At 44.5% G+C, this 57,671-nt stretch carries 54 protein-coding genes (1 of these 54 running past the window's edge); 23 read left to right on the top strand and 31 right to left on the bottom strand.

Annotation, left to right across the window (positions count from 1 at the left end):
- The 3 genes from glpK to F0228_RS20095 all read right to left on the bottom strand — a co-directional run.
- Positions 1-1,299, bottom strand: partial view of a glycerol kinase GlpK gene (gene glpK / locus F0228_RS20105; protein ID WP_008215951.1) — the 5' portion only. 222 nt of this gene lie to the left of the window's left edge; 1,299 of the gene's 1,521 nt are visible here — the first part of the coding sequence; the start codon lies at positions 1,297-1,299; its stop codon lies beyond the left edge, outside the window.
- Between the two features lie 58 nt (positions 1,300-1,357).
- Complete coding sequence (locus tag F0228_RS20100; RefSeq protein WP_008215950.1) at positions 1,358-2,212, bottom strand: MIP/aquaporin family protein; 855 nt, start codon at positions 2,210-2,212, stop codon at positions 1,358-1,360.
- Positions 2,213-2,662: 450 nt separating this feature from the next.
- Positions 2,663-3,094 carry a PACE efflux transporter gene (locus tag F0228_RS20095; protein WP_061032075.1) on the bottom strand — a complete coding sequence of 144 codons (432 nt, stop codon included), beginning with the start codon at positions 3,092-3,094 and terminating at the stop codon, positions 2,663-2,665.
- 111 nt (positions 3,095-3,205) lie between these two features.
- On the opposite strand from F0228_RS20095, the gene F0228_RS20090 reads away from it, so the two are divergent.
- Positions 3,206-4,093 carry a LysR family transcriptional regulator gene (locus tag F0228_RS20090; RefSeq protein WP_171731303.1) on the top strand — a complete coding sequence of 296 codons (888 nt, stop codon included), beginning with the start codon at positions 3,206-3,208 and terminating at the stop codon, positions 4,091-4,093.
- A gap of 93 nt (positions 4,094-4,186) precedes the next feature.
- Here F0228_RS20090 and arsB read toward each other — a convergent pair whose 3' ends face one another.
- Entirely contained in the window at positions 4,187-5,242 is a 1,056-nt protein-coding gene (gene arsB, locus F0228_RS20085) for an ACR3 family arsenite efflux transporter (RefSeq protein WP_105058504.1), read from the bottom strand.
- Positions 5,243-5,351: 109 nt separating this feature from the next.
- Positions 5,352-5,693 (bottom strand): metalloregulator ArsR/SmtB family transcription factor, encoded by a 342-nt coding sequence (locus F0228_RS20080; RefSeq protein WP_061032078.1) that lies wholly within the window; start codon positions 5,691-5,693, stop codon positions 5,352-5,354.
- Positions 5,694-6,177: 484 nt separating this feature from the next.
- On the opposite strand from F0228_RS20080, the gene F0228_RS20075 reads away from it, so the two are divergent.
- From F0228_RS20075 to F0228_RS20065, 3 genes are all read left to right on the top strand, one after another.
- A complete protein-coding gene (locus F0228_RS20075; RefSeq protein ID WP_171731304.1) occupies positions 6,178-6,975 on the top strand; it encodes a Cof-type HAD-IIB family hydrolase in 798 nt (265 codons plus the stop codon).
- Between the two features lie 180 nt (positions 6,976-7,155).
- Positions 7,156-7,803, top strand: a complete 648-nt coding sequence (locus tag F0228_RS20070; RefSeq protein WP_105058502.1) for a DsbA family oxidoreductase — start codon at positions 7,156-7,158, stop codon at positions 7,801-7,803.
- 34 nt (positions 7,804-7,837) lie between these two features.
- The gene (locus tag F0228_RS20065) at positions 7,838-9,046 is read left to right on the top strand and encodes a crosslink repair DNA glycosylase YcaQ family protein (RefSeq protein WP_061032080.1); all 1,209 of its coding nucleotides are present in this window, start codon (positions 7,838-7,840) and stop codon (positions 9,044-9,046) included.
- A gap of 43 nt (positions 9,047-9,089) precedes the next feature.
- On the opposite strand, the gene F0228_RS20060 is transcribed toward F0228_RS20065, so the two are convergent.
- A complete protein-coding gene (locus tag F0228_RS20060) occupies positions 9,090-10,028 on the bottom strand; it encodes a LysR substrate-binding domain-containing protein (RefSeq protein ID WP_061032081.1) in 939 nt (312 codons plus the stop codon).
- Positions 10,029-10,134: 106 nt separating this feature from the next.
- On the opposite strand from F0228_RS20060, the gene F0228_RS20055 reads away from it, so the two are divergent.
- The 4 genes from F0228_RS20055 to F0228_RS20040 all read left to right on the top strand — a co-directional run bounded on the left by F0228_RS20055 (position 10,135) and on the right by F0228_RS20040 (position 14,563).
- Positions 10,135-10,437, top strand: coding sequence for an antibiotic biosynthesis monooxygenase (locus F0228_RS20055; protein WP_061032082.1), 303 nt, complete (start codon positions 10,135-10,137; stop codon positions 10,435-10,437).
- A 2-nt stretch (positions 10,438-10,439) separates the two neighbouring features.
- Positions 10,440-11,414 carry a Gfo/Idh/MocA family oxidoreductase gene (locus F0228_RS20050; RefSeq protein ID WP_105058500.1) on the top strand — a complete coding sequence of 325 codons (975 nt, stop codon included), beginning with the start codon at positions 10,440-10,442 and terminating at the stop codon, positions 11,412-11,414.
- A 199-nt stretch (positions 11,415-11,613) separates the two neighbouring features.
- On the top strand, positions 11,614-11,952 hold the full coding sequence (locus F0228_RS20045; RefSeq protein ID WP_171762706.1) for a Fis family transcriptional regulator: 339 nt from the start codon (positions 11,614-11,616) through the stop codon (positions 11,950-11,952).
- A 379-nt stretch (positions 11,953-12,331) separates the two neighbouring features.
- Positions 12,332-14,563 carry a hypothetical protein gene (locus tag F0228_RS20040; RefSeq protein WP_171762705.1) on the top strand — a complete coding sequence of 744 codons (2,232 nt, stop codon included), beginning with the start codon at positions 12,332-12,334 and terminating at the stop codon, positions 14,561-14,563.
- 72 nt (positions 14,564-14,635) lie between these two features.
- Here the strand turns inward: F0228_RS20040 and F0228_RS20035 are convergent, their stop codons facing one another.
- The 4 genes from F0228_RS20035 to ulaR form a co-directional block, all read right to left on the bottom strand.
- The gene (locus F0228_RS20035; protein WP_061032086.1) at positions 14,636-15,097 is read right to left on the bottom strand and encodes a hypothetical protein; all 462 of its coding nucleotides are present in this window, start codon (positions 15,095-15,097) and stop codon (positions 14,636-14,638) included.
- A gap of 204 nt (positions 15,098-15,301) precedes the next feature.
- Positions 15,302-15,544 (bottom strand): hypothetical protein, encoded by a 243-nt coding sequence (locus F0228_RS20030; RefSeq protein ID WP_061032087.1) that lies wholly within the window; start codon positions 15,542-15,544, stop codon positions 15,302-15,304.
- Positions 15,545-15,610: 66 nt separating this feature from the next.
- A complete protein-coding gene (gene ulaG / locus F0228_RS20025; protein WP_008215922.1) occupies positions 15,611-16,678 on the bottom strand; it encodes an L-ascorbate 6-phosphate lactonase in 1,068 nt (355 codons plus the stop codon).
- A 122-nt stretch (positions 16,679-16,800) separates the two neighbouring features.
- Entirely contained in the window at positions 16,801-17,556 is a 756-nt protein-coding gene (ulaR, locus tag F0228_RS20020; protein WP_061032088.1) for an HTH-type transcriptional regulator UlaR, read from the bottom strand.
- A gap of 340 nt (positions 17,557-17,896) precedes the next feature.
- On the opposite strand from ulaR, the gene F0228_RS20015 reads away from it, so the two are divergent.
- The 6 genes from F0228_RS20015 (at position 17,897) to F0228_RS19990 (ending at position 23,376) form a co-directional block, all read left to right on the top strand.
- On the top strand, positions 17,897-19,729 hold the full coding sequence (locus F0228_RS20015) for a PTS ascorbate-specific subunit IIBC (RefSeq protein ID WP_171762704.1): 1,833 nt from the start codon (positions 17,897-17,899) through the stop codon (positions 19,727-19,729).
- Between the two features lie 72 nt (positions 19,730-19,801).
- Entirely contained in the window at positions 19,802-20,269 is a 468-nt protein-coding gene (locus F0228_RS20010) for a PTS sugar transporter subunit IIA (protein ID WP_171762703.1), read from the top strand.
- A gap of 9 nt (positions 20,270-20,278) precedes the next feature.
- Positions 20,279-20,977, top strand: a complete 699-nt coding sequence (locus tag F0228_RS20005) for an L-ribulose-5-phosphate 4-epimerase (protein ID WP_171762702.1) — start codon at positions 20,279-20,281, stop codon at positions 20,975-20,977.
- Between the two features lie 20 nt (positions 20,978-20,997).
- Positions 20,998-21,819 carry a pyridoxal phosphatase gene (locus F0228_RS20000; RefSeq protein WP_171762701.1) on the top strand — a complete coding sequence of 274 codons (822 nt, stop codon included), beginning with the start codon at positions 20,998-21,000 and terminating at the stop codon, positions 21,817-21,819.
- 4 nt (positions 21,820-21,823) lie between these two features.
- Positions 21,824-22,471: a 3-keto-L-gulonate-6-phosphate decarboxylase UlaD gene (locus F0228_RS19995; RefSeq protein WP_171762700.1), complete on the top strand. Its 648-nt coding sequence runs from the start codon at positions 21,824-21,826 to the stop codon at positions 22,469-22,471.
- Between the two features lie 8 nt (positions 22,472-22,479).
- Positions 22,480-23,376 (top strand): L-ribulose-5-phosphate 3-epimerase, encoded by an 897-nt coding sequence (locus F0228_RS19990; RefSeq protein WP_171762699.1) that lies wholly within the window; start codon positions 22,480-22,482, stop codon positions 23,374-23,376.
- 217 nt (positions 23,377-23,593) lie between these two features.
- On the opposite strand, the gene F0228_RS19985 is transcribed toward F0228_RS19990, so the two are convergent.
- Positions 23,594-23,803: a hypothetical protein gene (locus tag F0228_RS19985; protein ID WP_171762698.1), complete on the bottom strand. Its 210-nt coding sequence runs from the start codon at positions 23,801-23,803 to the stop codon at positions 23,594-23,596.
- Between the two features lie 243 nt (positions 23,804-24,046).
- Between F0228_RS19985 and F0228_RS19980 the strand changes: the two genes are divergently transcribed.
- The 3 genes from F0228_RS19980 (at position 24,047) to F0228_RS19970 (ending at position 25,741) form a co-directional block, all read left to right on the top strand.
- Positions 24,047-24,652 (top strand): beta-phosphoglucomutase family hydrolase, encoded by a 606-nt coding sequence (locus tag F0228_RS19980; RefSeq protein WP_171762697.1) that lies wholly within the window; start codon positions 24,047-24,049, stop codon positions 24,650-24,652.
- A gap of 33 nt (positions 24,653-24,685) precedes the next feature.
- Positions 24,686-25,351, top strand: a complete 666-nt coding sequence (gene rpe / locus F0228_RS19975; RefSeq protein WP_171762696.1) for a ribulose-phosphate 3-epimerase — start codon at positions 24,686-24,688, stop codon at positions 25,349-25,351.
- Positions 25,352-25,603: 252 nt separating this feature from the next.
- The gene (locus F0228_RS19970) at positions 25,604-25,741 is read left to right on the top strand and encodes a hypothetical protein (RefSeq protein WP_171762695.1); all 138 of its coding nucleotides are present in this window, start codon (positions 25,604-25,606) and stop codon (positions 25,739-25,741) included.
- Positions 25,742-25,899: 158 nt separating this feature from the next.
- Here the strand turns inward: F0228_RS19970 and F0228_RS19965 are convergent, their stop codons facing one another.
- From F0228_RS19965 to yiaK, 13 genes are all read right to left on the bottom strand, one after another.
- Positions 25,900-27,111 carry an MFS transporter gene (locus F0228_RS19965; protein ID WP_061032098.1) on the bottom strand — a complete coding sequence of 404 codons (1,212 nt, stop codon included), beginning with the start codon at positions 27,109-27,111 and terminating at the stop codon, positions 25,900-25,902.
- A gap of 71 nt (positions 27,112-27,182) precedes the next feature.
- Entirely contained in the window at positions 27,183-27,506 is a 324-nt protein-coding gene (locus tag F0228_RS19960; protein ID WP_171762694.1) for a hypothetical protein, read from the bottom strand.
- Positions 27,507-27,515: 9 nt separating this feature from the next.
- The gene (locus F0228_RS19955) at positions 27,516-28,385 is read right to left on the bottom strand and encodes an L-ribulose-5-phosphate 3-epimerase (RefSeq protein ID WP_171762693.1); all 870 of its coding nucleotides are present in this window, start codon (positions 28,383-28,385) and stop codon (positions 27,516-27,518) included.
- 9 nt (positions 28,386-28,394) lie between these two features.
- A complete protein-coding gene (locus F0228_RS19950) occupies positions 28,395-29,153 on the bottom strand; it encodes an IclR family transcriptional regulator (RefSeq protein WP_105058489.1) in 759 nt (252 codons plus the stop codon).
- A 7-nt stretch (positions 29,154-29,160) separates the two neighbouring features.
- The gene (locus F0228_RS19945) at positions 29,161-29,826 is read right to left on the bottom strand and encodes a 3-keto-L-gulonate-6-phosphate decarboxylase UlaD (protein ID WP_061032102.1); all 666 of its coding nucleotides are present in this window, start codon (positions 29,824-29,826) and stop codon (positions 29,161-29,163) included.
- Positions 29,819-31,312, bottom strand: coding sequence for an FGGY-family carbohydrate kinase (locus tag F0228_RS19940; RefSeq protein WP_171762692.1), 1,494 nt, complete (start codon positions 31,310-31,312; stop codon positions 29,819-29,821). Before F0228_RS19940 ends, F0228_RS19945 begins: the two co-directional genes overlap by 8 nt.
- Positions 31,312-31,800, bottom strand: a complete 489-nt coding sequence (locus tag F0228_RS19935; RefSeq protein WP_171762691.1) for a YhcH/YjgK/YiaL family protein — start codon at positions 31,798-31,800, stop codon at positions 31,312-31,314. Before F0228_RS19935 ends, F0228_RS19940 begins: the two co-directional genes overlap by 1 nt.
- A gap of 8 nt (positions 31,801-31,808) precedes the next feature.
- Positions 31,809-32,651, bottom strand: a complete 843-nt coding sequence (locus F0228_RS19930; protein ID WP_171762690.1) for a Cof-type HAD-IIB family hydrolase — start codon at positions 32,649-32,651, stop codon at positions 31,809-31,811.
- 10 nt (positions 32,652-32,661) lie between these two features.
- The gene (locus F0228_RS19925) at positions 32,662-33,354 is read right to left on the bottom strand and encodes an L-ribulose-5-phosphate 4-epimerase (RefSeq protein WP_171762689.1); all 693 of its coding nucleotides are present in this window, start codon (positions 33,352-33,354) and stop codon (positions 32,662-32,664) included.
- A 102-nt stretch (positions 33,355-33,456) separates the two neighbouring features.
- Positions 33,457-34,431 carry a DctP family TRAP transporter solute-binding subunit gene (locus tag F0228_RS19920; protein ID WP_061032107.1) on the bottom strand — a complete coding sequence of 325 codons (975 nt, stop codon included), beginning with the start codon at positions 34,429-34,431 and terminating at the stop codon, positions 33,457-33,459.
- A 21-nt stretch (positions 34,432-34,452) separates the two neighbouring features.
- Positions 34,453-35,733, bottom strand: coding sequence for a TRAP transporter large permease subunit (locus F0228_RS19915; protein WP_171762688.1), 1,281 nt, complete (start codon positions 35,731-35,733; stop codon positions 34,453-34,455).
- Positions 35,733-36,221: a TRAP transporter small permease gene (locus tag F0228_RS19910; RefSeq protein WP_116871241.1), complete on the bottom strand. Its 489-nt coding sequence runs from the start codon at positions 36,219-36,221 to the stop codon at positions 35,733-35,735. The genes F0228_RS19915 and F0228_RS19910 overlap by 1 nt, the downstream gene beginning before the upstream one ends.
- A gap of 24 nt (positions 36,222-36,245) precedes the next feature.
- Positions 36,246-37,247, bottom strand: coding sequence for a 3-dehydro-L-gulonate 2-dehydrogenase (gene yiaK / locus F0228_RS19905; protein ID WP_061032110.1), 1,002 nt, complete (start codon positions 37,245-37,247; stop codon positions 36,246-36,248).
- A 426-nt stretch (positions 37,248-37,673) separates the two neighbouring features.
- Here yiaK and F0228_RS19900 point away from each other — a divergent pair, with 426 nt between their 5' ends.
- From F0228_RS19900 to F0228_RS19890, 3 genes are all read left to right on the top strand, one after another.
- Positions 37,674-38,843 (top strand): glycerate kinase, encoded by a 1,170-nt coding sequence (locus F0228_RS19900; protein ID WP_171762687.1) that lies wholly within the window; start codon positions 37,674-37,676, stop codon positions 38,841-38,843.
- A 200-nt stretch (positions 38,844-39,043) separates the two neighbouring features.
- The gene (locus F0228_RS19895; protein ID WP_171762686.1) at positions 39,044-40,495 is read left to right on the top strand and encodes a catalase; all 1,452 of its coding nucleotides are present in this window, start codon (positions 39,044-39,046) and stop codon (positions 40,493-40,495) included.
- A 209-nt stretch (positions 40,496-40,704) separates the two neighbouring features.
- On the top strand, positions 40,705-41,577 hold the full coding sequence (locus F0228_RS19890) for a patatin family protein (RefSeq protein WP_171762685.1): 873 nt from the start codon (positions 40,705-40,707) through the stop codon (positions 41,575-41,577).
- A gap of 99 nt (positions 41,578-41,676) precedes the next feature.
- On the opposite strand, the gene F0228_RS19885 is transcribed toward F0228_RS19890, so the two are convergent.
- From F0228_RS19885 to F0228_RS19875, 3 genes are all read right to left on the bottom strand, one after another.
- A complete protein-coding gene (locus tag F0228_RS19885) occupies positions 41,677-42,672 on the bottom strand; it encodes a 2-hydroxyacid dehydrogenase (RefSeq protein WP_171762684.1) in 996 nt (331 codons plus the stop codon).
- 502 nt (positions 42,673-43,174) lie between these two features.
- Positions 43,175-43,507 (bottom strand): DUF1971 domain-containing protein, encoded by a 333-nt coding sequence (locus tag F0228_RS19880; RefSeq protein WP_171762683.1) that lies wholly within the window; start codon positions 43,505-43,507, stop codon positions 43,175-43,177.
- 68 nt (positions 43,508-43,575) lie between these two features.
- Positions 43,576-44,376 carry a ferredoxin--NADP reductase gene (locus F0228_RS19875; protein WP_171762682.1) on the bottom strand — a complete coding sequence of 267 codons (801 nt, stop codon included), beginning with the start codon at positions 44,374-44,376 and terminating at the stop codon, positions 43,576-43,578.
- Between the two features lie 333 nt (positions 44,377-44,709).
- On the opposite strand from F0228_RS19875, the gene F0228_RS19870 reads away from it, so the two are divergent.
- Positions 44,710-45,654 (top strand): acyltransferase, encoded by a 945-nt coding sequence (locus F0228_RS19870; RefSeq protein WP_171762681.1) that lies wholly within the window; start codon positions 44,710-44,712, stop codon positions 45,652-45,654.
- A gap of 105 nt (positions 45,655-45,759) precedes the next feature.
- Here F0228_RS19870 and F0228_RS19865 read toward each other — a convergent pair whose 3' ends face one another.
- The 3 genes from F0228_RS19865 to glgX all read right to left on the bottom strand — a co-directional run bounded on the left by F0228_RS19865 (position 45,760) and on the right by glgX (position 50,606).
- A complete protein-coding gene (locus F0228_RS19865; RefSeq protein WP_171762709.1) occupies positions 45,760-46,488 on the bottom strand; it encodes a tRNA (adenine(22)-N(1))-methyltransferase TrmK in 729 nt (242 codons plus the stop codon).
- 154 nt (positions 46,489-46,642) lie between these two features.
- Positions 46,643-48,385, bottom strand: coding sequence for a diguanylate cyclase (locus F0228_RS19860; RefSeq protein ID WP_171762680.1), 1,743 nt, complete (start codon positions 48,383-48,385; stop codon positions 46,643-46,645).
- Positions 48,386-48,626: 241 nt separating this feature from the next.
- Complete coding sequence (gene glgX, locus F0228_RS19855; RefSeq protein ID WP_171762679.1) at positions 48,627-50,606, bottom strand: glycogen debranching protein GlgX; 1,980 nt, start codon at positions 50,604-50,606, stop codon at positions 48,627-48,629.
- 433 nt (positions 50,607-51,039) lie between these two features.
- On the opposite strand from glgX, the gene lamB reads away from it, so the two are divergent.
- Together lamB and F0228_RS19845 are read left to right on the top strand one after the other, a co-directional pair.
- The gene (gene lamB, locus F0228_RS19850; protein WP_171762678.1) at positions 51,040-52,278 is read left to right on the top strand and encodes a maltoporin LamB; all 1,239 of its coding nucleotides are present in this window, start codon (positions 51,040-51,042) and stop codon (positions 52,276-52,278) included.
- 165 nt (positions 52,279-52,443) lie between these two features.
- Positions 52,444-53,268, top strand: a complete 825-nt coding sequence (locus F0228_RS19845; RefSeq protein WP_171762677.1) for a MalM family protein — start codon at positions 52,444-52,446, stop codon at positions 53,266-53,268.
- A gap of 477 nt (positions 53,269-53,745) precedes the next feature.
- On the opposite strand, the gene pulA is transcribed toward F0228_RS19845, so the two are convergent.
- Positions 53,746-57,438 carry a pullulanase-type alpha-1,6-glucosidase gene (pulA, locus tag F0228_RS19840; RefSeq protein ID WP_171762676.1) on the bottom strand — a complete coding sequence of 1,231 codons (3,693 nt, stop codon included), beginning with the start codon at positions 57,436-57,438 and terminating at the stop codon, positions 53,746-53,748.
- Between the last annotated feature and the right edge of the window lie 233 nt (positions 57,439-57,671).

The following is a 57,671-nucleotide window of genomic DNA, read 5'->3' as shown; positions in this document are numbered from 1 at the left end:
ACGGTGAACTTCTGTATCTAGCACGTCTGATTGGAATTGCATTAAGAAGTTGTTCGCTACTGCGCCGCCATCAACACGCAGGTTTGCTAGCTTGATGCCAGAGTCCGCTTGCATCGCATCCAGTACGTCACGAGTTTGGTAAGCAATACCCTCCAGTGTTGCACGAATGATGTGGTTAGAGTTAACGCCACGTGTTAAGCCAACAATTGTACCGCGAGCGTAAGCATCCCAGTATGGTGCGCCTAGACCGGTAAATGCAGGAACAACGTAAACACCGTTTGACGTATCTACTTTAGTTGCGAAGTACTCAGAGTCTTCTGCGCCAGCCAGTAGCTTCATTTCATCACGTAGCCATTGGATAGATGCGCCACCCATGAATACCGCACCTTCAAGTGCATAAGCTGGTTCGCCCGTAGGACCACATGCTAATGTCGTCAATAGGCCGTTCTTCGATGTTACTTTCTCTTGGCCTGTGTTCATCAGTAGGAAACAGCCCGTGCCGTATGTGTTTTTCGCTTGACCAGCTTCAACACACATTTGACCGTAAAGCGCTGCTTGTTGGTCACCCGCAATACCAGCGATTGGAATACGAGTACCGCCTTTACCACCAAGGTTCGTTTGGCCGTAAACTTCAGAAGAGCGTTTCACTTCAGGCATCATTGATGCTGGAATACCCATCTCGTCTAGTAGCTTGCTGTCCCAGCATAGGTCGTTGATGTTAAACAACATAGTACGTGATGCGTTAGTGTAATCCGTAACGTGTACACGGCCTTGAGTCATCTTCCAAACCAACCAAGTATCAACCGTACCGAACAGTAGCTTACCTGCTTCAGCGTCTTCGCGAGCGCCTTCAACGTTGTCTAGAATCCATTTTACTTTTGTACCTGAGAAATACGGGTCAAGGACTAAACCTGTATTGTCACGCACGTAGTCTTCTAGGCCACGCTCTTTAAGTTCTTCACAAATTTCTGCAGTACGACGACATTGCCATACGATAGCGTTGTATACCGGCTTGCCTGTCTCTTTGTTCCAAACGATGGTGGTTTCACGTTGGTTAGTGATACCGATACCCGCTAGCTCGTCGCTGCGAATGCCTGCTTTAGCTAGAGCTTCAACCAATGTAGAGCTTTGAGTCGCCCAGATTTCCATTGGATCATGTTCAACCCAGCCAGCCTTTGGATAAATTTGAGTAAATTCTCGTTGAGAAGAGCTTACGATGTTTGCATCGTGATCGAGGATTACAGCGCGAGAGCTTGTAGTGCCTTGGTCTAGGGCAACAATGTATTTTTGCTCGGTCATGGTAAGAATCCTTTTTGTTCCGTTATTTATATTTTAGTAAATGTAAGGTCGCTTGGGGTTAAGCTTGAGCTTGTTCAGCTTCTTCTTCTGTTTCACATTGGTTTGGAATTGTGCAGCCATGGCCTTCCACTGGTAGGTGAGCACCAATAACACGTGGGTACAACCAGCCACCAAAACACGCACCAGCGATAGGAGCAAGAATTGGAACGATGAAGTAAGGAATATCACGAGCACCGGTTAATGCAAAATCCCAACCTGCAAAGTAAGCGAAAAGTTTTGGTCCGAAGTCACGTGCAGGGTTCATAGCAAAGCCAGTTAGTGGACCTAATGAGCCACCAATTACCGCGATAAGAATACCGATCAGTAGAGGGTTCATTGCGCCACGTGATGCGCCATTGTTCTCGTCGCCCAGTGCAAGAATGGCAAACATCAATACTGCAGTAATCACGAATTCCACCGCAAAAGCGCCGAAGAAAGAGAGTGAAGCATGTGGGTAAGTCGAGAAGATACCAGCAGTTGATAGTGCGTCTTGGCTGCTACGAACAAAGTTATGAGCAATTTCGTAATCTGTAAACAAGTTGCTGTATAGGCTGTAAACCAAAGCTGCAGAGCAGAAGGCACCAAGTAATTGAGAGATGATGTAAGGCACTACCTTCGCCTTATCAAATCCATGGAACATGGCTAATGCAATGGTTACTGCAGGGTTTATGTGTGCGCCAGAAACGCCAGCTGTGCAGTAAATCGCGATAGATACGCCGAAGCCCCAGATGATACTAACTTCCCATTGTCCGAATGTTGCACCTGTTAATACCAGTGCAGCCACACAGCCAACGCCAAAGAAGATGAGCAGGCCAGTACCGATAAATTCGGCGAGGCATTGCCCAAATAAAGAAGGTTGTTTGTTTGTTGTCATGTTCGAGTCCTTGTTATTTTTGCTTATCTAGCACGCGTATTGTGCATAAATTTGCGAACTCGAAAATAAACGAGCATTAAAAATGAGCGTTTGAGCATAAAATTGTTAATTAAACTGGCTTGAAATGTTAAACCGAACACTTTTGCTCGAAAAAGAAGCTTGTATGGACGCTATTGCGCGAATGTATGTCTCGGGAGGTCGCTAAAAGTACCTGTATGTAAGCAGATGCACAACTGGTACGAGGAGTTAATGACTGGATTTGTGATGCTGATTCGCGAGTGGTGGTTTATTAAACTTGGATCTTGTGGACCTATCCGGGGTCTCAAATGTTGGAAAAGCGTTAACAAACAAGGATGTACTTAAGCTATGACAAAAAATGCCAGATCCATACTGAATCTGGCAATTCGTTTTGTTTATCGCTCAGTGATGATATTTGAGCGAATCGGTGAATTAATTTAGAGCGTTAACTTTGCCTTGTGTAACAAAGTAGTCTCTTACTGAATCGTACGCCCAGTTAAATCCGATAGCGTAGAGTACAAAGAAAATGACTAGGCCGATGTCCATAATCAATACGGTTAGGAAATCCAGCTTCAACACCCACATCAAGACTGGTAGCGTCACTGTCATTAAACCAAGTTCAAACCCTAATCCGTGTAAAACTCGGGTTTTCTTCGTTCGTTTTGTTCTGTCTGCCCCGAAGATTTTGTCGTAGCCGTAGTTGTAGACGTAGTTCCAAGCCATTGCTATTAGCGACATCGCAAGTGCTAACCCCGCCATTTCCCCAGCTCCATTGCCAGTAATGTAGGTTGCTAGCCCCGCCATCATGATCAGTGCGAACACTTCAAATAGCACCATATGTAGAATTCGTTCTTTGTGTGACATGTATTTTCTCTTTCTGTTGAATCTATATTTGCTGTTTGAAAGGTATATTATCTTTAATTATGATTATAGAAAGATAGTAACTATCACCAATGGTGATAATAGGTTGGTGGTATGTATAACATTGAACAACTTAAAATGTTCGTTTACGCAGTAGAGCTGGGTTCTTTCTCAGCAAGTGCTCGTCATTTAGGTAAGGTGCAATCGGCGGTAAGCCAAGGCATCAACAATCTTGAAATAGATTTCAATGTGGAGTTATTTGATCGTTCGACTCGCAAACCTTCGCTGACGAAAGAAGGTGAACAGCTCTTTAAACAAGTGAAAGCAATCGTCCTTCAGGTTGAAGATCTCAATGCTTCCGTTAGTGCGATAGGAACGGGCGAAGAAGGGCTTATTAAAATCGCATTAGATGACTCCTTATTGGTCCCCAACCTATCCAGAATCCTAAGTGAATTCAGCCAACTTTTCCCTGCAACTGAAGTTGAGTTGATCGCTTGTACCACAACAGAAGTGAACCCCTTCGTAGTTGAAGAGAAGGCAGACCTTGGTTTGATGTTCACCAACTTGGCTTTTGATGTCGGTTCTGAACCTTGCTTTATTGGGCATCTGCCGTTTGTTGCTGTTTGTCACCCAAGCCACAAGCTAGCCAAAACGGGTGTAGCGAAATTGTCGGATTTACTGCCACATCGTCAGCTCATGCTGAGGGGCGACAAAGGTAAGATGATGGATCAGTTTCCACTTATAGCGGGCAAGGTATGGTGGTCGAACAGCTTTATCGTTATCAAAGAAATGATCCTTGGTAGTGATGTCGGTTGGGCGTACTTACCTAAACACCTTGTTGAAGAAGAGTTAAGTAAACAGCGTTTGATAGAGGTGAACGTCTCATTTGACCATAAAACGTGGTCGCCTCCGGTTGATTTGGTTTTATCGAAAACACGCTCTAAAGGGCCAGCATTGCTATGGCTTGAACAAGCATTGAAAGGCCTATTAGACGAAACATAAGCTGGATGAGACTTAAATTGGATTAATCTGGATAGAGAAAAGGCTCACAAATTACTTTGTGAGCCTTTCTGTTTTAAGCGATACGCGATTTTTTTAGTTCGCAGATTTCACTGTTAGACCGTTGTAGTACTTGTCTTTCATCTTAAGTGCCACGTTCACTAGGTAAATCAGTACAGGTACTTCAATCAGTGGACCGATAACGCCTGCAAACGCTTGATCTGAGTTGATACCGAATACAGAGATTGCTACGGCAATCGCTAATTCAAAGTTGTTACCTGTTGCTGTAAATGCAATTGATGCGTTCTTGTCGTATTCAATGCCCATCTTCTTACCAATGAAGAAACTGATGAAGAACATCGCAGTGAAGTAGATTGTCAGTGGAACAGCAATCAACAATACGTCCATTGGCAACTCAACAATCATCTCGCCTTTTAGGCTGAACATCAGAACGATCGTTGCCAGTAGAGCAATCAGTGTCATTGGAGAAATGCGCGGAATGAACACGTCGGTGTACCATTGCTCACCTTTCATCGACACAAGGATCTTACGGCTTAAGAAACCTGCTAAGAATGGGATACCTAGGTAGATAAGTACGCTGTGTGCAATATCGATCATTGAGATATCAACCAGCATGCCTTCGTAACCGAATACTGGAGGAAGAACGCTGATGAACAACCACGCCATAAAGCTGTAGCTAACCACTTGGAACGCACTATTCAGAGCAACCAATGCGGCACCGTATTCTTTGTTACCGCCACCGATGTCGTTCCAAACTAGAACCATTGCCACACAACGTGCAAGACCAATTAGAATCACGCCGACCATGTAACCAGGGTGGTCACCCAAGAATGTAAGCGCTAATACGAACATTAGGATAGGGCCAACCAACCAGTTCATAATCAAAGAGAGCTTGATGGCTTTCTTATCTTTTACCACAGTGCCCAATAGACTGTAGTTAACCTTAGCCAAAGGTGGGTACATCATTAAGATAAGGCCAATCGCGAGTGGAATGTTGGTGGTGCCAACAGACATTGAATCGTTCCACTGTTCGATCTGTGGGAATAGGGTACCTAGCAGTACACCAAGGCCCATGGCGATGAAGATCCATAGTGTTAAGTAGCGATCTAGAAAACCTAACTTTGGTTTCATGGTAATCTCTCTTTTTTGATATCGTAAATCGTCGAAAAACGATTGATTGTGGCAAAAAAACACGCTTAAAAGTAAAGGCTATCAAAGCCGATCCCTCAAGCGTGAACTTCTATTTTAGAATGCTGTTAAATACCGATTCGAAGCGTTGAATATTGTCGCGGTCGATGCGGTAACACATCTTCGGCGGGATAGACTCAGCAGTGATAAAACCAGAGCTTTTCAATATTCTTAAGTGTTCTGATACCGTTGATTGAGCTAAACCCAATTCACTTACCAGATCACTGTTTAAGCAGCCGCCCGACTTTTCCAATGCAGACAAGATACTAAGTATGCGAATTCTCGCTGGATGCGCGAGTGCTTTTGCTAACACTGCCATTTCTTTTTCTGCTTCAGCATTACTCGGCGGAAGAGGTAGAGAACAGCTTTCTGTTGCTTGGCATGTTGCAGTCATACTTAGGTAGCTCACTTAATTCTAATCGTTAAAAGACGATTAATAGTAAGCCTATTTCTTTTGTCGGTCAATGCGAATTTTAAAAGTTGCCTTAAATGGGCCGACGCAGCTTGTCGTATTGACGTAGCTTGATACCCGATTTGCTATCGATTTTAAACCTTATGGTACATAAGCAATATCTAAGATTTAAGCAAAGAAACTCACCGAAAAGCATTGCATTCACTGGCTACTATAGCGATATAATCGAACGCAGAACCGTTACCCAAGATAACGAAAAATCATAATCTACTATTTAATTTTTATACCAATCACAGTAAGTAAATGATCAGAAATAGCGCAGGAAAAAGACTTGAGAACAAGGCGGAATTTTTTGGTAAGTAGTTATTCTACAATCAAAAATTCTAACGCAGTTATCGAGTATTTTAACCAGCTACGATGAACAGTTATTTACTACGATTGGTATTACTTATAGGTAAGCTCTGAAATGCCACAACAGAACATCAAATTTATCGCTGCTGATATGGACGGCACTCTACTTAATGAACACGGAAAGTTAGACCCTGAATTCTTTAACCTCTATGAGCGACTAGAAGCTCAAGACATTATTTTTGCTGCGGCATCGGGTCGCCAGTATTACAGCTTGATGGAAACCTTTGCTCCTATTAAAGATCGTATGATGTTTGTTGCTGAAAACGGCACATTGGTGATGCACAAAGGCCAAGAGCTATACAGCTGCTTGCTTGATACTGATGCCATCAAAGACATCATCAAAGAAGCGCGTGCTATCGAAGGTGCCCATGTGGTGCTGTGTGGTAAAAAGTCAGCATACATCGAAACCAAAGACGAACGTGCTCTAGCGGAGATCTCTAAGTACTACCATCGCCGCGAGCAAGTAGAAGACCTTTTGGCGGTTGAAGACAAGTTTATCAAGGTTGCTATTTGCCACTTTGACGGCTCGCAAGAGAAAGTAAACCCAAGCATCAACGCTAAGTTTGGTGAAAATTACCAAGTGGTTGTAAGCGCGAAAATTTGGTTGGATGTGATGAATGCTGAGGCTTCAAAAGGGGCGGCAATTAAGCATCTACAAAACACATTAGGTTTCACTTACGAACAGACCATGAGCTTTGGTGACTACCTAAATGATTACGAGATGCTTAAAGAGAGCTACCACTCATATGCGATGGAAAATGCACATCCAAAACTGAAAGAGATTGCTCGTTTTGGTGCGCCAAGTAATGTTGATGCAGGCGTATTCCAAGTGTTAGAGAAACTTCTCGCATAACGTTCGAAATCCTTTTTAGATTTTTATCAAAGCCGACTCACTAACATGAGTCGGCTTTTTTGTTCGCTACTGGTGCATTGAGTTAAATTTGAACGAGTGTTCAGTTTATTGTAGTCTGATCAGAAATATGGGTATCCATTTCGAATTGGATACGCCCTAGCAACGATATTTGGAATGACGATGAGCAAGAAACTTCAACTCGATATTATTTCTGACGTAATGTGCCCTTGGTGCGTTGTCGGCTACAAAAACCTAGAGCAAGCCTTATCAGAACTTGGCTTAGAACAACAAATTGAACTTGAATGGCAGCCGTTTGAGCTGAATCCAGATATGCCACAAGAGGGTGAAAACCTGCGTGAGCATATCATGAGAAAATACGGCTCTAGTGCGGAAGAGAGCCAACGTTCACGTGAGCAACTGGCAGCTCGTGGCAAAGCGGTTGGGTTTGATTTCAATTTCTATGACAGCATGAGAATGGTGAATTCACGTCACCTACATGTGCTGCTTGATTTTGCTCTCGCGCACGGTAAACAGACTGAGTTAAAGCTACGCTTCTTTACTGCGCACTTTTCAGAGAAAAAAGATCTGTCTGATCTTGAAGTGATTGCACAAGAACTTGAAGCGGTTGGTTTGGATTCAACGAAGGCACTGAAACGCCTAAAGAACATCGACAACTTAAAGCAAATAGAAGCGCAAGAGTTTGAATGGCAACGCATGGGCATCTCAGCTGTTCCTACTGTGGTATTCAACCGCAAAAGTGCAGTCACTGGCGCACAGACGGTCGAAACGTATAAGCAAATCCTTCAAGAGCTTATGGCCGAATCATAAGCCGATCATTGGTATTAATTAGAGTCTGAATTTCATGGAATCACTTTCACTCGCACAAGCACAAAAAATGGTATTGCTTTCGCAAAAATTGCCACCTAAGAAGCTACCGCCCAAAAAGCAACGTAATGGCGGTGCTTTGGCGAACACGCTGTCAGCGATTGAAAACCTTGGCTATGTGCAAATTGATACCATCTCTGTGATTCAGCGAGCTCACCACCACACGCTTTGGAATCGCAATCAAGACTACCAACTGAATCATCTGGATAAGCTGTTAGAGCGTCGAGAAGTGTTTGAGTATTGGTCGCACGCCGCCGCGTATTTACCTATGCGAGACTACCGCTTCAGCCTGCATCGAAAGAATGGGTTTGCGAGCGGTAAGCTTAAGCATTGGTATAAAAAAGACGACGCACTCATGGCACATGTCCTCAAACGCATTGAGAACGAAGGGCCATTGATGGCGAAAGACTTTGAAGGGGATCGACCAAACCCCGGAGGTTGGGGCGGTAAACCGGCTAAGCAAGCTTTAGAAACCTTGTTCATGCAAGGCGATTTAATGGTGCCAAGCCGAGTTAATTTTCATAAGGTGTATGACCTAACCGAGCGAGTTCTACCGAGCGGAATTGATACCTCTGAGCCGACAGAACAAGAGTACATCGAGCATCTGATCACGCGTTATTTAGAAGCGAACGGTGTGGGAATCGCATCTGAGATGAGCTATCTCCTTAAGAACACCAAACCACTGATTCAGAAAACACTCCAGCAGATGCTTGAAGACAAACAAGTCGTGAAGGTGGATGTTCAAGGCTCTGACTATTATGTGTTGCCTAATGCGTTTGAGCTTCTGAATCAGTCTCTTTCTCGAACTAAGTTAAAGATATTGTCTCCGTTCGATAATCTGTTGATTCAACGTAAGCGAATGCAATCACTGTTTAACTTTGATTACCTTCTTGAGTGTTATGTTCCTGAAGCCAAGCGCCAGTTTGGTTACTTTAGTTTACCGATTCTGTGGCAAGGTAAGCTGGTGGCGCGAATGGATTGTAAGGTTGACAGGAAGACCCGTTTACTCAACATTCGCAACTTAGTTGTTGAAGACAGAGTTAAAACTCATGAGTCATTGATTCACGCTTTATGCGAAGAACTAAAGCACTTCATGGTGTTTAACCAATGTGATGAGGTGGTCGTCCATAACACCACGCCTTCCGACCTTGGCAAGCGCTTGATGAGTCATTGGCAAATGGTTTAACGTTTATCGCTGCTTAAAAGCCCTAGTTACATAAACCATCTCGTTATTCAGCAAGCTCGGCTAATAAAAACTCGACAAAGGTTCTGTTCTTCAACGACAGTTGCTTGGTTTTGTAGAGCAAGTGAATCGGCTTGGGTAACGGCGCCATGCCGGGTAGGATTTCCAACAGAGCACCACGCTCAATCTCTTCTGAGACTAAGATAGTCGGCTGTAACAACACGCCCACGCCTTGTAGGGCTGCATATCGCAACACATCCCCATTATTCGACATCAAACGCACTTGCCCTTTATTCACCGCGCTATGCGTTGCTTGGTGGTTCTGAGAGGCTAGGAGTTGCGCTTCATTGTTTTGCGTACTCCGCGTTTGTGCATCTCGACCACTCACATCACGACGACTGCTATAACTGAATCCAAGTGATGGGTGTCGCGCGAGATCTTCTAATACACGAATCTCTGCATGTTGGTTTAGGTATGCAGGAGCTGCGCAGTAACACATCTCGTAATCCCCTAAATATCTGGCGACTAAACTGGAGTCAGACAGGTCACCAATTCGCACAATTAAATCAATATCCGAAGAGTAGGGATCAACAAGATCGTTGTTCAGTACGAGCTCGACATTAATCGTCGGATTATTGGCAAGGAACTTCGCCACTATCGGGGCAAGCACCTTGTTCCCATAGGTCACTGGGCAGTTTATTTTGACCGTGCCTTGAGGCTGGTTTTCTAAGGTTTGAATTAGATTTTCAGCATTGCTGATGTCTTCCAGAATTCGTTTACATTCTCGATAGTAGAGCTGCCCTGAATCGGTTAAAGACTGCTTGCGTGTGGTGCGATGAATCAGTTGAGAGTTGAGGCTCGATTCAAGATGATGGACATGTTTACTGATCATGGTCGCCGACAGGTTGAAGTGGTTGGCGGCGCTGCGAAAGCTGCCCTGTTCCACTACGTAAACGAAGACTTTCATGCTGGTTAACTTATCCATTAAACACTCTTGGTTGATAAATAATAAACAAAAGGTGAGTTTATCAATTATTAGGGGTTAATTATATTAATGGCAAATCGATAATTAACTAAAATAAGAGCGTGAAATGCCTCAAACGAACGAAACCATCTTTGTTACTGCCGAACTTAAGATTAAAACCAATATTGAACGTGAGGCTGCGGTTGAAGCCATCGAACAGTTTTGCCTAGATATGCGGAGCGAATCGGGCTGCCTACAAGCAATAGCAACCTATGACGAAAACCAAAGCGATCGTGTGATCTTGCTGGAACAATACGTTAACCGCGAAGCGATCAATCAGCACTTTGGAATGCCTCATACGCAAGCATTTATCGAGCGTGATATAACTGAATTAGTACAAGCCTTTGAAACTCACAAGAAGGATATCTAAGCATGAAATGGGGAATCCTAGGAACCAGCTTTATCTCAGGCGTTATGGCGGATGCGATTAAAGGCGATACTCTAAGTGAACTGTATGCCGTTGCAGGACGCACAGAGAAAACACTCAATGAGTTTGCAGCGCAGTACCAACCAACACGAACCTTCAACAGCTATGAAGCCTTGATTGAAGATGAGTCGGTCGACATTATCTATATCGCGCTACCTAACCACGTCCACCACGAATACGTGATTAAAGCCGCTCAAAAAGGCAAAGCGATTCTGTGTGAAAAATCGTTATCGGTTGATATGGAAAAAACCGAACAAGCTTTACAAGCCATAGAAGAAGCGGGCGTATTTTTCGCAGAAGGATTGATGTACTTAAACCATCCATTGATTGCCAAGCTTCATCAAGAACTGGCGACTGGTGAGATTGGTGAAGTACGCTCAATTCAAGGCTCATACGTTGCGGCGATTGACCAGTTTGTGAACCCTGCGAGTAAAGGTGCGCTATACAACTTGGGTTGTTACCCAATGTCGCTGATTCACTCTGTCGCGCAACACCAGTTTGGTGAGAGTGTGTTTGATGATCTGCAGATCTCAGCCATTGGCCGACGTAGTCAAGATGGAAATATCTGCGAGTCGTCAGCAATGATGCGATTCAATGACCACTTCACTGCGCAAATCCATACTGCAGAAGACCACGGCTTAAAGCATGGCTTTACGATTTTAGGCAGCAAAGGTTGCATCACTCTCGACACCAACCCATGGTTACCGACTGAAGAGAATACATTCACGGTTGAGATCTATGAAACATCGAAACGTGAAGTAAAAGTCGAAGCGCAAGGTGACGGCTTCCATTATCAAGTGCGCAATATCCGAAAAGCGGTTGAGCAAGGTGACACACAGCTTGCAGCACCTATGGCGACTCATCAAGACTCTCGCGTAATCATGAAGTTACTGACTGATTGGGAACAAGCGGCGAGCTAGTTTCTTTGTCAAACCCTGTACACGCCTCATACTTGGTAGCTTCGTAAGCTATCAAGCATGAGGTGTTTCTCTAATCCCTCTCGCCCATTATCCTCAATAAATACTTTGCATTTGAAACAGCCACAGTGTCCAATATCGGTTAAGACAATATTGACTTAAAAACCTTATTTTTTAAGGTGTTAAATAGGATGCCTGCTTCATGCGTAAATCAGATAAGAAGATCGAAAATCAAATCAGAGATGTGCTAACTGACGTTTGTGAAGACACGCTAAAAGGCTTCGATGGTTTTTTGTGGGTGACTCACTCGGTCAACTTCTCTTCATTTCCGCAAAGTTTGAAAATCGTCTGTGTATTCGATAGCAATCAAGATAGAACGAATTTCTTAGAGGTTGGTGGTCAACAGCAGGTGGCTTCCGTTATTCAAAGCGCATTCAATCAGGTTGGGATTAAGCTGAAGAGCATTGATAAGCACCTAAGCTTCGATACACAAGAAAATTGCGGCCGTGACCACCAAGGCAAGTGGAATTTAAGGCTGTAGTTCTCCCATCAGAATACCTTGATACTCGATCAACGGTGACGCAGTTTTGTGGTGTTGCTTTGGAAACACCACAATCTCTTTCTATCCAAAATTCTCATTTTGAGAATAATTGCCCCCTCAATTTTCACTATCTGTGAAACTTCCCTTACGAGAAAAATTAAGATTATAAGTTTTGAGCTTTCCCTGTAACGCGCTGAGTTTGAATATCTATTTATATGGGCTGCTGGCAGGTAACTGGCTTTCAGGCGGATCAGCCTTGATCAATACTTATATCTAACCAATACTTTTTCTTATTTTGATTCCTAAATTGACACGTAAGTTGGCTGACTTTTCGTCTCGTTATATGAGTTACGACAGTATCGATTAGGAACTTTTGATAATGAAAACCTACATTCTCTGGGTACTAGCGCTCATACCATCATACTTGGTTGCTAGTCACTCATTTGCCGTTGGTACAGCGGTAGTATTACCTGGGCAACATGAGCCCGGCACTGCTCTCGACGGCTCTCCTTTATCTGCGGATGATGTTATCGATTGGGAGATCGCTAACAGCGACATTGTATTCGGCGCTTATTCAGACATCACTGACAACCAGCACGCTACAACAATTGGTTATATGTATAACCAAGCGATGGCGGTGAATTCTGGTTGGTTGGAGAACGATCTGCGTAATCAAGCCGAGTTGGATGGCATTAATTTCGAAGACTATTTCCTTCATTTCTCGGAAGATACGGTCATTGCTGAAGTTGATAAAACGCACGGTGAAAACACGCTTTTAAACCGAAAACCCGTAATTGTCGGGTACACAGCCAGTGAAGACCATGCGGGTTTTTGGCTTTACCAACAACCACCGTGGGATGCGGATGTATTTGAGAGTTTCGAAAGCGGTGGAGCGCTTTATATCTACCATGCTGAGCCGTTTGATCGTTTAACCTTCAAGTTTTCTCAGTTTGCTGCAGGTGGCGAGTTTTGGATTGAATACCCAGCAGCCGTTGATTCTCATGGGTTGGTATCGCAGTGGCAAACACTAGAGATCAAGAAAGATAGAACCCTCAATATGACCAAAAACCAGTTTGTGATTTGGAACCCACCAAGTGATTGGGTGAGAGCATCGACACACGATGGCAGTGGTGCAAGCTATGGTGGTGGGCAGTATTTTGGTTCAACCTTTGTAAGAGATGGCGGGCGCTTTTATGTTGTTAGGGTTCGTTGGCAGGGGGATAACCCACAAGACCGCCCGCGTTTGAAAGACGTGACGCTGAAAAACAGTTTTCCGACGGTGAAACTGACCGATGCACCAATAGTCACGCCAGATGGAAGTCTTATCAGCCAATGGCGAAAGATCCGTGGTTTTGATGTCGCTGCAGACCTCAATGGTGATAACTACTTGTCACAAAGCGAGTACCGCAAGCGCACAAACAAAAATGCTACCGCTCGCTTTCGCTGGGAATCGAGAGTCATTCCATTTGGTCGAATGTGGAGTGCAAATTCCTCTTGGGCGTTAACGAATATGGATAGTTTGGACTACCTATCGGCAATACAGGGCTATTACCAACAAAGTTGGGGCGAACAAGGTCTCAATGGTGCTTACAACGATGATACCAATAAGCTGATCGGCTCTAATCAATTCTTTGTTTACTCTGGTGGGCATGTCCAGGAGCTTGGTGCGGTCGCTGGCTCAAGTGAAGCGGATACAATCTATAAATTGCAATTTTCAGAGTTCCTGAAAAATCTATCATTGTTGGATAGTGCTGCGTTGATTGGATTGAATATAGGAACGGCAAATTTGCTAGGAAGAAATGGTCAATCTCACTTACGAGAAGCCGGGTCTCTATACCTCAGAGAGCATTATATTTTCCCTTCTACCGGTTTTAGTGGCTACTCAGGAATATCAAAACATTGGGATAACTCTGCACTCGCTTATGCTGAGCAGGGCGTTATTTTTCAGGCAACTACGCGCTATGGACGAGTTCATCATTACGGGAATAGTGAACAAAACTGGAAGCAAGATCAGTACTCTGCTTTAGCGATTTACCATTTGAGTCGCCACCCTCACTATAGCTATTTTAACCAATGGAATAACGGCTATGTATATGGCAGTGGCAATACCACATCAGATAACTTTTGGCGGAGTGGTATACCTAAGAATTTGGCGTATCAGCCAAGCTCGCTGTTAGCTATTGAGTTAGGTGAGCCAGCGAACCACATTCCACAAAGCTTTGACGCGATCCCTCTAATGCTCTCGACAAGTACGCCTGTGCCGGCTGATTACACCATAGTCGGTGATACATCGATGAACGAAATGGTACACCAAGACTTACCCGACGGAATGACACACGTATTGCCGACATTTACCTATTTTATCTACCAATCTGAAGAGCAAGTGGTCGCTGGTGGACCTGAAGATATGGTGTTAGCGAGAGAGTTTGATCATGGGCGAGTGCTGTATCGCACTGACTTCCACGGTAAGAGCGCAAGCTTTTATGAGATAGAGAAACTGACGATTACATTGGATGTTCCGATGAAGCCAGTCGATGCAGATGGCAATATTGGTGAATATGTTAATCAGATAGAAATTGGCGGGTATGAAGGGTTGTTTCTACTTTATTAGCGTGAAACTCGAGGTGCTTTCAGTTGTTTGTCGGGCTTCTATTTTGGAAGCCCACTCTTTTCCAAGATTGAATTAGGCCCTTGAAATCAGCTTGTTGTTTTTACACTGTTTGAACTCTTTGGCTAGCCATGACTTTTCATTCAAGCCATTGTCAATTAAGGCAAATAGGTAACCATCAACCTTGCTTGAAGCGGCTGGGTATTCTTGAAATACGTGCTTGGGATATCCCGGGTAATTCGTTTCATATTTGCTGTCTAGTCGCTTGCCTTGCTCTCGCCATTTAACGAATAGTTCTGAAGAAGAGGTTGGTTTTTTGTATTGACCTAGAATCCGTTGGTGATGAACCAATGCTACTTTAGCGCAGTGGTTAGTTTGAACGACTTTCTGTATTAACTCAGCTTGTGTTTCGCTCATTGTTTTCGCTAGTGCGTTTTCTTGCTCGATGCGCTCTATTCGCTCACCGAAGGTTTCAGCGTGCGTAGAAAAGATAACAGAAATGGGTAAAACCAATGCCAAAAGGCGCTTGCAGAACATAACCTAACTCATTGAATGGATTCGTGACTATTATGCCGTTGAGTAACAATATTATTAACGAATAAACACGCTTAATTGTAAGAATTATTTTTATCGAGTGGATTAATAAATGCTTATTCCTTTAGGCTATTCGTCACCTGAATGTTTTAGCTGTTTATCGGGTAAGTATTACTTCTCAGCTTGCATGAGAGATTAACGCACTGATTATAAATGTTGAATATCAATCTCTTGATAAGGGAAGCCAATGGCCTTGGCTGCATTTAGTAAGGCTTGCTGACTCTTAAACACTCTTGGTTGCATCTTTCTATCAGACTCAAGAAAACTGTTTACTCCCCATTTATGGCTTTTTACGAGTAGATAATAGCCATTGGTTCCTGGGGAAACCACTCCGATCGCAGCTTTCAAGTCTCCGCGGCCAAAGTGCTCTTTGAATTCACGTAACAACATACCAACTTCCTTATTTGAATATTAAAAAAGGGAGCAAAGTGCTCCCTTATTGAGTAAGGTTAATGGTTATAGGAATGCGCGGTAAGGCAGTTCTGGATCATTCTTGAAGATGTCAGCAAAGCCGCGGAAGTGCTGGTAGTGCATACGACCTTTGTCTGTTGGGTAAGTGTACTTACCACCCACTTGCCAGAAGAAAGGAGCGAAGCCGTATTGAAGACGCTCTTTCTTCATGTTCCATAGCATTTCGATTTCACGTGGGTCGTTTTGGAAGTTAGCCCAGATGTCATGGTGGAATGGAACCACCACTTCACAGTTTAGAGATTCAGCAGCACGAAGAATATCTGAAGACGTCATTTTATCAGTCACGCCACGTGGGTTTTCACCGTAAGAAAGCAATGCTACATCGATTTTGTGGTCGTTACCGTGCTTCGCGTAGTAGTTCGAGTAGTGAGAATCACCAGAGTGGTAAACAGAGCCGCCAGTTGTTTCTACCAAGTAGTTCACTGCGCGATCATCCATGCCATCCAGAATGTCTTTATCGATAGAAGATGTACCTTCTGGAAGAGTGACAAGCGCTGTACGGTCGAATGCGTCTAGAACCTTGATGTTTACGTCTTTGATGCGAATCTCGTCACCAACTTTAGCGATAACACAACGATCTTCTGGCACACCCCATTTCATCCATAAATCAACACACGCTTTAGGACCAATGAATTTCACGTGATCGCCACAGTTTTGTAGAACTGCTGCTGCAACGTTGATATCGATGTGGTCGCCATGGTCATGTGATGCCATTACCGCATCAATTTCTTTAATCGCAAATGGGTCTAGCGGGAAGATAGCAGTACGTAGGTTTGGTTGAAGCGCTTCAACACCACCCATACGCATCATTTGGTGTTGGTTTTTCATTTTTTGAACCGCTTGTGTCTTCTTACCAGTACCACACCAGAAGTCCATTGATAGGTTTGCACCTTCTTCTGATTTTAACCAGATACCTGTACAGCCAAGCCACCACATAGAGAACGTGCCTGGTTCAACTACAGTTTGTTCAATCTCTTCATTTAACCATGTGCCCCACTCAGGGAATGTATTTAGGATCCAAGACTCGCGAGTGATTTCGTTTACATTGCTCATGATAATACCTTTTATTTCAATAATTTGATTAATTTTGGATGTAGGGAGCCGAGCGCCTTAATTTGGACTAAGGCACTGAGCTGAAATTTATTATTATTTGAGGGCGGGTTAGCCCATAAGATTTACACTAAGATGACTTGCGTCCCTTGAGCTTCAATCTTTTTAACCACGTCTGGGTTGGCATCTTTACCGGTGATTACGATGTCAATTTGTTTAGCATCGCAAAACAGCATTCCGGTCCTTTGTCCAACTTTAGAGCTGTCTACCACAACGACTAACTTGTCGACTTGTTCTAACATCTGTTGCTCGGCAACCGCGGTTAGCATGTCGGCTTTATAGAGACCTGCATCAGTTAACCCTTTACCTGACGTAAACATCCAGTTCCCGGCATATCCACCCAATGAGTTTGGTGCTGGGTTTAAAAAGATGTTTTGTGCCTTGTTGTATTGGCCACCAATGATGATCACGTCGTCATGATCTTCGTTGATCAAGTAGCTGGCTAGTGGGAAATAGTTCGTTACGATCTGAACGTCTTCTCCACACAGTTGTTGACCCAAAAGGAAAGCGGTGGAACCACAGTTTATGACTACAGTGTCACCCGCCTGACAAAGCTCGGCCGCGGCATGCGCTATTTGAGCTTTCTCTTCATAAAACTCAGTACTGTTGATATTGAGCGGTGACCACTTTCTCTTTTGGTTTTCTATTCTTTCGGCGCCATTTCGTACTTTTCGAAGTCTACCTAGCTCATCTAATTTTGCGATATCACGTCTAGCTGTCGCCGGTGAAACACTAAAATTATCAATAATATGAGAGACATTAATCGTCTGCATTTCTTCTAGTAACGACAGGATGCCGTTGTGTCTTTGCACTTCGTTCATATTTATCACTCTATTTGTCGTTGTGACAACTTGATGATTACTTTTGATTTGTTTTGATTCTAATAATCACATTTGTGATTGTCAAATCCTTGCTGTTGTAAAACAAGACTTTAATCACAAGTTTTTATAAGTTGTTGTTTTTGTTGATTTTTATGTTTTGGGTGTGATCCAATGCCCAATTAACCACATTCTAATGGTGGATAATTGATATAAATCAAAGTAATCACAAGTGAGCATTGAATGATTACTTTTGATTGTTAAAGTCTATCTCGTGAGCAAAACAAGACATCACTGAATCCTACAAATCATTAAAAATACAAATTATATCAGGGGTAAAGATATGGAGTTCTTATACGATATCTTCTATATTTTTTATAGTCAGGTTATGACCAAAGCACCTTTGCTGCTTGGTATCGTAACTTGTCTCGGTTACATCCTTCTCAAACGTGACGCAACAACCGTTATCTCCGGTTCAATCAAAACCATTGTTGGCTTTATGATTGTTCAAGTGGGTGCGGGAACGCTGGTAGCAGGTTTTAAACCTGTTATTGAAAAGATGAGTGAAATTCATGGACTGACAGGCTCGGTAATCGACCCTTACACCTCCATGATGGCCACCATGGAAACCATGGGCGACAATTACTCTTGGGTTGGGTACGCAGTCCTTATGGCACTGGGCATCAACATTCTATTGGTTGCCTTCCGCAGAATTACGGGTATCCGCACCATCATGCTTACGGGACACATCATGTTCCAACAAGCTGGCTTGATTGCTGTTTTCTACTTCGTGCTTGGCGCGGGTATGTGGGAAACCATCATCTACTCTGCAATTTTGATGGCTCTATACTGGGGCATCTCTTCCAATATCATGTTCAAGCCTACACAAGAGGTGACAGGCGGAGCGGGCTTTTCGATTGGTCACCAACAGCAATTTGCATCTTGGGTTGCAACTAAAGTTGCTCCGAAGTTGGGTGATAAAAACGACAGCGTTGATCACATTAACCTACCGAAATGGCTACACATTTTCCACGACAGTATTGCTGCGACTACGTTAGTCATGACGGCATTCTTCGGCATCATCCTTCTCTCTTTCGGTCTTGATAACCTTCAAGAGATGGCAGGTAGCACGCACTGGCTTATCTACATCTTCGAAACGGGTCTGAAATTCGCAGTAGCGATTCAAGTAATCGTAACCGGTGTACGTATGTTCGTTGCCGAGCTTTCTGAAGCGTTCAACGGTATTTCTCAACGTCTCATCCCGAATGCGGTTCTTGCGATTGACTGTGCGGCTATCTACGCATACTCACCAAACGCAATGGTGTTCGGTTTCCTTTGGGGCGCAGTGGGTCAATTCACAGCAGTATTGGCGATGTTGGCTTTCGATGCGCCAATTATGATTATCCCTGGTTTTATTCCAATGTTCTTCTCTAACGCAACGATTGGTGTGTTCGCTAACCACTTCGGTGGCTGGAAAGCGGTGATGAAGATCTGTTTCGTGATGGGCATTATCGAAGTAGTTGGCTCAGCTTGGGCTATTCACATCTTCGCGCAATCAGGTACTGAGTTTAACGGCTGGATGGGTATGGCTGACTGGGCTCTCGTATTCCCACCAATCATGCAAGGTATCTCTAGCTCTAGCATGTTCTTCTTTGTTGTTGTCGCACTTTCTGGTGTGTACATGTACTTCGCATCGAAAGCACTACGTGCTGAAGAAGACGGCGAAGCGCAACAAGCGCAAACCATGACAGCAGTAACGCCAGAAGGCGTAGAAGTTGAGGTTGAAGCGCCTAATTCGCAAACACCTAAGTCAGAAGCGCCAGTAAAATCTCAAGCGGTGGCTGAGGCTCCACAAGCGAGCAGCGCTACTGAACAGAAACCAGTACGAGTTCTCGTGTGCTGTGGCTCTGGTCAAGGCTCATCAATGATGTGCTCTAAGAAGATCAAAGAGTTCTTAGATAAGAAAGGGATTCCAGCAACCACATTCAACAGTGCAATCACAGACTACAAATCACACTTAGGTTCATTCGACATCATCGTTACTTCGGTTGCGCTGGCTGAAAAGATTACCAACCTACCGGAAGGTAAACAGCAGCTAGCAGTGAAGAACATGATCATGGTGAAAACCTTTGGTGATGAGCTGATTTCACTTATCGAAAACAACTTCCATAAATAATTGAATTAGCCCAGCGGCAAAGCGGCTGGGCTAATAAAAATACTAATAACAAATTACTAAGTGAGCAAAACAATGAACTTGAAAGAATCTCTGATTACCAACAACTCAATCCAACTTAATGCAAAAGCAACCGACTGGCAGTCGGCTATCAAAATCGGTACTGATGCTCTGGTTAAAGCAGGTGTGGCTGAAGAGCGTTATTACGACGCGATCATCAAAGCGATTTCGGCTGAAGGCCCATACATCTGTATTCACGACGCATTTGCTCTACCGCATTGCCGCCCAGAAGATGGCGTGATCAAAACAGGCTTTGCGTTAACGGTCCTAGAAACCCCAGTTCTTTTTGATGATGTAGATGAGCCAGTCGATGTGCTGATCACTTTGGCAGGTAAAGATTCAGAAGAGCACATTGAAGGCACGATGCAGGTCGCGAACCTAATCGAGTTTGATGAAGATTTTTCAAAACTACGTGCATGTAAAACACCGCAAGATGTGGCGAACCTGATTGATATGGCGCTCGCACAAGCTGAAGCGGCTTAAGGAGTCGATATGTCCAAATATAGCCAATTGAAACAACGTGTTTTAGAAGCAAACTTGCAGCTTCCTAAGTACGGCTTAGTGACATTTACCTGGGGTAATGTTTCTGAGTTTGACCGTGAAAATGGCGTGATAGCGATTAAACCTTCAGGTGTTGAATACAGTGACATGACGGCTGAAGACATGGTGGTAGTGGATTTAGAGGGCAACATCATTGAAGGCAAGCTGAATCCTTCAAGTGATACTGCTACTCACCTAGAGCTCTACAAAGCGTTCCCAGAAATCGGCGGCATTGTGCATACCCACTCTCGCAGTGCAACGATTTGGGCGCAGGCGGGCATTGATATTCCAGCTCTGGGCACGACACATGCTGACTATTTCTATGGTGATATTCCATGTACTCGCAAGCTGTCGAACTGTGAAATTGCTGATCAGTATGAGAAGAACACAGGCTTGGTGATCATCGAAGAGTTTATTCAGCGTCGTATCGACCCGATGGCTGTACCGAGTGTGATTGTGGCAGGACACGCACCTTTCTCTTGGGGCAAAGATGCCAAAGACGCCGTACATAACGCGGTGGTGCTAGAGGAGGTGTCGGCAATGGCATTGGCTACACGCTCGCTAAACAGCGGCATCAAGATTCAGCCGGAGCTATCAGACAAACATTACCTACGTAAGCACGGTGAAAATGCTTACTACGGGCAGCAATAAGTGTGATGTGAGGAGAGGCGATGTATCAAGTATTGGCGTTAGACCTTGATGGAACCGTGTTGACCGATGATCACACCATCCATCCTGAAGTGAAAAAAGCGATCCAAGAGGCCAAGCAACATTGCCACGTGATGATCGTGACTGGTAGGCATCACACCGCAGCAAGGCCTTATTACTATGAGTTAGGGCTAGACACTCCAATTATCTGCTGCAACGGGACCTATGTGTATGACTACCAAACCGAGACCGTTTTAACTCAGAACGCAATTGAGCATGAACATGCTCTGACGTTCATCGACTTAGCACAGGAATACAAGCTGAAGATGGTGATGTATATCACCGATGCGATGACTTACTCCAACTACAACCCATTCGCTTACATGTTGGCGTTGGAAGAGTGGGCTGAGCAAGCGCCAGAGCACCATAAGCCAAATATCTATCGCGTGGATTCGTTCTCCGAAACGGCGAAGAACACCGAGTTTGTGTGGAAGTTTGTGGTGGAAGGGGAGCAAGAGTCGGTTGACCGCTTGATGCAAGCGCCTTGGGTCAAAGACCACTTTAACGGCGAACGTTCGTGGTCGAACCGAATCGACTTTGCCGCCAAGGGAAATAGTAAAGGCCTACGCCTTGCTGAATACGTGAATGAACTGGGGTTTAAGCCCTCCCAAGTGATTGCCGTTGGTGACAATCACAACGACATATCAATGCTTCAATACGCGGGCTTAGGCGTAGCGATGTTTAATGCTGACGACACCGTCAAATCGAACGCTCAAGTCGTGTGCAAAACAGACAACAATCAAGATGGCCTTGCCCATCTAATACGTGAACAAATTAAAGGATAAAACCATGACTAAACCAATGATTCAAATTGCCCTAGACCAAACGAACCTACCTGCTGCTATTGAAGTCGCGAACAACGTAGAGAGCTACGTAGACGTGATAGAAGTGGGGACTATCCTTGCGTTCGCTGAAGGCATGAAGGCGGTTTCGACACTGCGTAATAACCACCCTGACCATATCTTAGTGTGTGACATGAAAACCACAGATGGCGGGGCGATACTGGCTCGTATGGCATTTGAAGCAGGTGCTGACTGGATCACGGTTTCAGCAGCAGCGCACATTGCAACCATTGATGCATGTAAGAAAGTCGCTGATGAGTTCAATGGTGAAATTCAAATCGAGATCTACGGTAACTGGACTATGGAAGATGCTCAAGCTTGGGTTGACCTAGGTATTACACAAGCGATCTACCACCGTTCTCGTGATGCTGAGTTGGCGGGCGTGGGCTGGACAGAAGCAGACTTAGTGAAGATGCGTGCTTTGTCTGAGCTGGGCATCGAGCTTTCTATCACAGGTGGCATCGTGCCAGAAGATTTGTACCTATTTGAAGGCATTAAAGCGAAAACCTTCATTGCTGGCCGCGCGTTGGCGGGTGAAAAAGGCCAAGAAACCGCTGAAGCACTGAAAGAACAAATTAACCGCTACTGGAACTAGGAGGCGTTATGTACCAAAACTTAACGCGCCATCGTGTCGGGCTTTATGAAAAAGCCCTTCCGAATGACTTAAGTTGGGAAGATAAGCTCAAAACGACGAAAGAGTTAGGCTTTGATTTCCTTGAAATTTCAGTCGATGAATCTGATGAAAGACGCAGCCGTTTAGACTGGTGTGATGAAGAGGTCTATGGCCTACGCCGCTTGTGTGAAGCGCATCAAGTGCCGTTGCAGTCGATGTGTTTGAGTGCACACCGTAAGTTCCCATTTGGCTCTGCCGATCCGAAAGTGCGAGAGCAAGCCGTTATCCATATGGAGAAAGCGATTACGCTTGCATACAAGTTGGGGATTCGTACTATTCAATTAGCAGGCTATGACGTGTACTACGAACCTGCAGACAAAGCGACACACCTACGTTTTATCGAAGGTATGAAGCTCTCGGCACAACTAGCGGAGCGAGCAGGGGTGATGCTAGCGGTTGAGATCATGGATACGGATTACCTTAACTCTCTGAGTAAGTTTGAAGTGTTGAGCCGTGAGATTGACTCGCCTTATTTCACTGCGTATCCAGACGTCGGTAATATCTCAGGTTGGAACTATGACATCGTGACAGAGCTTAAGCTGAGTAAGCCGCGTATTACGCAGATTCACCTTAAAGACACGTATCGCGTCACTCCTGAATATAAAGGGCAGTTCCGTGATTTAGTGATTGGCGAGGGAGAAGTCGATTTCAATGCGATTTTCAAAACATTGAAAGAAACGGAGTGTGTAGTACCACTTGTTATCGAAATGTGGGCGCAAGATGAACATTGGAAAGAGAACATCTTGAAAGCTCAGGTTCGCTTAAACGAAGTTTGTCGTCAAACGGGAGTAATGCCCCTGTTTGGAAATGAATTGCTTGGAAGCTAATCGTTTGGACAAGAAGCGTTTGGAAGCTAATCGCGTAGATTGAGATTGCGCAAAAATAACAGAATAGCAGCTCAGTTGGCTTAATCGATTAGCGAATCAAACATCGCTAATGTCAGAAAATTCATGCTCCTTTCTGGCAATAAAAACGTGCAGCATATTGCCCCCAATATGTTGCACGTTCTGCTTTTTCTGCGGTGAAGGACTCGATCGCCGTTGGTTAGATAGCAACAGTGATGTGGTCGCGTCCTACCTTTGCCATCTCCATTAGTACATCTGTGTGGTACTTCTTCTTCACGGTAACGTGAGTACCAATTTCACTGGCGATCTTTACGATTTCTAGTGCGTCTGTTGGGTGTAGAGAAGAGTCTTTTGTGATTTCGATGTTTACGCCTAGCTTGACGAGTTCAATTGCGTCGGTTGAATGCATGGTATTTTTCCAAAATTGAATTTTGGTGGACTATATCACTTTCATTTTATTCAACTCTATACGCATTCCTCAAAAACGGATATCGATCCGATCAAAATAGGATTTCAAGAGTAAAAGCACTCATTGTTTACCACTGCAAAAACTATTTACCGTATTGGTGGCGGAGATCATATTCACAACAAGAATTGATAGTTCCGGTGCGCTGTTCTTATTATGATAAGTGGTAAAAGGATTAAAAAAGTCATGCCGAATTTAGACAAATATAAAGGAATTATCTTTGACTTAGATGGTACCTTGGTTAATTCCATGGTTGCCCACGCCCATGCTTGGGAATTGACTTGCAGTAAGTTCAACATCCCTTATGACAAAGAGTGGTTGGATCAACTGGGTGGCATGCCTTCACGCAAAGTCACGCTTGAGATCATGAAGCGATATGACTTATCTCTTGACCTACAACTGATCACCAAAGACAAAATTGCAAACTTCGAAGCAATTGAGCACAAGGGCGACGTATTACCCGAAACCTACGCCATATTAGAGCGTTATTATCAGCTCAAGAAAGTGGGTATTGGTACGGGCGCACAAGCTAAGCATGCTAAAGCCATTCTAGATACCACCGACATTCCTTCAATGATCACTGCGCTTGTGACTTCCGATGATGTGGATAATCACAAGCCTCACCCAGATACGTTTTTGAAAGTCGCGCAGCAACTTGATGTACTACCAAGTGACTGTGTTGTGTTTGAAGACACACTCATAGGGCAGCAAGCGGCGAGCAGTGCCGGGATGGACTGTTTTATGGTGGAAGAGGGGGTTGTCACCACGTTCATACCTGCCAACAACGAATAACTCAAATATACAATAATGACCTCAAGGAACCCTATGAAAGATTACCTTATCGCGCCTTCCATTCTGTCTGCTGATCTTGCTCGTTTAGGCGAAGATGTTGCAAATGTCATTGCAGCAGGTGCTGATGTGATTCACTTCGATGTAATGGATAATCATTATGTACCTAACTTAACCTTTGGTGCTCCGGTGTTAAAGGCTCTGCGTGATTACGGTATTACTGCTCCCATTGATGTCCATTTAATGGCAAAACCCGTTGATTCAATGATCCCTGATTTTGCAAAAGCAGGGGCGAGTATGATTACTTTCCATGTTGAGGCGTCTGAACATGTTGATCGTACGCTACAGCTGATCAAAGAGTGTGGTTGCCAAGCGGGCGTAGTGCTGAACCCTGCAACACCGTTAAGCCATTTGGATTACATCATGGATAAAGTTGATCTTATCTTAGTGATGTCTGTGAACCCTGGCTTTGGAGGCCAGTCGTTTATTCCTGCTACGCTAGATAAACTGCGTGAAATTAGACGACGTATTAACCAATCGGGGCGTGCAATTCGTTTGGAAGTCGATGGTGGGGTGAAAGTAAATAACATAAAAGAGATTGCTGATGCCGGTGCTGACATGTTTGTTGCTGGGTCGGCGATTTTTGATAGTGAAGACTATCAGCAGACGATTGACGCGATGAGAGCGGAGTTGGCTAAGTAGCGCCAACAAAGGCTCGACAATTAATAGGCTTGGTCTCTCCTTGATCTAAAGGGGGCTCCAAGCCTTTTTTATATCTCTCAATCTAGAGTTAGAGTGAATATTGTCTAGAAGAGCCTTAAGGTGTGGTTAGCTTATCTTTAGCGTGACCAAACTAACGATTTACCATTGTGTAATAAAACTACAGAAATTGTTGACTTCAATCACATTTAGGAGGAAAATTAGCCATAGATCACACAACAACGAGAACGAACAATGAATGCTACAGTAATCACAAACGAAAGCAGCAAAACATTAGTAAAACCTTCTGTAATGAATGAAGTTCTTTTCTTTGCAAAGTCTACGGCAATTATGGGTGCAATCATCCTGCTTGTTGCTTCTGCTTGGGCTTAATCTCAACAGATAAACACTAGCTAAGTGTGATCAGGGGTGATGCAATATCACCTACTGATACAACTTAGTTCAAGCTCAATTCAACTTTTCCTTACTTCCCTTGTACTTCCTTCATCAGTCATGCTGATCTCTATCTCATCGTTATATTTAAACTCTATTTAAGCGATTGATTTAGCTTGGTGCTTCACCACCGACCAATACAACACGACCATGCCGATATAAGCCAATGCTGGCGCAACATAGCTCATACTCAGCGTAAATGCGTCAATTAAGCTCGCTTGTACAAAAGGCAATGCAATTCCACCAATAGAACACATGATCAGAATCGCGGCTCCTTGTGAACTCTGTTTGCCAGCAGCTTGAAGCGCTTGAGCGTAAATGATCGGATAAAGTGTCGAGTTGCAAAGGCCGACGACCAGCAGTAAATAGCCTGTCCAAAGGTGATCAAACAGCAATGCGACGATACTGATAGCAATGGCAACCGAGCATGAACACAAAAACAGAGTGTGTGAGTTCAGACGTTGGCCAAACTTGGCAAACAACAAACGGCCAATAAACATAAATACCCAATACGCAGCAATGATTTGGGTAGCTGAGATAAGCCCTAAATCACCATACTTTGCGTCTGCCAGGTAGGTGATAGTGAAAGTACCAAAACTCACTTCAACCCCAATGTAGAACAGAAGAACCAGAGCTAATTTTAAGAAAGGGTGATTTTTCAATAACGTTAGCAACCCACGCCAGAAGCCAGTTAGTTGCTTAGGTTTAATATCAGGGACATCAATGCGCTGAAAGAATACGAGCAAACCAAGGAAAAAGAGCGCAATCAGTAGAAAGAGAATGGAGACTTGCTCGGCTGTGCTGTTAATTTGATAACTTGTCGCTATCACTACTACCGCACTCAGTACTAAAGGTCCCAACACCGTTCCTATCGAGTTAGACGCTGTTGCGATGCTCTGTCTAATCACGCTTTTATCGGGTGTTGAAAGCAGAGACACATAAGGTGAACTGACGACTTGAATAGCAGAGAGCCCCGATGCCATTAACAAGATACCAAGCAAGGTAAGCGTTAATTCTTGTGAGCGGACTAAATAAGCCATCACCAAGCAGCCTAATACACACCAAAGTAAACAGACTTTTAATGTGCGGCGATAGCCGATTTTTGCCATTACGAATGATGTCGGAAGCGAGACGGTCACTCGAGTGATAAAAAACGCCATCGGAAACAGCATTGCCATTTTATAGTCGAGAGCAAAAGCTTCTTTGTAATAAGGAATGAGTGAGTTACTTGAAACGGTGATTAGCCCCCAGATAAAAAATATCAGAGACAGCAAAACCAGAGGGGCATCTTTTAACTGGAATACTTTCATAGTGATTCCTTATAAATAGCGACAAAAAAAGCAGAAGATGATCTTCTGCTTTTGATTTAAGTTACTAACAATTAGTCACGTACAAAATTAATGTGATGCACATGAATATTGTATTTTTCGATGATCACCTTAGTAGCGTGCATGCTTTTAATGCGAGCGTCAGAGTCGAGGGCTTCCGCTATTGCTGACTCACTTTCGTAGCTGTGCTGCATCATAAGTAGCAGGTTTTTATGGCTTTCTGATTCAATCGCTTCAGGTTTATTCAACGTTAAACCCTGATTATTCGGGAAAGTGCGAATGATCGGTGCGACTTCATTTTCCATGTATTGGTAGAAGTCTTGTTTTTGCTCTTCGGTTAAATCAGCTTCGAAAAATGCGGTGCGAAAAATAGTCATGATCGCTCCTTATAGCTCAAAGCCAGATTGGTTCGCGATTGACTTCAAGGTTGCTTTCGCTTGTTTGATGTCTTCTAACCAGTTGTCATTTTGAGCCCACATCTCGATCACTAGTGGTGCGCTGTAATCAATGTCTGCCAAGGTTTTGAAAATTGCAGGGAAGTCGACTTGGCCTTCACCAATCACAAGATCTCGGAACTGACCTTTACAGGTTTCAGAAACGCGCAGTGTGTCTTTTAAGTGCACTTGCACTAGGTGGTCACGGCTCAGCTTCAGCTCAGTACAAACATCGTAATTCCAACCAGAGATATTGCCGACATCTGGGTAGGCCATGAAGTAAGGAGATGGGATCTCACGTTTTAGTACTTCAAACTTGCTTAGCGAGTTGAGGTAAGGCGTATCCATGATCTCCACGCCCAGCATAATGCCAGCACGCTCTGCCATTTTCGTTGCTTGCTTCATACCATCGATAAAGCGTGCATGTGTTTCAGATGATTGTGGCTCGTAATACACGTCGTAGCCCGCCATTTGAATACAGCGGATGCCCAGTTTGTACGCAAGAGAAATCGCTTTCTCCATGATGATGAAAGACTCTGTGCGAATCGCTTCATCCATAGAACCGAATGGGAATTTACGGTGTGCGCTTAGACACATTGATTGGAAAGGCATTTGATGCTTTTCACATAGGCGGCGAAGCTCGTAAATTTCTTCGTCTGACCAATCGAGACGTGCACGACGCTCGTCGGTCTCATCGACAGAGATTTCGATAAAGTCGAACCCCGCGTCTTTAGCATAAATAAAACATTCTTCCCAAGTGAGAGAAGCCGGCATTGCTTTCTCGTAAATACCTAATCTGAATTTGTTTTTAGAATCAAACATTCTTTTTCCTTAAAAGAGTTGTTGTTCTATACGCGCCGTGATGTCTTGGATTTTGTTGGCAATTTCTTCATAGCCTAACGCTTTCATTTTTGGCGTTAGTGAAGAGACACTTACCGCGTATACAGGGGATTTGTTCTTGTCGAAAATAGGGACAGCAACACAAGAAATGCCTGCTTCGTTCTCTTCATCATCGAGCGCATAACCGCGCGCTTTGATCTTGTCGAGAACATCGAAAAACTGAGATTTATCGAGAATCGTGTTCTCAGTTAATGGCTTCATGGTGCTGACATTGCGCTGCCAGTATGTTTCACGCACAGCGTCAGAGCTGAACGCTAGGTAGCATTTACCAGCGGCAGAGCAGTACATAGGAGAGTGCAAACCGACGTATGTGCGAGTACGAAACGCGGAATTTACCGGCTCAAACTTATCTTTGAAGATGATGTTGTCAGCGTCAAAAGAGAGAAAGTTCACCGTCTCATTCACATCGTCGAGCAGCTCAGAGAGGTAAGGCTTAACAGTGCCAGTCACGTCAGAGTTGATGGCTGCGTGACCTAGCTGAACTAGCTTCATTGTTAAGCGATACTCTTTGCCTGAGCACATTTGAGCAACATAACCAGAGGCTTCAAACGTTGCCAAAATACGGTGGACAGAAGACTTATTGAAGCCTGTCCCTTCAGACACTTTCTGTAGTGAAACGCCATTAGGATAATTCCCAAGGAATTCCAGAACAGTCAGTGCTTTAGACAACGATTTAATTTGCTCACTCATATATGTGCTACCAGTGTTTACCTATTTCAGTATGGAAATTTTCTGCAATATCACGTCCATTACTTCCGGCTAAAGCGCGGCCAGCAATAAATGACTTTGCAGACAGATTCTTAAACAAATGCAGATCGTCTGGCACAATACCACCAGTAATGGATAGTTCAATTCCTATATCCGATAATTTCTGCATTTTTATCAAATCTTCTTCGGTCCAGCTCACACCAGCCAGTTCCGCATCGCGTGAACGGTGATAAATTGCTTGCGTAATACCCATATCGACCCAAGCGCGTGCGTCATCCATTGTCCAGTGGCCGTACAGTTCAATTTGTACTTCGCCGTTGAATTCGTCAGTGACTTTCTTCGCGGAGCGGATAGTTTCAATGTGAGCGGCTGCGCTAACGGTTACCCAGTTGGCACCGGCTTCCATTGCTAGGCGGGTCAAAATTGCGCTCGCATCGGTGATTTTCATATCACACACGATAGTGTGGTTTGGGTACTTTTCTCTCAGGATTCTTACGCTGTCTACGCCGTGAGCAAAGGCCAGAATCGTCCCGATTTCAATCACGTCGAGCTTGTCTGCGACATGCTCAATAGACGCGAGTGCGGTATCAATATCCGTAGCATCAAGCGCCATTTGTAACAAAGGCTTAGATGGTTTTAATAAGGATTTAGGCATCCATTTCTTCCTCAAATTGTTTAAACAACTGAACCAGTCGTTGGTAGTGCTTGTATTTCTTCTGATATTTTTCGTAGTTTGCTGGGTTCGGCTCAACACGAGAAGCTGAGTGAGTAACGCTTTGCGTGCACTCTGCTAAAGAAGCAAATTCACCAGCGCCAACCATAGCCATCATGGCTGCGCCAAGTGACCCTGTTTCATCTACGTCGGAGACTTCAACTGTCATTCCGGTAAGGTCTGCCAGCATTTGCATCCAAACTGGGCTGGAGGCAGGACCGCCAGTCACTTTCAGCACATCCGCTTTCGGGAAACGCTGACGCATACGTTCAAGATGAAGGTTGTGGCAGAACAGAATCCCTTCCCAAATCGCTTGAATTAGGTGACTTTTGGTGTGGTGAGACTGTAATCCGTAGAAGCCAGATTTAAGCCCTAAGCCTTGGTTTGAGCCATAAAGGAATGGCACAAAGTAGACCGAGCTAGATGCCGGGTCTAATGCATCGACTAATGCTTGATTCTGAGCATGGTCCAGTTTGCCATCTTCACCAAGGTAGTCAGCAAACCACTCATAGTTACCAGCTGAGGTTGGGCTTGCTTCATGAATGATGTATTCCCCATCGACCGCATAGTGGCCATAGACAAAGTTGTGCGTCTCTTGAGTGACTTGCTTGGAAATACCAGAGGTTACTGCCCAAGTGCCCATCACATAATTCAAAGTGTCTTCTGATGAGTTGATACCAGAGCAGATGGCTGTTGAAACCACATCAAATAGACCACCAAAGACTGGAGTGCCTAGTGCAAGGCCTGTCTCTTCAGCGATAGCGGCTGTAATTTTGCCTGCTTGCTGCTGAGGTTTTACTACCGGTGGCAGCGCATCCCAGATCTCTTCAATACCAAAGGTTTTCAGTAATGCTTTGTCGTATTCGCCAGTAATGGAGTTGAAGAAGTTGCTTTCTGAAATATTGGTCAGTTCAGCGGCAACTTCACCCGTTAAGCGATAACGTAGGTAATCGTGCGACATCATGACCGCTCCGATTTGGTCGTAGCGCTGACGGTCGTTCTCTTTGATCCAGCGAATAATCGATACTGGGTGACCTGTCCACAGAGTCTGCAATGTAGTTGGGTAGATCTCTTGTGCTTTGCCTTGCTCTAACCATTCTTTAACGATAGGTAGCGAGCGAGAGTCTGACGACATGATGCCGTGGCCCAAGTTTTTACCCTGCTTGTCTAGCAAGTAGACGCCTTTACCTTGCGCTGAAATACTTAAGCCTTTGATGGCTGTTGGCTCAACTTGTGTGGTTTCAAGTAGCTGTTTAATCACGGCTACAGCGTTGCCCCACAGCGCGTCTAAGTCACGTTCGACCCAACCTTGCTTTTCGTTAATGACGCTCGCTGAGACACGTGCCAAGCCTTGCTGTTCGCCTTTGGCATTAAACAGCGCGGCTTTCATAAAGGTACCGCCAGAATCAATTCCGATGTAGTAATTCATTATTTGGCATCCAGTAAGTCATTGTGAATTTTTACCACCATCTTTCTAACGATCGAGCTGTCATCATTTTCAATGTTGGTGATATGAACGGTATCGGGTGTGAAGAGATAGAACTGCTGCGGTTTGGCATGAATAAAGTTCAGCTCAACGCCTTCGAATTCATAAAACTGCAGATCTCTCTGTTCATTGTAAGGTTCTGCGAGCTTGTGGTCGCCAGTGTCTTTAGACCAAGCCATGATCTCTGAACCTTTAAGTACAATTTGTAGATCTGAGTAGTGCATGTGTACTTCTGGCTTAAAGCAGGCGAGTGGCTCTTTTTTATATTCCAGTACAACGAACCAAGCTTGGTCTGCATCAAAACCAGGTAAGGTGTGGCGCCCAATCGCTAGAGCATCAGTATCTAGGCTGTTGATATGCTCAAGCACATTTTGAACAGCGACTGGGTAGCTTCGGGTAAATTTAGAAGGTTGAGTATTTCCGACTAGCATAAAATTCTCTATTTAAATAAGCGGCTTAAAAGCTCTGCGAGCCCTGTCTTGTCATCGTTATTTTTGTCTGTGACAAGGTCTGCGGTGTTTTTAACGGTGTCGTCGGCATTGTGCATGGCGATACCGAGACCTGCGGCTTGCAGCATTGAGATGTCGTTGTGGTTATCACCGACAGCGACACACTCTTCAAGGCGGAAGCCTAGTGGCTCGATGTAACGAGTAAGCGCATTGCCTTTGCTGTTTCCTTTCGCTGCGAAGTCGACACGATCGACCCAAGAGCGCTCGCCATTAAAGTGCTCTTGGACAAAGGGAAGTTTGGCGAATTGGTCGACTTCACCCTCGACGACAAATTTCCAAACGTACTCGGACGCAGCGGCTTCATGATGGAAGTCGTCTACTTTCTGGATGTTCGGACGTTGTGCTGGTGTAAATGTCTCAGACCATTCAAGTAGCGCTTCCATGTATTCGATAGGACGACTTTTCGAGTAGAGCATGGCGTCACGCACATACATCACCATTTTGAGATCATGCGTTTGCGAGAGCGTGATAAATTTAGCTGCCATCTGTTTGTCGATGGCATTTTCTTCAAGAACAGTATTGGTTTGGTAATCAAAGATATAAGTACCGTTACAGCAAATGATCGGCGTCGATAACCCCAACTGTTCGTAGTAAGGTTTAGCAGCAACATGGTGACGGCCTGTCACTATCACCACATGTGTGTCTTTTGCGATGCTCTTGATAGTGTCGATTAACTCTTGGCTGATGGTGTGTTGAGAGCTGAGCACTGTTCCATCGAGATCTAGAGCTAGAAGCTTATGTTTACCAGACTTGTGCGGTGATGACGTATGCATGTACGAGGCCTTACTTCTGTCCGTAGTATGAGTTCTTGCCGTGTTTACGGTTGTAGTGCTTATCAAGCAGTTCTGGTTGAATCGCGACTTCTGGGCTGATTGAGCGAGTTGCGGTTGCCATTGCTGCAATCTCTTCCATCACAACAGCGTTGTGGACAGCATCTGAACCATCTTTACCCCAAGTAAACGGTGCGTGACCGGCAATGATTGCGCCTGGCATTGCTTGTGGATCAATATCGCGTTGGTTGAACTCTTCGATGATCACAAGACCTGTGTTTTTCTCGTATTCAGATTCAATTTCTGCTTTGGTAAGGAGTCGGGTACAAGGTACATCGCCGTAGAAGTAGTCAGCATGTGTGGTACCTAGTGCTGGAATATCTCGGCCTGCTTGAGCCCAAATCGTCGCGTTGCGAGAGTGCGTATGAACAATGCCGCCAATTGATGGAAACGCTTTGTAGAGTTCAATGTGAGTTGCGGTATCGCTAGATGGGTTCATTGTCCCTTCAATACGGTTGCCTTCAAGGTCGACAACTACAATATCGTTTGCCGTCATTACATCGTATTCAACACCAGAAGGTTTAATCGCAATGACACCACGTTCGCGGTCGATTTCAGAGACGTTGCCCCAAGTGAAAGTCACAAGGCCGTATTTAGGAAGTTGTAAGTTAGCTGCGAGAACGCGTTCTTTTAATTCTTGGTACATAGTGATTTGCCAATGTTCAATAAGTAGAAGTCAGAAGGATGGAAATTAAGGCTGCCTCAGTGGATAGGCTGGGCAGCCTTCATCGATTGATGTGCTTTAGGTTTACTTAGCTGCAACCTTGATCTTGTTGATCATCACATCACCGTTTTTCTCAATGTATGCGTTCCATACTGGTTGAATCGCTTCTTGGAAGGCTTTGCCATCAACGTCGCGGTTAACTTGCATACCGTTCGCTTCAAGCTGAGAAATCATTTGTTCTTCTTTCTCAACGCTTAGCTTACGTTGCATTGCGACTGCTTCAGCCGATACTTCTTCGATGATTTTTTGTTCTTCAGCACTTAGCTTGTTGAACTTGCGTAGGTTCATTGTCAGAACTAACGGTGAGTAAGCGTGCTGTGTCAGGCTTAGGTACTTTTGTACTTCGTCAAACTTGAACGACAGCGTTACTGGAATTGGGTGGTCCTGTGAATCAACAACGCCCGTTTCAAGTGCTGTGTATAGTTCAGAAACTGGTAGCTGTTGTGGGTTAGCACCTAGCTCGTTGAACATATCGTTCAGTGCTTTAGAGCCGTTTACACGCATTTGCAGACCTTCAACATCAGAAGGAACACGAATAGGTTTTTCGTTGTTGGTCATGTTGCGGTAACCGTTCTCTGGGAAACCAAGACCTTTCAGACCGAATTTCTCGAAGTTAGTTAGCACTTCTTTACCCGGTTCACCGTCCAGTACTTTGTATGCCGTTTGGCGATCTGGGAACATGAACGGCAGAGTGAACGCTGCTGATTCAGGCATTAGGCCGTTGTAGTTGTTCAAACCAACCATCGTTAAATCAACGATGCCAGCACGAGAACCGTCGATCATCTGCTTATCACTGCCTAGCTGACCTTGAGGGTATACGTTGACTTTGATTTCGCCATTTGAACGAGCTTCTACTTCTTTCTTAAAGAAAAGAGATAGATCTTGTTGCAGGTCAGACTCAGGTGCAGCGTGTGCAAGCTTTAGAGTTGTTGCAGCAAACGTGTTAGCGCTCATCGCGATGGTTGAAGCAAGTAGAGTCATTTTTAGTAGGGTTTTCATTATTATTTTCTCCGTCGAGGATTAACCAATGACATACGACATTGGCACAGTGATAATGCTAGGGAAGATGACAAACAGTGTGAGTAGGGCCATGTATGCAGCAATGAAGGGTAGTACGCCTTTCACAGCAGTCGACATTGGCACTCGAGCTACACCACACACTACGTTCAGTACGGTGCCTACTGGAGGCGTAATCAGACCAATTGAACAGTTGATAACGAACAACAGGCCAAAGTAAGTTGGGTCGATTCCAGCCATTTTGATAACAGGCATCAGTAGCGGAACCAGAATTAGAATGGTCGGGCTTAAATCCATCACCATGCCAACACACAGAACAAGCAGCATAATTACGGCCATTAGTAGTCGAGGGCTATCGACTAGTGGACCTAACATTTCAGCAAGCTGTTGTGGCAATTGAGCAACAGTAATTAGCCAAGCTGCCACCATGGCACAGCCAACCAAGAACATAACCATTGCTGTAGAGCGGCCGGCATTAAGCACAATGTGGTAGAAGCTCTTTAGCGTTAGTTCTTTATAAACAAACGTTGAGATGAAGATTGCGTACGCTGCTGCGACAACCGCCGCCTCTGTTGGGGTAAAGATGCCGAAGCGGATACCCACAATGATGATGACAGGCAAGCATAGAGCCCAGATACCATCTTTAAGTGCTGCGCGTTTTTCTGCTTTTGTTGCGCGCTCAGAGGTTGCTAAGTTCTCTTTGCGAACCGTCATGCGCCACACGAACATCAATGTCATACCCATCAATAGGCCAGGAACAATACCGCCTAGGAAAAGGTTTTTAATTGAAATACCGCCAGCAACACCGACTAAGATAAGTGGAATTGAAGGTGGGATAACCGGGGCGATGATGCCGCCTGAAGCGAGCAGACCCATTGATGGTGCTTCAGGGTATTTAGCGGCTTTCATCATTGGATAAAGGATACTTACCAATGCAGCTGCATCTGCTACCGCTGAGCCTGAAAGGCCGGCAAGTAGAACCGAAGTCATGATGGCTACGTAACCTAAGCCACCTTGGCGGTGACCAACATACGTAGTCGCTAGTCGAACAATACGTTGTGACAAGCCGCCCGACGCCATTACTTCACCAGCAATTAGGAAGAATGGGATTGCGAGTAGCGTAAAGCTGTCGACACCATTAATTAAAGACTGCGCAAGAATGTCCGCACTAAAGAAATCCATGTGCAGCATCAGTGCCATTGAAGACAATAGCAGTGCAAACGCAACGGGAAGACCAAGTAAGATTGAGACAATCAATACCGATAAGAAAATGGCTAACGTCATTATTCTTTCTCCTCTTCTAAGCTATCTAGTTGCCAGTCAGGGTTGAAGATTCGAACAAACGCAATCACACCCATTAACACGCCTGACACCACGCCAGCTAAATAAAATAATGCTGAAGGAAGCCCTGTAAGTTGAGAAATATCTGACCAGTTGGACATCATTTGACGGTATGAACCGATGTAAAGCATGCCGACTGAAACCAGTACTACCACCCAACAAATTCGTCTTAGTACGGGCACTGCTTTAGGGAAAAGTCGTTCAGAGAATTCCGCAACAGCGAGGTGCTCACCTCGGCGCAGCACAACGGCTGCACCGAGCATCACAATCCATACAAGACCAAGGCGAGATAGTTCTACAGAGGGACGAAGACCAGAGGAAAAGCCGTAACGCAGCACTACGTTTGTGAAGACCAGTACAATCATACAAGTCAGAATAACGGCCATGATGACGTCGATACTTTTCCAAATACTCTTAAATACACTTTGCATAAAGCTTTCCCCACCTCAGGCTAATTACAGAGACGTAATTTGGTCCCAGATTCCATCGTTGATTTCAATACCGCCAGCCGCTGCGTGCTTGTCGATGAAGTTCTGAATTTCAGAACCTGCAATCATTACTGAACCTGTTTCTGCTGGCTCTGATGCCAGTACGTAGTCACGGATGCGCTTCATTTCTTGTGCGTATTGGCCTTCACCCATTGTTTTGCTTAGGTCAATCGCGATAAGGAATTGTGAAACGCCGAATTCGCCGCCCATGTCTTCTGTTAGTGCTGGAACTGAGTTACCACCAGTGATTGCGGTTAGCATCATGTCTAGCACGATTGCCATTGAAGAGCCTTTCCAGAAACCCATTGGCAGTAGACGTTTGTTTTCCCAAAGTACGTGTGGGTCTTTGGTGAGGTTGCCTTCGTTGTCGAAGCCACCCACAACAGGAAGTTCTTTGTCTGCAAGTACGAAGTTTTGCAGTTGTCCGTATGAGAATTGTGTCATTGAGCAGTCAACCACGACTGGTGGATCGCCTGCGATCGCCATGATCAGAGGGTTAGAACCAACACGGTGATCTTTACCACCCCAAGCTGGCATTACTGCAATAGAGTTTGTTGATGCGATACCTGCAAAGCCTTCACGAGCCATTTTCAGAACGTATGCACCGCCACGCATCCAGTGGTTCGAGTTGCGCATACCCACCATGCCGATACCGTAGTCACGAGCCAGTTCCATTGCACGTTCAGCACAGATAAGACCGTTCAGTACGCCAGGGCCAAAATTACAATCCCATTGCTCAAGTGCACCCATGCTGTTCACACATTCAGGCTCTGCGTTAAGCTTGATTTGACCTTTGTCTACTTGGTCAATGAACACTGGGAAACGGTTGATGCCGTGCGAATAAGTACCCTCATTAGCCATCTCAACAAAACCTGCGGCAAGCTTGGTCGCCATCTCTGGTTTCATGTCTCGAGCTAGTAGGATTCGTTCATATTCTTGTTGTAGTTTTTCAGTGGATACTAAAGGCATCTCTGTTCTCCGATAATGTAAATTCCATAATGCGGAATGAATTATTGTTGAGATTCCAAATTAATACTGTGAGCAAAGTGGCGCTTTATTTTCTTATTAAGTTTTTCTCTAATAACTGTTAACGAGTTAAAAAATGAAACAAAAAGATTCTCTAATTCCATAATGCGGAACAAAAAGCGTGCCCAGGATCAGGTTTCCAAGACTAAATCGAATGAAATTCGATAATTTAGTGGGAATAAACTTGTCAAATTATGGAATTTGAGCAAACCGTAACTTTACTGAATATAAAATAGTGGTGTTGAAATCTGAGGGAGCGGTCAAATTCAGAGAGGGAAATACGCACAGTTGGCCTCTCTTCTATATAGTGGTTTTGTTGTGTTGGAATTATTGTTGGTAGATCTTCGTTAAGTGTTGGAGTCAGCTTTTATGAAAATAGTTATTGCACCAGACTCGTTTAAAGAATCTTTATCGGCTGTATCGGTGGCGGCGTGTATTGAACAAGGTTTTCGTGAAGTCTTCCCCGACGCGGATTACGTGACCTTGCCTTTGGCCGATGGTGGTGAGGGTACGGTTGATGTTTTGCTACAAGGTTTAGCAGGGAAAAAGCGAGTAACGCAGGTTGAAGGGCCGTTGGGTGAACTTGTAAATGCAGAATGGGCGATACTTGAGCCATCCGCACGAACCTCGAAAAAAACGGCACTGATTGAGATCGCGGCGGCGTCCGGTTTAGATTTACTAACGCCAGAGCGGCGTGATCCTCTGGTGGCTTCTTCATACGGTACAGGTCAGCTCATTTTAGAAGCGATGCAGCAGGGCGCTCAAACGATCATTCTAGGCTTGGGCGGCAGTGCAACCAACGATGGCGGCGCGGGGATTGTTCAAGCGTTAGGGGGGAAGTTACTCAATAGTACAGGGCAAGAGCTCAGCCGAGGTGGTGCCGCGTTATCGGAGTTAGCTTCTATTGATTTAGCTGACATAGATTCGCGCTGTACGGATATTGAATTGATTGTCGCATGTGATGTTGATAATCCGTTATGCGGTGATAATGGTGCTAGTCATATCTTCGGCCCACAAAAGGGAGCAACCTCAGAACAAGTTGTGATGCTGGATAAGGCGCTTGCGAATTTTGCTCAAATCGCTGAAACGCAGGGTTGTGTTAGTGGCGATGAACCCGTTCACAGCCTTGCTGGTTATGGCGCTGCTGGTGGCACACCGATGGGGATGAGTTTGCTATTCAACATGCAGATTAAACCGGGCATTGAGATGGTGCTTGATGTATTACAAGCTGATGAGATATTGAAAGGTGCCGACCTTGTGATAACGGGCGAAGGACAAATGGACAACCAAACCCTGCAAGGCAAAACACCTTATGGCATTGCCAAGCGTGCAAGTTTACAAGGTATTCCAACCATAGGTATTGCCGGATCACTGGGCACTGAAGTCGAAGCGCTTTATGGTGAAATGAGCAGTTTGTTCGGGACTGTGCGCTCTCCACAGTCACTCGAGCAAGTACTACGAGAAGCTGAATTGAACTTAACTAGAACGGCAAGAAATATAGCTTCGACGCTGAAGTTAGGTCGTGCAATTCTTAAATAAAGTTCGGTGATACAAAGGCTTAGTTAACTCACCTGTTCGATAGGTTTTATAGATAGCAACGATAAATATAAACGATTATATTTTCTGCTCACTCAGGTCTATTCTTTATCCATATTATTTTAGTGGTTTTTAAAGTATTGAATCCACTTAAATCTAAGATATGGCAACGATGCGATATCTTTTACCTTAAGGAATAGACCATGAGTAAAAAACTAACTACAGCTGCGGGTTGTCCTGTTGCTCATAACCAGAATGTTCAAACGGCGGGCAAACGTGGCCCACAGCTTCTACAAGATGTTTGGTTTTTAGAGAAATTGGCTCACTTTGATCGTGAAGTGATTCCAGAGCGTCGCATGCACGCAAAAGGCTCAGGTGCTTACGGTACATTTACCGTGACCCACGATATTACCAAATACACCAAGGCAAAACTGTTCTCTGAAGTTGGCAAGAAAACCGACTTATTTGCACGTTTTACGACAGTAGCGGGCGAGCGTGGCGCGGCTGACGCAGAGCGTGATATCCGTGGTTTTGCATTGAAATTCTATACTGAAGAAGGTAACTGGGACATGGTGGGTAACAACACGCCTGTGTTCTTCTTACGTGATCCTCTTAAATTCCCAGACCTAAACCACGCGGTGAAACGCGACCCACGAACTAACATGCGTAGCGCGAAGAACAACTGGGATTTCTGGACTTCTCTACCTGAAGCGCTTCACCAAATCACTATCGTAATGAGTGATCGTGGTATCCCTGCGACTTACCGCCACATGCACGGTTTTGGTAGTCACACATTTAGCTTTATCAACAGTGATAATGAGCGTTTCTGGGTTAAATTCCACTTCAAATCTCAGCAAGGTATTAAGAACTTGTCGGATGCTGAAGCAGCGAAGCTGATCGGCGAAGATCGTGAAAGTCACCAACGTGATCTGCTAGAAAGTATCGATAACCAAGACTTCCCGAAATGGACACTTAAAGTTCAAGTGATGCCAGAAGCGGATGCAGCGAAAGTACCTTACAACCCATTCGATCTAACTAAGATCTGGCCACATGCAGACTACCCATTGATTGAAGTGGGTGAGCTAGAGCTTAACCGTAACCCGCAAAACTTCTTCGCTGAAGTTGAGCAGTCTGCATTCAACCCTGCAAACGTGGTTCCGGGTATCAGCTTCTCACCAGACAAGATGCTGCAAGGTCGCCTGTTTGCTTACGGTGATGCGCAGCGCTACCGTTTGGGTGTTAACCATCAGCATATTCCAGTGAACGCACCTCGTTGTCCTGTACACAGTTACCACCGTGATGGTGCAATGCGTGTTGATGGTAACTTTGGTAGCACACTAGGCTATGAGCCAAACAATGAAGGCCAATGGGCAGAGCAACCAGACTTTGCAGAGCCAGCATTAAACCTTGATGGTGCGGCAGCACACTGGGACCACCGTGAAGATGAAGATTACTTCTCACAACCGGGTGATCTGTTCCGCTTAATGACTGCAGAACAACAAGCGATTCTGTTTGATAACACAGCTCGTAACCTAGGCGGCGTGCCTAAAGAGATTCAACTGCGTCACTTGAGACACTGTTACAAAGCCGATCCAGCATACGGTGAAGGCATTGGTAAGTTGCTTGAAATCGATGTAAGCGAATTTAATTCGTAATCAATAAGCTTGATTTAGTTAAATGGAAGGCCGTTGAGTTAAATACTCAATGGCTTTTTTTATATCATTGGTATAAGTAAACTATTGAATCTTAGACAATTACCTAACGATAGTTTTTCCCTATCGAAGTAATAAATTATGCCCATTATCTTTATGATTTGGGTGGGATTATCCTACGGCTATCAGTTTATAAAGTAGTAGAGTTTGAGATGAGTAAAAGTGCATTAATCGTTGAAGGTGGGGCAATGAGAGGCATCTTTGCAGCCGGAGTATTAGACGCCTTTATGCAAGACGATTTTCGTCCTTATGATTTTGCGATTGGTGTATCTGCGGGTGTGTCTAATCTGGTTGGTTACTTATCTCAGGCGCCAAAACGTAGCTACAGTGTGATTACCACGATGGCGACCGATAAAACTTTCTTTAGCCCAGCCCGCTTCGCTAAAGGTGGTAACTTGGTTGACGTGAAGTGGTTATGGAATGAATCAAATCAACGTTACCCACTGGATTGTGGAGAGCTATTTTCAAGCATTCCACTGATTGCCGCGGTGACTAATGTCGACACAGGTAGTGCAGACTATTATCACATCAAGCCAGAAAACCTCTCGAACGTGGTTGAAGCAACAACGGCTTTACCTATCGCTTACCGTGAAACTCCGTGTTTCTCTGGTGGCTGTTATACCGATGGCGGTGTAGCCGATTCGATTCCGGTTCGTGAAGCTTATCGCCGTGGAGCGCGCGATATTACCGTGATTCTTTCTCACCCACTGAGCTACCGAATGAAGCCGCAGAAGTATCAATGGATGCTGAAAAAGCTGTTAAAGAAATTCCCTAACATTGCAGAGTCGATGGCGGTGCGTGCCGAAAACTATAACCAATCTTTGGAGTTCATTCGTAACCCTCCAAAAGATGCGACTATCAAGGTGATTGCGCCACCGGAAACGTTCGCAGTTAAGCGACTCACCATGGATCAAAGCATCTTAGATGCAGGTTATGAGATGGGCCTGAAGGCAGGGGAGGAGCATCTGGCGATTAGAAAAGGCACCTATGGCTTAGATATCGAGGACTGCCACTTCTGCATCTAGTTCTGTTTACGATACAGGCATAAACCAAAAAGCCACGCTGTTCACTAGGGGTAGCGTGGCTTTATATTTGTAGAGCGAGTTTGTTTTTAACTCAGTCCGTTATTGAACAAGCTCATTGCCGCTTGTGTTGCCTGCAAAAAAAGCGTCAACACTGGTTAGTGTTGTATTGGCAATGTTGAACAGAGCATCTTTGGTCAAGAAAGCTTGGTGGCCAGTGAACAGCACGTTATGACATGCAGATAAGCGACGGAATACGTCATCAACAATCACGTCATTTGATTTGTCTTGGAAGAACAGCTCTTTCTCATTGTCATACACATCAAGACCAAGCGCGCCAATCTTACTTTGTTTAAGCGCTTCGATAGCAGCCGTTGAATCCAGTAGTTCACCACGGCTGGTGTTGACGATCATCACGCCATCTTTCATTTTCTCAAATGCAGTCGCGTCTAATAGGTGGTAGTTCTCTTTGCTCATTGGGCAGTGCAGAGAAATCACATCAGACTTTTTGTAAAGCTCGTCTAGCTCTACATATTTAGCGCCTAGCTCAACGGCTAGTGGGTTTGGGTATGGGTCGTAACATAGGATGTTCATGCCCAAGCCTTTTAGAATACGCATCGTTGCTAGGCCAATTTTACCTGAACCAATCACACCCACAGTTTTGCCGTAAAAGTTGAAACCAACCAAGCCTTCTAGAGAGAAGTTTGCATCACGAGTGCGTTGGTATGCCTTGTGAAGCTTACGGTTCAAACACATCATCATACCGACAGTGTGCTCTGCTACAGACTCTGGTGAATACGCAGGAACGCGCACCACTTGCAAGCCAAGCTCTTTAGCTGCGTCTAGGTCGACCTTGTCAAAGCCAGCACAGCGCATTGAAATCAGCTTTGTACCGCCTTGTGCAAGAATCTCTAGCACTTCTCGCGATAGGTCGTCGTTTACAAATGCACAAACCACTTCGTTGTCGTGCGCCATTTTGGCTGTAGTCGTGGTGAGGCGAAAATCATGGAAATGAAACTCAGCGTTGAGTTCGCCTTTCGCAAGGTTGAATGATTTTTCGTCGTATGATTTTGAGCTAAAAAAAGCAATGTTGAGCATGGCTTCCTCTCTTACCTAAAAAATGAATACCCCAATTATGTTTATTTGATAAGGGGTAAAAGCTAGGGCGTGTTGACCTTTCGTGGTTAAATTTTGTTCGAGATAAAAGCGTTTTAATCGCGGCGAGGGGGAAGTAGCCTAGTCACTCTAAGTAAATCCCCCTCAACAAAGAGTAAAACGCTTTTTGCGGGGGCGCCCAGCTCGAACCCTTCGGGCAGCGTTTGCTGGTCATTTCTACTGCGTTATCGGCTTCTCATGTAGGCTAGCTACATATCGACGCCTCTGCCTTGTATAAATACCCAGCAACTCGCTGCAAAAATCAGCTCGAAAGGTCAACACGGCCTAACAACTTCGTTCAGTGTGCTAGAGTTTTTTTCTCTTGTCTATCACCATTAGTCATTGTAATTACTATGGTTATTTGGTCTCTTGCTGTTATTTACTGAACATCAAAAATCACATTACGATGTAGCTTGCTTATAAGTTCATCAATATCGAATAGATATTACTTTCGAGTGTTGAACATCTTCTTGGTCTCTTTTTCTGACCAGAAGTTAATGTTGAATTGTGCGTCGTCACTCAGCTCTACTCGGTGCCAATATTGAGGTGGACTGGTGGCAAATTGCCCTGCTTCGATAGTGATAATGGTTTCTGGTTCTGTTGCTTCTGCATCAGCAAAACCATAGAAGGTCACTGTGCCTTCCATTACGCAGATCTGACCAAAGACACCTTCAGCTGTATTGTGATGATTGAGTAGTGCTGCTGGGATGTTGTCCTTAGTGAAAAACGGTGTTGAACGTTGAATTTTCCAGTGAGAAGGAATACGTAAATGACTCATATAAAACCTCTTATTTAACTTTAACTGTTCTTTGAAATAGGTACTTCGGTGTTTTAGGTGGCCTATCTTTACCAGTAATTTTCACTGCTGAATTGACCAGGCTTTCGGCGTAGATGCTTTTCGAAACCTAAACTGGTTAGCGCGTCACTTGTGTCACGAACCATTTGCGGATTGCCGCAAAGGTAGAAGAAACTGCGGGTTTGATTGAAAGTGACAGACGTGGCTTGCTCGAGGTCGCCTCCAAGTAACAAACTTGGGATTCGTCCGCGCAAAGTTCCGGTAACTGATTCTCTAGAAATAATTGGCACATATTTAAGTCTCCCTTGAAAGTGATCAACGAGTTGAGTGATACGATCTCGATAAGTGAGGTCTTGCTCTGTTCTTACGGCATGCACCAGAACCAGATTTTTGAATGAAGAGGCTTTGTCTGAAGCCAACTCATTCTGTTGTATCTGCATGCTCTCAAGCATTGAGATAAACGGGCCTACCGCGGTTCCGGTTGAAAGCATCCATAGATCGTCTGTGATCTCTGGGATCTCATCTAATGTCATAAAACCACTTGGGTCTTTCCCGACAAAGATGTCATCGCCAGCTTGCAATTCGTGAAGTTGAGGCGAGAGCTGACCGTTCTGATCCTTAATAATCAAAAATTCTAGATGTTGATGGCCTTGCTCATGCTCTGGTGCATTCACCATCGAATAAGCACGTCTCACGAACTCACCTTCGTTATTGAGCAAGCCAAGCTTAGTAAACTGACCTGCTTGATAAGAAGAGACAGGTGCACTGACTTGGAGTGAGAACAATTGATCTGTCCATTCTGTCTTGTTTAGGACTTTACCTGTGACCAAACCATGAGGAATATCTGTCATATCATCCACCTTTAAGAAGAGAAGTTATCTCATTAAGGATACTCAACTATTTACACTTTAGAGTTGCATGTACCATGCCAATGATGAGAATGCTTATCAATACTGGTTTGGAGGGTGGTTATTGGATCGAATGTTGTCAAAAAGACAACATGCCGATGGTGTCTAAATGACTTATCTGTGTGTTTTTGGTTTCGTTTTAATAGGCTTTAGCTGGTTGAACATCGTTAGCATAGGTTGAGTGGTTTGACCCCTAGGATATTCAATCAATTACTGAAGAGAATAATTTATAGATGCGTATAATGGCGGCTTTCGTTCTCAATATAACTGTGTTTTATGCTTGATAATCTTCGTATGGCCTTGAACGTATTGTTCGTGACCATTAATACTGCATTCACCGCATTGGCTGTGAGCCTGTTTGCCCTAATCAAACTGATTTTGCCAATTTCTGTCGTTCAAAAATTATGCACTCGCTTAGCTAACTTCACATTCTGGTGCTGGGCTTCTCTTAATTTATGGATGTTGAACGCCAATAACGATATCGAATGGCAAGTGGAAGGGGGGGAAGATATTTCGACCAAGCAGTGGTATTTGATGATGTCTAACCACCTAAGCTGGGCAGATATTGTGATTTTTTCTTCAATCCTAAAAGACAAAATGCCGATGACGAAGTACTTCTTGAAACATGAATTGTTGTACGTACCATTTGTTGGCTTGGCGTGTTGGGGCTTAGATATGCCATTCATGAGACGCCACTCTCGTGAGTTCCTATTACGTAACCCAGAACGCCGTAATGATGACTTCAATGCAATCAACAAAGCGTGTACTAAGTTTAAATTAGCACCGACAACATTGGTTAACTTTGTTGAAGGGACTCGTGCAAACCACGATAAACTGGCGTCAGCGAAAACCCCTTACCGTCACCTACTGAAGCCAAAAACTGGTGGCGTGGCGTTTGCTTTATCTGCAATGGGCCCAATCTTAGATGGCATAGTGGATGTGACGCTAGCTTACCCTGAAAACCAAACCTCTCCGTTTGAAGATATGCTGAAGGGCAAAATGACGAAGGTCGTTGTGCGTATTAAATTGCATCCAATGGATGAGAACGTGAATGGTAATTACTTTGAAGACAAGGCATTTAAACGTCGCTTCCATAGCTGGTTAAACAACACTTGGAAAGAGAAAGATGCCTACCTTGATACGGTCTATGGGGTTGATAAGCCTTCTGAGGTTGAGACAGTTGACGAGCCTGATGTGGCTTATAAGAAACAAGAACAGTAAGCTGAAACTGAATCGATAGCATTAAAAGAGCCGATAGTTCATTGAACTATCGGCTTTTTTATTAATTTGACTTTCTTAATATTCAAACCATTAAGTTAGTACTTACTATGGCTTAACCGCCTGGTAAGCATCAATAATATGCTTTACTTGGCTAGGTTTACCTTGTTTCTCCTGGCCTTGGTGGGTACGCAAGTAGTGCTGCAGTGTTTTGGCTTTGTATTGCTGTGATACTTTAATCTGCTCATCGCTGTTTGGAGTCCAGATCTTATCGCCGACGTTTGAAATCTCGCTTGCTGTTGAAGTATTTTCTCTTTCGCCTCGGTTATTACTGACCAATAAAATTTCGTAGTAGCGGCGATTCTCTTCAATCAACACTTCATCAATAAGACCAAATTTGAGCGATTGTAAGTGGCTTCTCAACTCGAATTGCTGATGGACAGGGCAGAGTAAGAAATCGATCGTTTTGTCTGGGTGTTGGCGATGAATATCATCTACGAGCTTTTGAGTAAGATCGCCACCGACGCCCGCAATAATCACCAGGTGTTTGCCAGTATGTTTCTCAAGCGGGATAGCGGCGACATCCATGCAGTAGACTTGCCATTGGCTGGTAACCGTTTGTTGCTCTGAATTATCTTGGGGAAAGTAACGTGTTAGCTTGCCTTCCAGTTCATTCATCAGAGACGGGACAATATCGACAAAGTGAATGTGAGGCGCTTTGTTATCCGCCAACAGTTGGACACCCAAGAAACCGTGATCACAACAACAGTCCCAAATATGTTGGTAGTCATTGCTGACAAGGGAATGGAGAGTTTGCAGTCGGTTACTTAGCTTCATAAGGCTCGTGTCGTTAGAAATGAGGTATTGTCTTGTTGAACGCGCATTGTAATGACTTTCCATAAAAACAAAAGCACCTAGGGTATGAATCCTAGGTGCTTTGTTGTTATCGGTATCATACCAAACGGTGCGATATGAGTGCGTTAGCTATAGCCTATGATGCTTTAGCAACTGCCCTGATGTGGCCTTCAACTCGATTCTTTCCAAGCTGTTGAGCAATCAGCTTTGCTTGCTCCGCCAGTGCTAGAGCTGTATCTGGCTCTCCCTCTATTTGTGAAAAGCCGACACTCACGCCTAAAGAGAGGCTGATGTCTGGCGTCACAATAGTTTTCTCTGCTACGCCAATTCGGCACTGGTCTAGTTGGAGCTTGGCGTCGTTGGCGCCGTTTGCTTTAAATAATACTGCGAACTCTTTGCCTCCAACACGAGCAAGGCATAGTCCTTTAGGCTTCGGAAAGTACGAGCGTAGTGCTTCTGCTGTCAGCTTGATCATCTTGTCACCCACAGCTTCACCATAAGCACGGTTCACGTGGTCAAAATTATCGATATCGAGTAGAGCGATATAGGTTTCAGGCTGGTTGGCGTAGTTTTCCAGTGCAATATTAAAGCTACTTTTGTTGTCTAATTGTGTCATCAAGTCCTTGCTACTCAACTGGTGCTCAAGCAGTAAGTTAGACAGTGAGACTTCGGTGTAATCTCTGATCATACGCAGAATACTCTGGCTGATCGGCAAGCGCGCATTCACATACAACACAGCAATCAATTGCTGACGTGAGTACAAAGGAATGCAGTAGTGACGTTGGTCTATTTTTAGTTTGCGTGCGAGAGGATCGGCGTCCTTACCATTTCGATAAACCATGGCGTTTGCGACAAAACGTTCAGAGAGCGATTTATCACAATGCACTGTCGATTTGTTTCCATGATAATCAAGTGTACTGAATGAGTGGTTCTCTGGTTGGTAGAGACAGAATTGAATACCTTTGTGGTAGGTAAAGTTATCTAAAATTGATTTCAGTTTGCGCTTAAAACTCGCAAGGTCTTCCACTTTGTTGAGTTGAGACAAAGAGACGTTTAAACGATAAGCCAGATAGTTGGCACCAATCCACAATAGCAGGAGTGAGCCCAGTACTAAGCCCGTCAACGTAAATTGATGTGAGCTGGTTAAGATGTCATGGCGATCAGTGCCCGCAATGAACACCCAATTTAAGCTGTTGTCTGCATCAAATACCGATATTTTGAAGTTATCTTGATAGTAGTATTCATGTTTGCCCGCCAATTCACCTTGAGATAGTTGGTGGCTGATCCCTGCATGGAAGCTGATGGACTTAGAACCGATACGCTGTGGATCCGGGTGGAATACCAGTCGCTCTGTTGCTCTGTCTACAACAAATACATAGCCATTATTAAGCGTTTTTAAATCTCTTAAACCTTGCGTGGTATGCATTAAATCAAACTCAATCCAGATTTCTTCGTTGAGCTTTTCTGCAGTGTGTTTAACGGCGAAAACCCATCGTCCATCGGCTTTTTGGTAAACGGAAGAGATGTAAAAATCTTCTACAACACCGTCTATTGAATGCCATTGTATTGTGGCGATTTGTTCATTGGAAAGAGGAAGGCCACGGGTGGAGACGTAATGTTGGGAGTTGGGTTGGTATCGGATGATATCGGAGAAGTTTGGCGTTCTTTTTAGAATATTATCACTGAGTTCACGAAACTTTTGGTCGCTAAAGTCGGTGGTGTTGGGTAAGCCTAGACTGGTTTCTAAGAAATAGAGTTTGCCGAATACGGCCTCGATGTTGGAACGAATAGTCGCGCTTGCGATGCGAATGTTTGATGCTGATTGGTTGGTTGCTGCGGTCTCTACTTTTTCTAATTGAGCTGCTGCGAGGTAAAGCATTCCTCCGGTTAATAAGATTATGTATGGTTTAAAAAGCCGAATAAGTGTTTTAGGTAAAGCCATGATATCCAAAGACGTGATAGATTCATTTTTATAGTACGGCCATACTAAACAGTTTTATCAATCACATCAATGCAAATGATTCCATATAAAAGAATGAATTTTGTGATATTCAGCTAACAAAAAAGCCAGTTAAAAATATAACTGGCTTTTATGGTTTTTGCTTTTTTATTGACTGGGCTTAACTTTCACTTAACTCAGTTTTGTTTGGCGAATAGTGCAAAATCGCCATCGATGTTGGTGATAGCAGCAATTCCCCTTCGGCATGACCTGGCTTTACGTTTCTCAGGTTGGTATCACATATCGTCACCCAGTTTTGTTCACGGTCATTGGGTAAGCTGAAACGCGCTGGGGCGTTGGTTTGGTTGATCAGATAAATCAGCTCATCGCCATCTTTACCAATACCAAGATGCAGTGCTACTGAGCTTAAACGGTTCCAATCATCATGCTCCATCAGCGTGCCATCGACACGGCTCCAGAAGATGCGATTAGAGTTACGTTTTTCGCCGCTGAACGCCTGGATAAAAGGCACCATGTATTGCTGACGTGCGGCGATCATCTCTGACAGCCAAGTTTTGAAGTAGGTCTTGCGCTCTGAATCTTCCCAGTTCAGCCAACTCGTCTCACTATCTTGGCAGTAAGCGTTATTGTTACCCTTTTGAGTATGAGATAACACGTCTGCTGTCAGAATGTGTGGAATACCGAAAGCAAACAGCAGGCTCGCCATGAAGTTACGTTTCTGCTTTTCACGAGTCGCGATAACCAAGAGGTTTTCGGTTTCACCCTCTACACCGTAGTTTTCAGAACGGTTATCACCATGCCCATCGCGGTTATTCTCACCATTTTCTTCATTGTGCTTGTGCTTGTACGAGACAAGGTCTTGCATGGTGAAGCCATCATGGTAAGTGATGTAGTTAACGGTGAGTTTGTAAGGCCAGTGCGCTGCACTGTAGATATCACGAGATCCCATTAGGCGTGTAGCAAACTCTTTTAGGTAACCCTGATCACCGCGCCAGAAACTACGTGTGATGTCTCTCAGCTTGTCATTACATTCATTCCAACCAAGTGGGAAATTACCCACCTGATAACCATTAGGGCCAATATCCCACGGCTCTGCAATTAACTTAGTTTCTTTAAGTACAGGGTCTTGAGCGACGGCTTTAAAGAAAGCAGCCTCAGGGTTGTAGTTGTCACCTTCGCGCCCCAGTGTGGCTGCCAAGTCAAAACGGAAGCCGTCGACTTGGAATTCGCTTACCCAGTAACGAAGCGTGTCCATGACTAGGTTGAGTGCTGGCTGGTGGGTAAGGTCGACTGTGTTTCCACAGCCTGTGAAGTTTGCATAATGGCAGCCGTGCTTGATGTAAGTTCGGCTATCTAGTGCCTTTAAGTTAAAGGTTGTGCCACCTTCGCCGCCTTCTGCTGTGTGGTTGTACACCACATCTAAGATCACTTCGATACCGTTGCGGTGCAGTTCACGAATCGCAGTTTTGAGCTCAGTTACGGCGTCTTTCTCTGCATAGCGAGGGTCGGGTACCATAAACAAATATGGGTTGTAGCCCCAGTAATTCACTTTACCCATATCAAGCAGGTGGGGTTCGTGCATGCAAGCCGCAATGGGCAAAAGTTGTAGAGAGTTGATGTTTTGTTGTTTGTAGAACGCAAGCATTTCAGGGCTCACTAACCCCAGGTAACGGCCTTTAGTGTTGGCCGCGACTTCAGGGTGAAGTTGAGACAAGCCTTTAACATGCGTTTCAAACAGAACGGTTTCTTCACGGCTAATTCGTGGCTTTTCGACGCCTTGCCAGTCGAAGGTATCATCAACAACGACACATTTCGCCATCGTAAAGCTTTTCTCATTACTATAAGGCGTGGTGTAGTGGAGCGGCTCACTTATCGCTTTAGCATAAGGGTCAGAAAGTAATATTGGACCATTAGCTGTTTCTGCAATGAATCCGTATTTTTGCCCCGCTTTAATACCTTCGATAAATACATATCGAATATCAGCGTATTCATTGTCCAATTTATAAGTTGTGAACTCCTCGTTCTCATCAAAAAGAGCGAGTGAAAGAGATTTACAGTCAGGAGAATAAATAGAGAAGTTGCAGCCAGTGTTACCTAGCGTTGCGCCTAGCGGATAAGGGCGAGCGAGCGTTCTAGTCATTGCTTGATTTCTTGTTCGTTTATCAACATCAGTGAACTATTAGTAAAAGGCTTTGTCACAGTAAGGTCAAGCAACTTCACAGATTAATTACGGTTAAAAAAATAATTGATCGATGAAGTTCAAATTATATATTTGAAGTAGATCTCACTTATGCTGAATAATTAGATCTTCGTGCTGTCTACTCCTCCTAGATTAAGTGATCTACCTCTTTAAAATACCATTCTGTATATTTTCTACTCCCCTCTAGTCCCCCTTAATTTAGTTGGGGGTGGAGGAAGTCAAACTTGTCATCCCCTCTTAATATTGACCCCGTTGAAACGAATCAGGGGAAACCCTAAACCTCTCTATCTTACGACTACCATAACTGCCTTTGGTTGCCGCAAGAGAGCAAAATATAAAAACCTAAAATAAATCGTCCTTAATGGAGTTAAGAATGAAAAAAGTAAGTTTGATTGCTGCTGCAGTGGCGACTACGCTAGCTGCTGGCTCTGCGTTCGCTGTTGACTTTAATGGTTACATGCGTGCTGGTACTGGTATCAGCGGCAACGGTAATGGTGATGTATCAGTTAACAAAAACGGTATTGGTCGTCTAGGTAACGAAAATGACAACTACTCTGAGTTTGGCCTAGCTGAAGAACTAAAAACTGGTGAGCAAACGTGGCGCGTTGAGTCAATGATTGCTTCTGGTGCACCAGGCGCAAATGGTTGGGAAGATTCTGATTTTAACGTTGCTCAGTTCGCAGTTAAAGCGAAGGGCGTTCTATCTTTCGACCAAGAAGCGACTCTTTGGGCTGGTAAAACATACTACCAACGTAAAGACATCCACATCACTGACTTCTATTTCCTAAACACATCTGGTACTGGTGGTGGTGTTGAAAACATTTCAATCGGTGACCAAAAGCTATCTGTTGCACTAATCCAAGATGGCGCGACTGACGATTCAACTGGCTACATCTTTGATGCTCGTCTAGCGAACATCGGCCTATGGCAAGATGCATCTCTAGAATTAGCACTAGCGTACAACTTCGCAACTGATTCAGATAACGCGAGCGAGTCTGCTGACGACGGCCTACTAGCTTCTGCAATTTTACACCAAGGAACGAGCAACGGCTTCCACCAGACAGTACTTCAGTACGGTACTAACGGTTACGGCGTACAAGCTGCAAACTTCTGGGGTTCTGGTTCTTACTACGCACGTGGTACTGAAGCATTTAACGAAGCATCTGGTTTCCGTCTAATTAACTGGGGTGTAATGAACCTTGGCGAATCTTGGGAAATGGGTCACCAACTAGCTTACCTAGCAGGTAGCGATATCGGTGGTCAAATTGGTGGCGACGGTGACGACTCTAATAAGGCGACAGGCAAAACTTTTGACATCGACCAGTACTCTGCTGTAGTTCGTCCAATGTACAAGTGGAACGACACAATGCGCACAGTATTTGAAGCTGGCTACAACGCTGGTGAGCGCATTGCTGACGGTGGTCTAGCGAAAGAAGACTTCGGTAACGCTAAATTCACAGTAGCTCAAGCTTGGGCTATGGGTGACAGCTTCTGGGCTCGTCCTGAAATCCGCGTTTACGGCTCTTATATCCTAGATACTGAAAACAAAGATGCATTCAACGGCGACGATACAGAATATGTATTCGGTATCCAAGCTGAAGCTTGGTGGTAAACACTTAGCTTAACCAATCCTAAACTGTCCTAATTCATAGCCGGCTCGCGTCGGCTATTTTTTTAAGGAATGTACGATTAAGTGGATCGTTCCCTAGGTGAATAGTTTTCTTTGTGGTAATTAAAGTTAGTAAATTTCTTAAAAAAATAACAAGAAGGAAGAGTTATGTATTTTAAAGCTCTAATGTTGAGTGGCTGTGTTGCGTTGGCTGGTTGTCAATCTGCACAAGTTGTAGAGCAGGTGCAAGTGGCACAAGCTGAACAAGTTAACTCTCTTGCTGGTCTTCAATTTGCCCCGATGAAGCTTCCGAGCTCGGCAATTTTCGATGTAACACCAGACAGCCAAATTTTGAACTATCAGGGTATAAATAGCCCTGTAGTCGCGATCGAGCTACCGGCGGATCGCGGTGAATACTCTATTAAGATTACAAGCATGATCGGCGACACTGCATTTGTCCCTAATGCGGTTATCTATGATAAGAACGGTCGTGAGTTAGAACGTTACGGTAAAGATAGCTTCGAATACGCGAAGCCTAGGTTACATTTGGGCAACCGTCTTGTTGCTGAAAACGATTTCTACCCGCCGACCACATCTCAGTCGGTTTACTTAGTTATCTATACAGATCAAGCAGACCTTGATGGTTTTACTGATGTCATTCACCCAGCTCGTTTGGACGCGGAAGGCCGTGGTAACTACCTACCAGAAGTTGAAGATATTCCAGTTCCAAACTCGAACGTTGGCAAAATAGAAGTAGCGATTGATCGAGTTGGTTTCTTCTCGTTCGGTTCAAGCAGTGAATCAAATGCTAAGCCAGCAGCAGCGAAGGTTGAGGCGATTCAGCCAGAGACACAAACTTACTACCACAATGCAATCAAAGCCGCTGTCGAAGCAGACAATATTCCAAAAGCTTTGGGTCTATTAGACGAAGCGAAAGCACTAGGCATTGAAGGCGCACAAGAAGTCTTTGTAAAAGCAGTTAATAAAAAGTAACTGATACAATTACAAAGTCTGATTTAAGAGAGGGGACCCTAATAGGGTCCTTTTTTATTGCTAGCTATAAATGAAATACTTTAATTAGTTAAATATTTGAGATTCGAAGACGCAAGCTTATAGATATTCACTAACGCTCTAGCTGATTAACGAGGTCAATGTCATTTGGATCCGTGATTACTATTAAGTAGGCGTTGGCCTAGACAGCATCTCTTATTTCTCTATTTCATGTACTTGATTCAAGAAAGCTTATCCTGGATACAGGAACTGCAACCGAAAGTGAATAAAAAGAAGCCTTCTTATTCACCAAGTGCCAACAAGGTTCCTCAATCACTAAAGGTTGAATGTGACTTATGTGTGTTAGGAGAAGGCTTTCTTAGGTTGGCGTTTATTGGGTACAAAAAAGGGAGACTGACGTCTCCCAAAGGCTAGCTTTCGCTTGTTTTATTATCTGTTACTTGAACCTAAGCTTGGAGCTTAATTCTTAGTTACAGATACTACAGCTTTGTCTACATTGTCGTCAAGCTCGTGAATCGCATTCAAAGTGAAGGTGTAGCTGCCCGCTTCCGTTACGCTCAATTGGCAATTGCCACCTGTGCCAATATCGATTGACCCGCTTGCAAGCTCTACAGAATCGCAACCAAAGTTAGGTGTTTTCCAATCAGCATCCGCAAACTTGAAGCCATAGCTACCCGCGTCTAAGTTGCCTGTTACAGAATAAACCCCATTAGCAACAAAGCTCATCGCCCAATCATCAACAGGGTTCCAACCATTCATATCACCACGCACGTACACGGTAGTTTGACCGTACGGAGGAATGCTAGATACATCCTTGTCTGAGTTATCAACCGGCAAACCAGCGCCTTGTGCACCGTTTTGTGCTTGTACAAACACAGCGGTGGTTAGTGCTGGAACAGTGAATGATTCATTAGCAAAGCTTGCGCCTTTCACTATGTCATCCGCTGAGTTTTGTTGAACATCGTGAAGCGCGAAGCCTGTTGCTCCTGAGATTTTGAACGATTGAGATTCATTGGTTGAGTTTACAACTGCGACAATGGCGTCATTGGCAGGGTCAAGGTCTTCGCCTGCTGATACGCCATCATCGATAGACATCACAATCAGCCCTTCGATTTGGTCTTCGCCAACGTTACGGAAATCGACTCGCTTCATGACTTCGTCTGCAGTGTCTAAGCGGAACAGTTCACTTGAGCTACGGATTTTTAATAGCTCTAGGAATTGCTGCTTAGTCAGTTCAATGTCGTCTTCGTCTGGTTTAGCTGCTGGGTCAGCAATGATAGTCTTGATCAGATCCCAGTTCGCACCATCTTTGTCTTCACGTGGTAAGCCAACGTTCCAGTTGTTACCAGTACCATCAAACATTACGCGGTTGTACCAATCACCAGAGTCATAAGAATCGCGCTGCATCGACTTAGAACGAAGCAGTTCAGAACCCATGTGGATGAATGGAATACCTTGACCCAACATCACGGTAGAGAGTGATACAGACTGCATTCGAGCACGATCTGCAGAGCTAGTACCAGTGGCGATCTTGTAAGCGTTGTTGTCCCAAAGTGTTTGGTTATCGTGTTTTGAAACGTAGGAGATGTTCTCTGAAGGCATCTTGGTGTAACCCGCAGGTGCACCGTTGTAGTCGACGTTTTTACCTAGCTTGGTATCGCCTTTGTAATCGATCAGCACGTAGTCAGCGAGGTTACCTGCCATGCCTAAGCGAACAAGATCTTGGTTGTGTAAGCGACCGTTGATGGAGTCTTGATCAACTTTGGTTTCTTCATTGGCAATCGCAGCGTTACCGAAACCTTGGTTGAAGCGGAGTGGGTGGTTACCTTCTGAGTCGACGCCGCCATCAAACGGGCTACCGCCACGTACAGCGTCACGCAGTCGATCCGAGAATGTGCCGATCTCAGTGCCCGCCATGTTGATCTGGTTTGCTTGATCGAAGCGTGCATTATCGGCTACTTCGCCAAAATCCCAACCCTCACCGTAGAACAGGGTATTCGGGTCGATTTTGCGCACTTCTTCCAGCGCTTCGACCATCACGTCTTTTGGCTGGTGGCCCATTAAGTCAAAACGGAAACCATCGACTTTGTAGTCGTCAGCCCACACCTTGAGTGAGTCGACCATCAATTTACCCATCATTAGGTTTTCAGTCGCAGTATTGTCACAACAAGTCGAGTTTTCTACGCCACCTGTGTTGACGTTAAGACGGTGGTAGTATCCAGGGACAATCTTATCTAGTACCGACTTATCATTCACCCCAGATGCGTTGGTGTGGTTGTACACCACGTCCATAATCAGCTTGAGTTCCATGTCGTGCGTGGCCTTAACCATTTGACGGAATTCTAGAATACGCTTTGATCCGTTTGGATCCGTTGCGTAGCTTCCTTCAGGAACCGTGTAATGGAATGGGTCGTAACCCCAGTTGAAGCTGTCGAGCATGCGTAAGTCGTTCATTAACGCTTGGGCGTCGCCCGTTGAAGGGTCATAGCTGTCGAGTACGTCTTCGATAACTCTGTTTTCATCTTCATTACCACATAAGGCAGCGGCAGGTTTTACATCACACAGTTTCCCAACGGTATCGGTAATATCGACGCGGCTTGCTTCATCTTCATCAACGGTGGCGATATCGAAAGCTGGCAAGATATGCAACGTCGTCAAACCTGCATCTTTCAGCGCTTGAAGATGTTTGACCGACTCACGATCGGCTTCTGTGAGTGCTAGGTATTTTCCATTTAGGCTCGCTGTGCCGAGTTTGTCGTTGAAGCTAAAGTCACGCAGGTGAGATTCGTAAAGTACATGATCTTCGTCTTTCTTTACGGTTGGTCGTTCGTAGCCAACCCAGCCTTCTGGCATCAAGGAAGAATCATTCAGGTCGATGACTTGAGAGTATGCTGAGTTCTTCGACAAACTCAGTGAGTAAGGGTCCGTTACAAGGCGAGTTTCGATATTGCCAGTGGTTGGATGGTAAACTTTCACTTGGTAGCGGTAGTACATGTTAACGGCGTTAGACACCGATTCTGTTGCCCAGATGCCTGTCTCAGTACTTTCCGTCATTGGGATGACTTGTGAACTTTTTAGATCTTCACTGTATAAGACTAGCTCAACATCTTGGGCTGTAGGAGCCCATAGTTTAAAGGTAGCTGCGCTGCCGTCGATAATAGCACCGAGTTCTTCACCCATTGCATTACCGGTATCTTCACTAGCAAATACCGCGTCAAGCACGCCTGGTTTCTGAATCTCGGTTGAAGAAATAACATCGCCATTGGCATTGTAGGCTACAACAATGATCTGAGATTTCAAAATCGTGCGTAGTGTAGTGTCATCAACGTCAATCGCGACTGCTGGTAAACTTGCTAGGTGGCGGAAACGTTCTTTTAATTCAGAGGATAGCTCGCCATCTTTGCTCAGTTCAATTGCAGTGCCACCGACAATCTCTTTGTCATCATTCATTGAGATGCTGTTATCTAATGCATAGAAGAGCTTTACGGAGTCTGCATTGCCAGCCGCTTCCCAACCTATGGTCGTTGCATCAAGCCAATGTGCTTTTTGACCATCAATATTTACAGGTCGTTCTGAGATAGGTTCGTAGTACAACTCGCTACTGCCATGGAAACCAAATACTCCCTGAGATTCACCAAGTTTATCCAGTTCTACTTTTGAGTTTGCGCTACCAAAGGCTTTCTCATCTCCGTTGTGCAAGATAAAGTTCATGCATCGGTGTGGGTCAGAAGCGTCTGGATCGACTTTCAATACATAGTAAGCGCCGTAAGTATCGCTAATACCATCGTATTCGTATGGGCTGTTCCAATCTGTACCTGTTGCACTTAATCCCATCGCTTCTAGGTCTGTGCTGGTGCAGCCTTCACCATTCCATAAATGCAGCCCCCAACCGTCATAAGTCGAGCCTGATGTGCTTGAAGCTGCAATATCACGTTTGTAGTAAATAACCACTTCGTTTTCTGCAGCTGGATACAAACCACTATTACCAGTATCTGTGTCGCTGTTATTATCACTGCCACAACCTGCAATTAAAGTGGCGGTGAAAAGAGGTAAAATCGCTTTGGCTAAGGTCGATTTATTGAAGCTTTTTTTCTTTGTATTGTTAAAGGTATTTCGTAGAGTTAAACATTGATTAATATTTATATTGTTCACGTTTCGATATCCATATTTTACTTTTTATGAAGATGAATATCCTAGTCTTAACGGTGGTCAACTATTTGTGATGTCTATATGTAAAGTTATTTTTAATTAGTAAAAATAAGAAACCTAGTGTCAATGTCACGATTTGTACTTGGTTTGCAGTGAATTACTTGGACCAATAGCTCATATCTTTAATTTCAATAAGATAGGGCGTAGTGGCTAGGCGCTGTCTCTTATACACATCT

The sequence above is a fragment of the Vibrio sp. 99K-1 genome (assembly GCF_013114585.1).
Classification (GTDB): Bacteria; Pseudomonadota; Gammaproteobacteria; order Enterobacterales; family Vibrionaceae; genus Vibrio; species Vibrio chagasii_B.
The sequence above is the reverse complement of the archived record's forward strand: the minus strand, read 5'-3'. Positions and strand labels throughout refer to the sequence as shown.

Coding starts and splice junctions, on each gene's coding strand:
- F0228_RS20100 (WP_008215950.1), bottom strand. CDS start 2,212: ATGACAACAAACAAACAACCTTCTTTATTTGGGCAATGCCTCGCCGAA.
- F0228_RS20095 (WP_061032075.1), bottom strand. CDS start 3,094: ATGTCACACAAAGAACGAATTCTACATATGGTGCTATTTGAAGTGTTC.
- F0228_RS20090 (WP_171731303.1), top strand. CDS start 3,206: ATGTATAACATTGAACAACTTAAAATGTTCGTTTACGCAGTAGAGCTG.
- arsB (WP_105058504.1), bottom strand. CDS start 5,242: ATGAAACCAAAGTTAGGTTTTCTAGATCGCTACTTAACACTATGGATC.
- F0228_RS20080 (WP_061032078.1), bottom strand. CDS start 5,693: ATGACTGCAACATGCCAAGCAACAGAAAGCTGTTCTCTACCTCTTCCG.
- F0228_RS20075 (WP_171731304.1), top strand. CDS start 6,178: ATGCCACAACAGAACATCAAATTTATCGCTGCTGATATGGACGGCACT.
- F0228_RS20070 (WP_105058502.1), top strand. CDS start 7,156: ATGAGCAAGAAACTTCAACTCGATATTATTTCTGACGTAATGTGCCCT.
- F0228_RS20065 (WP_061032080.1), top strand. CDS start 7,838: ATGGAATCACTTTCACTCGCACAAGCACAAAAAATGGTATTGCTTTCG.
- F0228_RS20060 (WP_061032081.1), bottom strand. CDS start 10,028: ATGGATAAGTTAACCAGCATGAAAGTCTTCGTTTACGTAGTGGAACAG.
- F0228_RS20055 (WP_061032082.1), top strand. CDS start 10,135: ATGCCTCAAACGAACGAAACCATCTTTGTTACTGCCGAACTTAAGATT.
- F0228_RS20050 (WP_105058500.1), top strand. CDS start 10,440: ATGAAATGGGGAATCCTAGGAACCAGCTTTATCTCAGGCGTTATGGCG.
- F0228_RS20045 (WP_171762706.1), top strand. CDS start 11,614: ATGCGTAAATCAGATAAGAAGATCGAAAATCAAATCAGAGATGTGCTA.
- F0228_RS20040 (WP_171762705.1), top strand. CDS start 12,332: ATGAAAACCTACATTCTCTGGGTACTAGCGCTCATACCATCATACTTG.
- F0228_RS20035 (WP_061032086.1), bottom strand. CDS start 15,097: ATGTTCTGCAAGCGCCTTTTGGCATTGGTTTTACCCATTTCTGTTATC.
- F0228_RS20030 (WP_061032087.1), bottom strand. CDS start 15,544: ATGTTGTTACGTGAATTCAAAGAGCACTTTGGCCGCGGAGACTTGAAA.
- ulaG (WP_008215922.1), bottom strand. CDS start 16,678: ATGAGCAATGTAAACGAAATCACTCGCGAGTCTTGGATCCTAAATACA.
- ulaR (WP_061032088.1), bottom strand. CDS start 17,556: ATGAACGAAGTGCAAAGACACAACGGCATCCTGTCGTTACTAGAAGAA.
- F0228_RS20015 (WP_171762704.1), top strand. CDS start 17,897: ATGGAGTTCTTATACGATATCTTCTATATTTTTTATAGTCAGGTTATG.
- F0228_RS20010 (WP_171762703.1), top strand. CDS start 19,802: ATGAACTTGAAAGAATCTCTGATTACCAACAACTCAATCCAACTTAAT.
- F0228_RS20005 (WP_171762702.1), top strand. CDS start 20,279: ATGTCCAAATATAGCCAATTGAAACAACGTGTTTTAGAAGCAAACTTG.
- F0228_RS20000 (WP_171762701.1), top strand. CDS start 20,998: ATGTATCAAGTATTGGCGTTAGACCTTGATGGAACCGTGTTGACCGAT.
- F0228_RS19995 (WP_171762700.1), top strand. CDS start 21,824: ATGACTAAACCAATGATTCAAATTGCCCTAGACCAAACGAACCTACCT.
- F0228_RS19990 (WP_171762699.1), top strand. CDS start 22,480: ATGTACCAAAACTTAACGCGCCATCGTGTCGGGCTTTATGAAAAAGCC.
- F0228_RS19985 (WP_171762698.1), bottom strand. CDS start 23,803: ATGCATTCAACCGACGCAATTGAACTCGTCAAGCTAGGCGTAAACATC.
- F0228_RS19980 (WP_171762697.1), top strand. CDS start 24,047: ATGCCGAATTTAGACAAATATAAAGGAATTATCTTTGACTTAGATGGT.
- rpe (WP_171762696.1), top strand. CDS start 24,686: ATGAAAGATTACCTTATCGCGCCTTCCATTCTGTCTGCTGATCTTGCT.
- F0228_RS19970 (WP_171762695.1), top strand. CDS start 25,604: ATGAATGCTACAGTAATCACAAACGAAAGCAGCAAAACATTAGTAAAA.
- F0228_RS19965 (WP_061032098.1), bottom strand. CDS start 27,111: ATGAAAGTATTCCAGTTAAAAGATGCCCCTCTGGTTTTGCTGTCTCTG.
- F0228_RS19960 (WP_171762694.1), bottom strand. CDS start 27,506: ATGACTATTTTTCGCACCGCATTTTTCGAAGCTGATTTAACCGAAGAG.
- F0228_RS19955 (WP_171762693.1), bottom strand. CDS start 28,385: ATGTTTGATTCTAAAAACAAATTCAGATTAGGTATTTACGAGAAAGCA.
- F0228_RS19950 (WP_105058489.1), bottom strand. CDS start 29,153: ATGAGTGAGCAAATTAAATCGTTGTCTAAAGCACTGACTGTTCTGGAA.
- F0228_RS19945 (WP_061032102.1), bottom strand. CDS start 29,826: ATGCCTAAATCCTTATTAAAACCATCTAAGCCTTTGTTACAAATGGCG.
- F0228_RS19940 (WP_171762692.1), bottom strand. CDS start 31,312: ATGAATTACTACATCGGAATTGATTCTGGCGGTACCTTTATGAAAGCC.
- F0228_RS19935 (WP_171762691.1), bottom strand. CDS start 31,800: ATGCTAGTCGGAAATACTCAACCTTCTAAATTTACCCGAAGCTACCCA.
- F0228_RS19930 (WP_171762690.1), bottom strand. CDS start 32,651: ATGCATACGTCATCACCGCACAAGTCTGGTAAACATAAGCTTCTAGCT.
- F0228_RS19925 (WP_171762689.1), bottom strand. CDS start 33,354: ATGTACCAAGAATTAAAAGAACGCGTTCTCGCAGCTAACTTACAACTT.
- F0228_RS19920 (WP_061032107.1), bottom strand. CDS start 34,431: ATGAAAACCCTACTAAAAATGACTCTACTTGCTTCAACCATCGCGATG.
- F0228_RS19915 (WP_171762688.1), bottom strand. CDS start 35,733: ATGACGTTAGCCATTTTCTTATCGGTATTGATTGTCTCAATCTTACTT.
- F0228_RS19910 (WP_116871241.1), bottom strand. CDS start 36,221: ATGCAAAGTGTATTTAAGAGTATTTGGAAAAGTATCGACGTCATCATG.
- yiaK (WP_061032110.1), bottom strand. CDS start 37,247: ATGCCTTTAGTATCCACTGAAAAACTACAACAAGAATATGAACGAATC.
- F0228_RS19900 (WP_171762687.1), top strand. CDS start 37,674: ATGAAAATAGTTATTGCACCAGACTCGTTTAAAGAATCTTTATCGGCT.
- F0228_RS19895 (WP_171762686.1), top strand. CDS start 39,044: ATGAGTAAAAAACTAACTACAGCTGCGGGTTGTCCTGTTGCTCATAAC.
- F0228_RS19890 (WP_171762685.1), top strand. CDS start 40,705: ATGAGTAAAAGTGCATTAATCGTTGAAGGTGGGGCAATGAGAGGCATC.
- F0228_RS19885 (WP_171762684.1), bottom strand. CDS start 42,672: ATGCTCAACATTGCTTTTTTTAGCTCAAAATCATACGACGAAAAATCA.
- F0228_RS19880 (WP_171762683.1), bottom strand. CDS start 43,507: ATGAGTCATTTACGTATTCCTTCTCACTGGAAAATTCAACGTTCAACA.
- F0228_RS19875 (WP_171762682.1), bottom strand. CDS start 44,376: ATGACAGATATTCCTCATGGTTTGGTCACAGGTAAAGTCCTAAACAAG.
- F0228_RS19870 (WP_171762681.1), top strand. CDS start 44,710: ATGCTTGATAATCTTCGTATGGCCTTGAACGTATTGTTCGTGACCATT.
- F0228_RS19865 (WP_171762709.1), bottom strand. CDS start 46,488: ATGAAGCTAAGTAACCGACTGCAAACTCTCCATTCCCTTGTCAGCAAT.
- F0228_RS19860 (WP_171762680.1), bottom strand. CDS start 48,385: ATGCTTTACCTCGCAGCAGCTCAATTAGAAAAAGTAGAGACCGCAGCA.
- glgX (WP_171762679.1), bottom strand. CDS start 50,606: ATGACTAGAACGCTCGCTCGCCCTTATCCGCTAGGCGCAACGCTAGGT.
- lamB (WP_171762678.1), top strand. CDS start 51,040: ATGAAAAAAGTAAGTTTGATTGCTGCTGCAGTGGCGACTACGCTAGCT.
- F0228_RS19845 (WP_171762677.1), top strand. CDS start 52,444: ATGTATTTTAAAGCTCTAATGTTGAGTGGCTGTGTTGCGTTGGCTGGT.